This window comes from Streptomyces sp. a15 (genome assembly GCF_059026085.1).
The window spans coordinates 115343-171980 of the sequence record NZ_JBWLKM010000003.1 but is presented as its reverse complement, the minus strand read 5'-3'; the positions used below and the strand labels follow the sequence as shown (position 1 = coordinate 171980).

Here is a 56638-nt window from a genome sequence, read left to right as displayed (position 1 = left end):
CTGAAGAAGACCCGGGCCGACCTGCTCCAGGTCGTCAGGGAGGTCGACGAGCGCGTCGAGCAGGTCTTCACCGAGGCCTACCGGGACACGGCCCGTGAGTTCGAGGGCGTGTTCAGCAGGCTGTTCCCGGGCGGCGACGGGCGGCTGATCCTGACCGACCCCGACAACATGCTCACCACGGGCGTGGACGTCGAGGCCCGGCCGCCGGGCAAGAAGGTCAAGCGGCTGTCCCTGCTCTCGGGCGGTGAGCGCTCACTGACCGCCGTGGCACTGCTGGTGTCGATCTTCAAGGCGCGGCCCAGCCCGTTCTACGTCATGGACGAGGTCGAGGCGGCGCTCGACGACACCAACCTCCAGCGGCTGATCCGCATCATGCAGGAGCTGCAGGAGGCCTCCCAGCTGATCGTGATCACGCACCAGAAGCGCACGATGGAGGTCGCCGACGCGCTGTACGGCGTCTCCATGCAGGGCGACGGTGTGTCGAAGGTCATCTCGCAGCGGCTTCGCTAGATACGTGTCGCCTACACCGACACTGACCTGCGCGTCTCCATAGGTTCAACTCTTGAACACACTTCTCCTACTTGGTTGCCCAAAGTTCACACGGAACGAAATATTGACTTCGAAACTTGAAGGCATAGTCTCGGCAACGTTGTTTTTACCTTCAGGGGTGAGCGACGTGAAGGGCTCACCCCCACTCCGGCAGCGTTGCCGGTGGCCCGAGGAGTACACGTGACCAGCACAGCGTCGGCACCCAAGTCAGGAGCCGCTTCGGCTCATCCCGATCATCTCGGGCATGTCATCTTCATCGCGGCGGCGGCCGCGATGGGCGGTTTCCTCTTCGGCTACGACAGCTCCGTGATCAACGGCGCCGTCGAGGCCATCCGGGACCGCTACGACATCGGCTCCGCGGCGCTGGCCCAGGTCATCGCCATCGCCCTCATCGGCTGCGCCATCGGCGCCGCGACCGCGGGTCGCATCGCCGACCGCATCGGCCGTATCCGATGCATGCAGATCTCGGCCGTCCTCTTCACGGTCAGCGCCGTCGGCTCGGCGCTCCCCTTCTCGCTGTACGACCTCGCCTTCTGGCGTGTCATCGGCGGCTTCGCCATCGGCATGGCCTCCGTGATCGGCCCCGCCTACATCGCCGAGGTCGCCCCGCCGGCCTACCGCGGCCGGCTCGGCTCCTTCCAGCAGGCCGCGATCGTCATCGGCATCGCGATCTCCCAGCTGGTCAACTGGGGTCTGCTGAACGCCGCCGGCGGCGACCAGCGCGGCAAGCTCATGGGCCTGGAGGCCTGGCAGGTCATGCTCGGCGTCATGGTGATCCCGGCCGTCCTCTACGGCCTGCTCTCCTTCGCGATCCCCGAGTCCCCCCGCTTCCTGATCTCCGTCGGCAAGCACGAGCGGGCCCGCGAGATCCTCGAAGAGGTCGAGGGCAAGAGCGTCGACCTGGACGCCCGCGTAGCCGAGATCGAGCACGCGATGACCAGCGAGCACAAGTCCACCTTCAAGGACCTGCTCGGCGGCTCCTTCTTCTTCAAGCCGATCGTCTGGATCGGCATCGGCCTGTCGGTCTTCCAGCAGTTCGTCGGCATCAACGTCGCGTTCTACTACTCCTCGACGCTGTGGCAGTCGGTCGGCGTCGACCCGACGGACTCGTTCTTCTACTCCTTCACGACGTCGATCATCAACATCGTCGGCACCGTGATCGCCATGATCTTCGTCGACCGCGTCGGCCGCAGGCCGCTGGCCCTCATCGGCTCCGTCGGCATGGTGATCGGCCTCGCGCTGGAGGCCTGGGCGTTCTCCTTCGACCTGGTCGACGGCAAGCTGCCGGCCACCCAGGGCTGGATCGCCCTGATCGCCGCCCACGTGTTCGTGCTCTTCTTCGCCCTGTCCTGGGGTGTGGTCGTCTGGGTCTTCCTCGGTGAGATGTTCCCGAACCGGATCCGCGCCGCCGCCCTGGGTGTGGCAGCCGCCGCGCAGTGGATCGCCAACTGGGCCATCACCGCGAGCTTCCCGTCGCTGGCCGACTGGAACCTCTCCTTCACCTACGTGATCTACACGGTCTTCGCCGCGCTCTCCATCCCCTTCGTCCTCAAGTACGTCAAGGAGACCAAGGGCAAGGCGCTGGAGGAGATGGGCTGAGCCTCGTACCGAGGCCCTCGCACTCGAGGAGCCGGGCCAAGTCCCCGCTGCCCGCTCCTCGACACCCGTAAGACGTACTGCCCCGGCTCACCCGGCCCTCACGGTCCGAGCCGGGGCAGTACGTTCTCGCAGAACAGCCGCAGGCTGCGCCACCCCTCGTCCACCGGCATCCCGCCCGCCAGCGGATGCAGGACGAGGTTGTCCAGCCCCTGGGCCACGCACTCGTCGGGCGTGAGGATCCGGTACACGCCCTCGGCACGCAGCTCGTCCACCGTCGTGGCCGCCGACCTCACCGCCGAGCGGATGTCGCCGGACTGCCAGGAGGCGTACGTCCGGGCCTCGTGCAGGAAGTGCTCGCCGTACCCGGCCCACGCCTCGTCCGGGTCCTCGGCGAGGTGGATCAGGGGAGTCTCGGCGGCGGGCATCATGGTCCAGCCCTCGGTGCCGTACTCCACCAGCCGCTCCTTGTAGTACGCCTCCAGCTCCGGCAGATGCGCGCTGGGGAAGAACGGCAGTCCGAGCCGGGCGGCCCGGCGGGCGGCCGCCTTCGAGGACCCGCCCACCAGGAGCAGGGGGTGCGGGTCGGAGTACGGGCGCGGGGTGACCCGTACGGTACGGCCCCGGTACGCGAAGGGCTCGCCCGTCCACGCCTTCAGCACCGTCTCCAGCAGCTCGTCCTGGAGCCGCCCCCGCCGCTTCCACTCCACGTCGAACTGCGCGTACTCCTCGGGCCGGTATCCGATCCCGGCGACCGTCACCAGCCGCCCGCCGCTCAGCAGGTCCAGTACGGCGATGTCCTCCGCCAGCCGCAGCGGGTCGTGCAACGGGCCGATGACCGCCGAGACGGTCACCGCGATCCGGCGCGTGGCCCCGAAGACCCCGCCCGCGAAGGCGAACGGCGAGGGCAGCCAGTTGTTGTCGACGCCGTGGTGCTCCTCGGTCTGCACGGTGGTGATCCCATGGTCGTCGGCGTACGCGGCCATCTCCAGGGCGGCCCGGTAGCGGGCGCCGAGCGAGGCGGGGGTGGCGCCGGGCTCTACGAGGTTGAAACGGACGACCGTGACGGGCATGGGAGCCCCCTTCGCCGGGTGGGTGGGGTGCCGGTGCGGGGGGAGATTAGCTGACGGTTCGTCAGGTAACCAGGGGTAGGGCCCGCTGCCGTTCCGTGCCCCTTCCGTGCCCCGTTCGGAGGCGCGGGCGACGGACCTGGCGGGGAGGGGTCACGCATACTGGAGCCGTTATGGAAACCGTCATCCTTGCTGTAGTCATCGCCGTGGTCCTGCTCGGTGTGCTCGGCGGGCTCGTCGTCGGCAGCCGGCGCAGGAAGCCGCTGCCCCCGCCGCCGCCCACCGCCCCCGACATCACCGCCCCTCCGGCCGAGCCGCACGTCGGCGACGAGGCCGAGACGCCGCGCGACGAACCGCGCCGGACGATAGAGGAGGTGGACCTCCCGGACGGCTCGGCTCCCGTCGTCGTGGAGGAGCCTCCCTCTGTCGAAGCCCCCCAGATCGAGATCCCCGAGCCGACCGAGGGCCGCCTGGTCCGTCTGCGCGCCCGCCTCTCCCGCTCGCAGAACGCCCTCGGAAAGGGCCTGCTCACGCTGCTCGCGCGCGAGCACCTCGACGAGGACACCTGGGAGGAGATCGAGGACATCCTGCTCACCGCCGACGTCGGCGTCACGCCCACCCAGGAGCTGGTCGAACGCCTGCGCGAGCGCGTGAAGGTGCTCGGCACCCGCACGCCGGAGGAGCTGCGCGCCCTGCTGCGCGAGGAGCTGCTCAAGCTGGTCGGCACCGACGTCGACCGCACGGTCAGGACCGAGCCGGAGGCCAGCAAGCCCGGCATCGTGATGGTCGTCGGCGTCAACGGCACCGGCAAGACCACCACCACCGGCAAGCTCGCCCGCGTCCTGGTGGCCGACGGCCGCAGCGTCGTGCTCGGCGCCGCCGACACCTTCCGGGCCGCCGCCGCCGACCAGCTGCAGACCTGGGGCGACCGGGTCGGTGCCCACACCGTGCGCGGCCCCGAGGCCGGCGACCCGGCCTCCGTCGCCTTCGACGCGGTCAAGGAGGGCAAGGAGATGGGCGCGGACGTCGTGCTCATCGACACCGCCGGGCGCCTGCACACCAAGACCGGCCTCATGGACGAGCTCGGCAAGGTCAAGCGCGTCGTCGAGAAGCACGCCCCGCTGGACGAGATCCTGCTCGTCCTCGACGCGACGACGGGCCAGAACGGTCTCGTGCAGGCCCGGGTCTTCGCCGAGGTCGTCGACATCACCGGCATCGTCCTCACCAAGCTCGACGGCACGGCGAAGGGCGGCATCGTCGTCGCGGTGCAGCGCGAGCTGGGTGTGCCGGTCAAGCTGGTCGGCCTGGGAGAGGGCGCCGACGACCTGGCGCCGTTCGAGCCGGAAGCGTTCGTGGATGCCCTTATCGGCGAGTGATCTACCCTACGAAAATTGGTACCCACGAAGAAGCGCCCGCCCCCGAGGTGCAGTCGGGGACGGGCGCTTCGCTGTGTACGGCTATGCGCGCGACCGGTGTGCCACGTAGGCCAGCGTCCCCAGCAGTAACCGCGCCGCCGGCGGCTTCGTCGCCGTGTCCAGTGACGGCGGCCGCAGCCAGCGTGCCGGACCCAGCCCGCCCCGGTCGGACGGCGGAGCCGTGATGTGGGTGCCGGGGCCGAGGCCGTGCAGGTCGAGGGAGGTGGGGTCGTCCCAGCCCAAGCGGTAGAGGAGCTCGGGGAGTTCGGCGGCGGCGCCGGGGGCGACGAAGAAGTGGGCGCGGCCCTCGGGGGTGGCGGTCACCGGGCCGAGGGGGAGGCCCATGCGCTCCAGGCGGAGCAGGGCGCGGCGCCCGGCGGGCTCGGCCACCTCGATCACGTCGAACGCCCGGCCGACCGGCAGCATCACCGCGGCGCCGGGGAACTCCGACCAGGTCTTGGTGACTTCGTCGAGGGTCGCGCCGGCCGGGACGGGTGGCGCGAAGTCGAGAGGATGGGCGCCCGGGGCGGCGCAGTCCGCGCGCCCGCACGAGCAGGCGCCCGCCGAGGCGCGCGCCCCCGGGACGACGTCCCAGCCCCAGAGCCCGGTGAACTCGGCGACGGTCGTGCACTCCGACGAGCGGCCGCGCCGACGTGAACCGGAGCGGATCTCCCGGATGCCGCCGATCGTGAAGCCCATGCCCCCTCCAACGTGTCCGGCGTGCCGGTGGTTACGCGACGAACGCGAACTGTGACTCTCCGTTGCCATTCCCGGTGTCACGTCCGGGTCATGGCGGCGCTCGGAAGCACCCTGGGTGGTGCGCTCACCAACGCGCGCCCCTGAGTGCATCGCTCCGCCCACTCCCGGCCATGCTCTGTCAAGTGAATCGTGTGGAGGCGGGCGTGAGTTCATTCGAAGGGGTGGCGAATGGTGGCGTTTCCGGGATCGCCATGGCTGGACGCGTGATCGTAGGATTACTTTGAGTGCATGAGGCCTGGGGGCACATGCACTCGCGGGTATGCCGGAGGCAACTCGGCTTCCTGTTCGAAGGGTGGCAACCGCCGGACGGACGGCCGTATTTACCGGCATTCTGATAAGGCTTGGCGCACTCAGTGACAAGTGGTCTCAGGGATGGGGGCGTTCCAGTGAGCGGCAACGGCGGTAGCGGGACGAGCGCGGCAAACGCAACGAACGCTGACAAGCGCCCCAATGAGCTGCTCACTTCGTGGTTCGTGCGCAGCGGCTGGTCCAAGGGCGAGCTCGCCCGCCAGGTCAACCGCAGGGCCCGCCAGTTGGGCGCCAACCACATCTCTACCGACACCTCGCGCGTACGCCGCTGGCTGGACGGCGAGAACCCCCGCGAGCCGATCCCCCGGATCCTGTCCGAGCTGTTCTCGGAGCGGTTCGGCTGTGTCGTCTCCGTCGAGGATCTCGGCCTGCGCGCCGCCCGCCAGTCACCCTCCGCGACCGGCGTCGACCTGCCCTGGACGGGCCCGCAGACGGTGGCCCTGCTCAGCGAGTTCTCGCGCAGCGACCTGATGCTGGCGCGGCGCGGCTTCCTCGGGACCTCGCTGGCCCTGTCCGCGGGCCCGTCCCTCATCGAGCCCATGCAGCGCTGGCTGGTGCCCGCGCCCCCGTCCCCGCACCAGGAGCCCGAGCCGTCCGGGTCCTCGGCGGCGGCCCGCCGCGGCCGGCTCTCCAGGCCCGAGCTGGACCTCCTCGAGTCGACGACGGTGATGTTCCGCCAGTGGGACGCCCAGTGCGGCGGCGGCCTGCGCCGCAAGGCGGTCGTCGGCCAGCTGCACGAGGTGACCGACCTCCTCCAGGAGTCACAGCCCGAGGCCACCGCCCGCAAGCTCTTCAAGGTCGCCGCCGAGCTCGCGGAACTGGCCGGCTGGATGTCGTACGACGTCGGGCTGCAGCCCACCGCCCAGAAGTACTTCGTCCTCGCACTGCACGCCGCCAAGGAGGCGGGCGACAAGCCGCTCGGCTCGTACATCCTGTCCAGCATGAGCCGCCAGATGATCCACCTCGGGCGGCCCGAGGACGCCCTGGAACTGATCCACCTCGCGCAGTACGGCAGCCGGGACTGCGCGAGCCCGCGCACCCAGTCCATGCTGTATGCGATGGAGGCCCGCGCCTACGCCAACATGGGGCAGCCCGGCAAGTGCAAGAGGGCGGTCCGGATGGCCGAGGACACCTTCGCCGACGCCGACGAGTGGGACGAGCCGGACCCCGACTGGATCGGCTTCTTCTCCGAGGCCGAGCTGTACGGCGAGAACTCCCACTCCTACCGCGACCTCGCCTATGTCGCCGGTCGCAGCCCCACCTACGCCTCCCTGGCCGAGCCCCTCATGCAGCGAGCCGTCGAGCTCTTCGCCGAGGATTCCGATCACCAGCGTTCGTACGCACTCAATCTGATCGGTATGGCCACGGTCCACCTGCTCCAGCGGGAGCCCGAGCGGAGCGCGCAACTGGCCTCGCAGGCCATGCTGGAAGCCAAGAAAGTGCGCTCCGAGCGGGTCAACACTCGTATTCGAAAGACGGTCGACACGGCTGTACGCGATTTCGGCGATCTCGCCGAGGTCGTGGACCTCACCGAGCAGCTCGCCATCGAGCTCCCCGAGACCGCCGAGGCGGTCTGAGATCCCAGGAGAACCCCTGAACCCCGGCCGTGGCCGGCCCTCCCGAACTGCCCGACTCGGCTCCCCCATGCCAGGTCATCGGAAGGCCGGCCGCGGCCGGTTTCTTTCCTCGACCGAAGGTTGCGCCACGATAACGATCGACTCGGCCCCTATCCGCCAGTTCATCGACGCGTAACACGCCAGGCGCCTTCGTCACGGCGGCGAAACAATGAGGGGCTTCCATCGAAACGGCGCTGCGCCAATCTCATGGCGCATAACCGGCCCATCCCTGGAATCCGCTCAGGCTTCGCCCGCACGGGGCCGTACCAACGACGAGGAGACGCCGATGGCACCAGCAGCCATCACGCTCGCCGCAGAAGCGCCCACGCTGTCTGCCGCCAACACGGGCTTCATGCTCATCTGTTCTGCCCTGGTGCTGATCATGACCCCGGGTCTCGCCTTCTTCTACGGAGGCATGGTCCGGGTCAAGAGCACTCTGAACATGCTGATGATGAGCTTCATCAGCATCGGGATCGTCACCATCCTGTGGGTGCTGTACGGCTTCTCCATGGCCTTTGGTACGGACTCCGGCAGCATCATCGGCTGGAACTCCGACTGGGTCGGCCTCAGCAACATCGGTCTGACGGAGCTGTGGGACGGCTACACCATCCCGATCTTCGCGTTCATGGTCTTCCAGATGATGTTCGCCATCATCACGCCCGCCCTGATCAGCGGTGCGCTCGCGGACCGCGTGAAGTTCACGGCGTGGGCGCTGTTCGTCGCCCTGTGGGCCACGGTCGTCTACTTCCCGGTCGCGCACTGGGTCTGGGGCGCCGGCGGCTGGGCCTTCGAACTGGGCGTGATCGACTTCGCCGGTGGTACGGCGGTCCACATCAACGCGGGTGCCGCGGCACTCGGCGTGATCCTGGTCATCGGCAAGCGCGTCGGATTCAAGAAGGACCCGATGCGCCCGCACAGCCTCCCGCTGGTCATGCTCGGCTCCGGTCTGCTGTGGTTCGGCTGGTTCGGCTTCAACGCCGGTTCGTGGCTTGGCAACGACGACGGCGTCGGCGCGCTGATGTTCGTCAACACGCAGGTCGCCACCGCCGCCGCCATGCTGGCCTGGCTGATCTACGAGAAGATCCGCCACGGCGCGTTCACCACCCTGGGTGCCGCTTCCGGTGCCGTCGCGGGCCTCGTCGCCATCACCCCGTCGGGTGGTGCCGTCTCCCCGCTCGGCGCGATCGCCGTCGGTGTCATCGCCGGTGTCCTGTGCGCCATGGCCGTGGGCCTGAAGTACAAGCTCGGCTACGACGACTCGCTCGACGTCGTCGGCGTCCACCTGGTCGGCGGTGTCGTGGGCTCCCTGCTGGTCGGCCTCCTCGCCAGCGGCAAGGGCCAGTCCGAGGTCCAGGGCCTCTTCTACGGCGGCGGCATGACCCAGTTCTGGAAGCAGTGCGCCGGTGTCTTCGCGGTCCTCGCCTACTCGCTGATCGCCTCCGCGATCCTCGCGTTCCTCATCGACAAGACGATCGGCATGCGGGTTCCCGAGGACGTGGAGGTCGCCGGTATCGACCAGGCCGAGCACGCCGAGACCGCATACGACTTCAGCGGCGCCGGCGGTGGCTACGACCGCAGCGCCGTCCCGGCCCCGCCCGCGTCTGAGTCCAAGAAGGTGGACGCATGAAGCTCATCACCGCCGTCGTGAAGCCTCACCGGCTCGACGAGATCAAGGAAGCCCTCCAGGCCTTCGGGGTCCACGGCCTGACGGTCACCGAGGCGAGCGGATACGGTCGTCAGCGGGGTCACACCGAGGTCTACCGCGGTGCCGAGTACACGGTCGACCTGGTCCCCAAGATCCGCATCGAGGTGCTGGCCGAGGACGACGACGCCGAGGGTCTCATCGACGTCATCGTCAAGGCGGCCCGCACCGGCAAGATCGGTGACGGCAAGGTCTGGTCCCTCCCGGTCGAGACCGCCGTACGGGTCCGCACCGGCGAGCGCGGCCCGGACGCGCTCTGACAGAAGAACAGAACAGGAGCCACTGGGTGACGAGTACGGACGTGCGCAAGGATGCAGATGACTCGGGACCCAGCGGCTACGCGGCGGCCCGGCTGCGCCTCCTCACTGAGGGGGCGCGGTCCGGGCCGCCGCGCCGTGCTGCCCTCGCCGAACTGACCGACGACTGGCTGTCGGGGCTCTTCAGCGCGGCGGGGGAGGAGCTGCGCGGGGTCTCCCTGATCGCCGTCGGCGGCTACGGCCGCGGTGAACTGTCCCCACGCAGCGACCTGGACCTGCTGCTGCTGCACGACGGCAGCGACTCCGACGCGGTCGCCGCCCTGGCCGACCGCATGTGGTACCCGGTCTGGGACCTCGGCCTCGCCCTCGACCACTCCGTGCGGACACCGGCCGAGGCCCGCAAGACCGCAGGCGAGGACCTGAAGGTGCAGCTGGGTCTGCTGGACGCCCGGCACCTCGCGGGCGACCTCGGTCTCACCGCCGGATTGCGTACGGCCGTCCTCGCCGACTGGCGCAACCAGGCGCCGAAACGTCTCCCCGAGCTCCAGGAGCTGTGCGCCGAGCGCGCCGAGCGGCAGGGTGAGCTGCAGTACCTCCTGGAGCCGGACCTCAAGGAGGCGCGCGGTGGCCTGCGTGACGCCACCGCCTTGCGCGCCGTCGCCGCCTCCTGGCTGGCCGACGCCCCGCGCGAGGGCCTCGACGACGCCCGGCGCCGGCTGCTCGACGTCCGTGACGCCCTGCACCTGACGACCGGGCGCGCGACCGACCGGCTCGCTCTCCAGGAGCAGGACCAGGTCGCGGCCGAGCTCGGCCTGCTCGACGCCGACACGCTGCTGCGGCAGGTGTACGAGGCGGCGCGGGTCATCTCGTACGCCAGTGATGTCACCTGGCGGGAAGTGGGGCGCGTCCTCAGGTCGCGCGCCGTGCGGCCGCGTCTGCGCGCCATGCTCGGGGGCGGCAAGCCGGTCGCCGACCGCTCGCCGCTGGCCGAAGGGGTCGTGGAGCAGGACGGCGAGGTGGTGCTCGCCCGTGCCGCGCGCCCCGAACGCGACCCCGTGCTCCCCCTGCGCGCCGCGGCCGCCGCCGCGCAGGCCGGTCTTCCGCTCTCCCTGCACGCCGTACGGCGCATGGCGGCCGCCGCGCGCCCGCTGCCCTCGCCCTGGCCCGCCGAGGCACGCGAACAGCTCGTGACCCTGCTCGGCTCCGGCCAGCCCACCATCGACGTGTGGGAGGCACTGGAGGCCGAGGGCCTGATCACCCGCCTGCTGCCCGACTGGGAGCGGGTGCGCTGCCGGCCGCAGCGCAACGCCGTGCACGTCTGGACCGTCGACCGGCACCTCATCGAGACCGCCGTCCGCGCCTCCGAGTTCACCCGCCGCGTCAGCCGCCCCGACCTCCTCCTGGTCGCCGCGCTGCTGCACGACATCGGCAAGGGCTGGCCCGGCGACCACTCGGTGGCCGGCGAGATCATCGCCAAGGACGTGGCCGCCCGCATCGGCTTCGACCGCACGGAAGTGACGGTGCTCGCCACCCTCGTACGCCATCACCTGCTGCTCATCGACACCGCCACCCGGCGCGACCTGGAGGACCCGGCCACCGTGCGCTCGGTCGCCGAGGCGGTCGGCTCGCAGAGCACGCTGGAGCTGCTGCACGCGCTGACCGAGGCGGACGCGCTGGCCACCGGACCGGCGGCCTGGTCGTCCTGGCGGGGTTCGCTCGTCGCCGACCTGGTCAAGCGGGTCCACGCGGTCCTGTCCGGGGACTTGGAGGACGAGCCCGAGTCCGCCGCACCCACCGCCGAGCAGGAGCGGCTCGCCATCGAGTCGGTCGCCACCGGCGGCCCGGTGCTCGCCCTGCGCGCGCAGACCGAGCCGCCGCCGACCGAGGAACAGCCGGCCGGCGACCCCGAGCCCCTCGGCGTCGAACTGCTCATCGCCGTACCCGACCAGACGGGCGTGCTGCCCGCGGTGGCCGGCGTCCTCGCCATGCACCGCCTGACGGTCCGCACCGCCGAGCTGCGCGCCCTGGACCTGCCCGACGGCGTCGAGGGCTCCGTCCTGCTGCTGAACTGGCGGGTCGCCGCCGAGTACGGCTCCCTGCCCCAGGCCGCCCGGCTCCGCGCCGACCTGGTACGTGCCCTCGACGGCTCCCTCGACATCACGGCCCGCCTCGCCGAGCGCGACGCCGCCTATCCGCGCCGCCGCGGAGTCGTGGCACCCCCGCCGCGGGTCACCGTCCACCCGACCGCGTCCCGGCTGGCCACGGTCATCGAGGTCCGCGCCCAGGACGTACCCGGCCTGCTGCACCGCATCGGCCACGCGCTGGAGGAGGCGGGCGTCCGGATGCGCAGCGCGCACGTCAGCACGCTCGGCGCGAACGCGGTCGACGCCTTCTACGTGACCGGCCCCGAGGGTGCGCCGCTGCCGAGCGAGGAGGCGGCGAGCGTGGCGCGGAAACTGGAGGAGACGCTGCGAGGCTGACCTTCTCGTCCTCTTCCCCGCTCGCGCGGGGATTCTGTCCCCGCCCGCCGTGTGCAGCGGGCGGGGACGATTGTCTTGCGGGGCCGGATACCCTGGAAGACGCTCACACTGCCCCCGACTCCGAGGACCGACGCCGCCGTGTTCGATACTCTCTCCGATCGCCTTTCAGCGACCTTCAAGAACTTGCGCGGCAAGGGGCGCTTGAGCGAAGCGGACATCGACGCCACGGCGCGCGAAATCCGCATCGCGCTCCTCGAAGCCGACGTCGCCCTGCCCGTCGTGCGGACGTTCATCAAGAACGTCAAGGAGCGTGCCCTCGGCGCCGAGGTCTCCAAGGCGCTGAACCCCGCCCAGCAGGTCCTGAAGATCGTGAACGAGGAGCTCGTCACGATCCTCGGCGGCGAGACCCGCCGTCTGCGCTTCGCCAAGCAGCCGCCGACCGTGATCATGCTGGCGGGTCTGCAGGGTGCCGGTAAGACGACCCTGGCGGGCAAGCTCGGCCGCTGGCTGAAGGAGCAGGGCCACTCGCCCATCCTGGTCGCCGCCGACCTCCAGCGCCCGAACGCCGTGAACCAGCTCAGCGTCGTCGCCGAGCGCGCCGGCGTGGCCGTATACGCTCCGGAGCCGGGCAACGGCGTGGGCGACCCGGTCAAGGTCGCCAAGGACTCCATCGAGCACGCGAAGACCAAGGTCCACGACATCGTGATCGTGGACACCGCCGGCCGCCTCGGCATCGACGCCGAGATGATGCAGCAGGCCGCGGACATCCGGGACGCGGTCTCGCCGGACGAGATCCTCTTCGTCGTCGACGCGATGATCGGTCAGGACGCGGTCAACACCGCCGAGTCCTTCCGTGACGGCGTCGGCTTCGACGGCGTGGTGCTGTCCAAGCTCGACGGTGACGCCCGCGGTGGTGCGGCCCTGTCGATCGCCTCGGTCACCGGCAAGCCGATCATGTTCGCGTCGAACGGCGAGAAGCTCGACGACTTCGACGCCTTCCACCCTGACCGGATGGCCTCCCGCATCCTCGACATGGGTGACCTGCTCACCCTGATCGAGCAGGCGGAGAAGACGTTCAGCCAGGAAGAGGCCCAGCAGATGGCCTCCAAGCTGGCGTCCAAGAAGGGCCAGGACTTCACCCTGGACGACTTCCTGGCCCAGATGGAGCAGGTCAGGAAGATGGGCAGCATCTCCAAGCTGCTCGGCATGCTTCCGGGCATGGGCCAGATCAAGGACCAGATCAACAACCTCGACGAGCGGGACGTCGACCGCACGGCCGCCATCATCAAGTCGATGACCCCGGCCGAGCGCCAGGAGCCGACGATCATCAACGGCTCGCGCCGCGCCCGTATCGCCAAGGGCTCCGGTGTCGACGTCAGCGCGGTCAAGGGCCTGGTCGAGCGGTTCTTCGAGGCCCGCAAGATGATGTCCCGCATGGCCCAGGGCGGCGGCATGCCCGGCATGCCGGGGGTTCCGGGCATGGGCGGCGGCCCCGGCCGGTCCAAGAAGCAGCCGAAGAAGGCCAAGGGCAAGCAGCGCTCCGGCAACCCGATGAAGCGCAAGCAGCAGGAGCAGGAGGAGGCCGCCCGCCGCGCGGCCGCCGCCGAGGGAGGCAACGCGTTCGGCCTCCCGGGTCAGCAGGCTCCCCAGGACTTCGAGCTGCCGGACGAGTTCAAGAAGTTCATGGGCTGACAGCCTTGGGTACCGCGCCGAGGGCGTCCCTCTCCGGAGGGGCGCCCTCGGCGCGTTCTGCGGGTGCCGGTGCCTGATCCGTGTCGTAACGTCCCGGTATGACCAACCCTGTGCCGCCGCGCAAGGCTCCTGACCAGCCCTGGCGTACCGAGGGCACCCCGGAGGAGCCGCCGAAGCCCCCACCGGGCGGACGGAAGCCGCGCGGCGGCTGGTGGAGCCTGGTCGCCGCCGCGCTGGTCGTGTTCCTCGTCGCCAACCTCGTGCTGTCCTTCTTCAACGACGGCGACGAGCCGACGATCTCGTACACGGAGTTCAGCAAGCAGGTCGACGACGGCAACGTCAGCAAGATCTACGCCAAGGGCGACGCCATCCAGGGCCAGCTCAAGAAGAAGCAGGACGACCCCGAGGGCGACGGCACCTACACCAAGTTCAAGACGGAGCGGCCGACCTTCACGGACGACCAGCTCTGGGAGAACCTGACCAAGAACAACGTCACCGTCACCGCGGAGCCGGTCGTCCAGCAGCGCAGCTTTCTGGCCAATCTGCTGATCTCGCTGGCCCCGATGCTGCTCCTGGTCGTCCTGTGGATCTTCATCGCGCGGCGGATGAGCGCGGGCATGGGCGGCGCGGGCGGCATGCTCGGCCGCAAGACCCCGCCCAAGCCGGTGGAACTGGAGTCTGGCCAGAAACGCACGACCTTCGAGGACGTGGCGGGCATCGACGAGGTCGAGGGCGAGCTGAACGACGTCGTCGACTTCCTGAAGAACCCGGACGCCTACCGGAAGATGGGCGCCAGAATGCCCCGCGGTGTGCTGCTGGCGGGGCCTCCCGGCACCGGAAAGACCCTCCTGGCGCGCGCGGTGGCCGGCGAGGCGGGGGTGCCCTTCTTCTCGGCGTCCGCCTCCGAGTTCATCGAGATGATCGTGGGCGTGGGCGCCTCCCGCGTCCGCGAACTGTTCGCCGAGGCCCGCAAGGTGGCCCCGTCGATCATCTTCATCGACGAGATCGACACCATCGGCCGGGCCCGCGGCGGCGGCTCCGGCATGGGCGGCCACGACGAGCGCGAACAGACGCTGAACCAGATCCTGACCGAGATGGACGGCTTCTCGGGCGTGGAGGGCGTCATCGTCATCGCCGCGACCAACCGCGCCGACGTCCTCGACCCGGCCCTGACCCGCCCCGGCCGCTTCGACCGGGTGGTCATGGTCTCGCCCCCGGACCGGGGCGGCCGCGAGGCCATCCTGGAGATCCACACCCGCGAGATCCCGCTCGCCGAGGACGTCGACCTGGCCCAGGTGGCCCGTACGACCCCGGGCATGACCGGCGCCGATCTGGCCAACCTGGCCAACGAGGCGGCCCTGCTGGCGGTCAAGCGCAAGCAGGACCAGGTGACGCGGACCGACCTCTCGGAGGCCCTGGAGAAGGTGCAACTGGGCGCCGAACGGCCCCTGGTGATGCCCGAGGAGGAGCGGCGCAGGACGGCGTACCACGAGAGCGGACACGCCCTGCTAGGCATGCTGCAGCCCGGCGCCGACCCGGTCCGCAAGATCACCATCGTGCCGCGCGGCAGGGCGCTCGGCGTGACGCTCTCGACGCCGGACGCGGACCGGTACGCGTACACCGAGGAGTACCTGCGCGGCCGCATCATCGGCGCGCTCGGCGGCATGGCCGCGGAACACGTCGTCTACGGGGTCGTCACCACCGGCTCGGAGAACGACCTCGAACAGGTCACCAACCTCGCGCGCGGCATGGTCGCCCGCTGGGGCATGAGCGAGCGCGTGGGCCGTCTCTCCGCGCTCCCGAACGACGCCCAGCAGGCCTACGGCCTCGCGGCGGCCCCCGGGACCCTCGACACGATCGAGCACGAGATGCGGCGGATCGTCGACGAGTGCTACGAGGAGGCCTGCCACAAACTCCGCGACCACCGCGGGCAGTTGGACGCGCTGGCCCAGGCGCTGCTGGCGAACGAGACACTGGAGGAGACGGACGCGTACCGGATCGCCGGAATCACGCGCCTGCTGAAGGAAGCCGACGTCTAGGGGACCCGCGCTATCAGGTACCGGAACACGTTCGGCATCCACACCGTGCCGTCCCGGCGCTGATGCGGATGCAGGGCCTCCGTCAGCTCCTTGTCGACCTGCACCTGGTCCGTCGCGGAGATCGCCGCGTCGAAGAGCCCCGTCGACAGCAGTCCCCGTACGGCGCTGTCGACGTCGGCGTACCCGAAGGGGCAGGCGACCCGGCCGGAGCCGTCCGGCTTGAGGCCGGCCCGGTGGGCGACCTCCTCCAGGTCGTCCCGCAGGGCGGGGCGCCAGCCGGACGTGCCGCGCAGCGGATCGGACAGCTTGGTGGCCACCCGCAGCACGGACGTCGTGGCGCACCGCTCCGGCGGACCCCAGCCGGCCAGCACCACCGGCGCCCCCCGCTCGGCGAGCGGTACCGCCGAGGCGAGCAGCTCCCCGAGCCCCTCGGAGTCGCCCGCGAGACACCCGATGGGCTCGAAGGCGGTCACCACGGTGTACGCGGGAGCGGCCGCGTCGGCCACGTCCCCGGGGGAACCCTCGACGAGCCGGGTGCCGCCGTGCGCGCGCGTGCCCCACGCCGGCGGCAGCAGCCGCTCCCGCGCGAGGGCCAGCCGCTGGGGGGAGGAGTCGTCGACACCGGTCACCGCGGCCCCTCTGGAGGCCGCTATCAGCAGGGCGAGCCCGGAGCCGCAGCCGAGGCCCAGCAGCCGCGAGGCGGGGCCCACTTCCAGTCGCTCGTAGACGGTCTCGTAGAGCGGCACCAGCATCCGCTCCTGGATCTCGGACCAGTCACGCGCGCGTGCACCGAGGTCCACACGGGGTGTCTCTCCCGTATGAGGCAGGTGCTGCCGCACGAGCGTAGGTGTCATAGGTAAGCGCCCCAATCCGCCGAGTTGTGGCTGTGCCCGATTTCGTAGCCCCCGTGACGTGCGCTCGCACTCCCCCCGTATGCCAGATAACTCCGCACTCGACCGCTCGTCCAGGGGTTGTCGGGCCCGGCTTGTGGGTTGACTGTGCCAGTGGCGAGAATTCACATTCCGGCAACCTGGGCCCGTACCATCGCGCCATGGCAAAGGCTCCCGTTCTCACGCCCCGCGCGGACGACTTCCCGCGCTGGTACCAGGATCTGATCAGCAAGGCCGAGTTGGCCGACAACGGGCCGGTGCGCGGCACCATGGTGATCCGACCGTACGGGTACGGGCTGTGGGAGCGGATGCAGGCGGAGATGGACGCCCGCATCAAGGAGACGGGCACCCAGAACGCGTACTTCCCGCTGCTGATCCCGCAGTCGTACCTCACGCGCGAGGCGGACCACGTCGAGGGGTTCGCGCCGGAGCTGGCCGTGGTCACGCACGGTGGCGGCAAGGAGCTGGAGGAGCCGGCGGTCGTCCGCCCCACCTCCGAGATGATCATCAACGACTACTTCTCGAAGTGGGTGCAGAGCTACCGTGACCTGCCCCTGCTGATCAACCAGTGGGCGAACGTGGTCCGTTGGGAGCTCAGGCCCCGCCTGTTCCTGCGCACGACCGAGTTCCTGTGGCAGGAGGGCCACACCGCGCACGCCACCTTCGAGGACGCGCGCGACTTCGCCGCCCACATCCACCGCCAGGTCTACGAGGACTTCATGGCGAACGTCCTCGCGATGGACGTCGTCCCCGGCCGCAAGACCGTCAAGGAGCGGTTCGCCGGCGCGATCAACACCCTCACGCTCGAAGGCATGATGGGCGACGGCAAGGCCCTCCAGATGGCCACCAGCCACGAACTCGGCCAGAACTTCGCCAAGGCCTTCAACACCTCGTACCTGTCGAAGGACGGCACGCAGGAACTGGTCTGGCAGACCTCCTGGGGCTCGACCACGCGCATGATCGGCGCCCTGGTGATGATGCACGGCGACGACAACGGCCTCAGGGTCCCGCCGCGCCTCGCGCAGATCCAGGCCGTCGTCCTCGCCATCAAGGGCGACGAGGCGGTTCTGGCCAAGGTCCGCGAACTCGGCGATCAGCTGAAGGCGGCGGGCGTACGCGTACAGGTCGACGACCGCGTGGACACCCCCTTCGGCCGCCGCGCCGTCGACTGGGAGCTGAAGGGTGTGCCCGTACGGATCGAGATCGGGCCCCGTGACCTGGAGAACGGCACCGCGATGCTGGCCCGCCGCATCCCGGGCGGCAAGGAGCCGGTGGCCCTCGACTCGCTCGTCGGCCTGCTCCCCGCGATCCTCGAGGAGGACCAGGCGCTGCTCCTGAAGCAGTCCCGCGAGCGCCGCGAGTCCCGTACGTCCGAGGTGTCGACGATCGAGGAGGCCGTCGAGGCCGCCGTCGCCGGCCGCTGGGCGCGCATCCCCTGGGCGGCCCTCGGCGAAGAGGGCGAGGCCAAGCTGGCCGACCACGCGGTGACCGTACGGTGTCTGGTCGCCGAGGACGGGTCGGTGCCTCAGGACGGCGACGCACCGGGTAACGTCGCGATCGTCGCGCGCGCTTACTGAGGAGCGGCCTTCCGGCGGGAGAGCGACCGAAACGTCTCTTGCGCATCTGCGGATCACAGTCACCCCGGCGCGCGGACAGCGTCTACGTGCCGGGGCGTACGTCAGACTACGCACCGGCTTGGTACGAGCTGCGAGGCTTATCCGCAGATCAGCGCACCCGCCCTCGTCAGGACGCATCAGCGGCAACTGACGGGTACGTGCAAATTATTTGGGATGCCCCGGAATCGGAACACAGCGGCACTCTGGCTCGTTGTCATTACGTGAGCACGACACAGACACCACCTGTTCTCGCCGCAGAGCTGGCGCAGGCGTGGGCCGACATTCAGCGGTACCACCCCGAGCTGCCCGATCTTGCCGCGCCAGAGTCCCTGATCGGGGAGTCGTCGTCCGCGTGCGGTCACGAGCTCTCCTTCGAGCGACTGCTTCACGAGGCAGTCCATGGCATCGCCGCCGCGCGCGGCATCCGCGACACGTCCCGTGCCGGCCGCTACCACAACCGCAGATTCCTCGCGATCGCCGAGGAGCTGGGCCTGGACCACCCCGAGGAGCCGCACCCGAGCAGTGGCTTCTCCCTGGTCACGCTCAACCCCGAGGCGAAGCGCCGTTACCGCCCGACCATGGAGCGCCTCCAGCGCGCCCTGAAGGCCCACTCGGTGGCGACCGCCTCCGACACGTCCCGTACCTTCCGCGGCCCGGCCGCCCGGCACGGCTCCTCCGGCGGTGGCGTCCGGGTCAAGGCGGTCTGCGACTGCGGGCGCAACGTCCGGGTCGTCCCGTCGGTACTGGCCCAGGCGCCGATCGTGTGCGGAGGGTGCGGGAAGCCGTTCCGCATCCCGGAGGTCGTGGGCGCGGCGGCGAGCTGACCGTCACACCGGCATCTCGTGGGTGCCGGACGAGCGGGTGGCATGGGCGCGGGGTGCCGCCGCGGTCGTACGCGGCGGCACCCCGCGACGCCGGGTCTCTCAGTCATGCCTCGCCGCACCCGCGGTCCGACGCGACCCGCAGGGTATGGCACAATGGCTAGCTGTACTCGACAGCCGCACAGGAACCCTCTCGCCTCCGGCTGACGCGTCCATCGGGCACTCGGGTACCGCAACCCCACGCGGCCGTCTCGCCGTGCCCAACCACGTCAAATCCAGGAGAACCCACTCCCGTGGCAGTCAAGATCAAGCTGAAGCGTCTGGGCAAGATCCGTTCGCCTCACTACCGCATCGTCGTCGCCGACTCCCGTACCCGTCGTGACGGTCGTGCGATCGAGGAGATCGGCCTGTACCACCCGGTGCAGAACCCCTCGCGCATGGAGGTCGACGCCGAGCGCGTCGCCTACTGGCTCTCCGTCGGCGCGCAGCCGACCGAGCCCGTGCTCGCCATCCTGAAGAAGACCGGCGACTGGCAGAAGTTCAAGGGCGAGCCCGCCCCGGCTCCGCTGCTCCAGCCGGCCGAGAAGGCCGCTCGTCCGCTGTTCGAGGCTCTCGGTGGCGACGACGAGGGCAAGGGTGAGGCCATCACCCAGAAGAAGAAGGCTGAGAAGAAGGACGACGCCCCGGCTGAGTCCGCGTCGACCGAGGCCTGAGCATGCTCGAGGAGGCTCTCGAGCACCTCGTGAAGGGCATCGTCGACAACCCTGACGATGTGCAGGTCGCCTCGCGCGACCTGCGTCGCGGGCGGGTGCTGGAGGTCCGGGTGCACCCCGACGACCTCGGCAAGGTGATCGGTCGCAACGGCCGCACCGCACGCGCCCTGCGCACCGTCGTGGGCGCCATCGGCGGCCGCGGTGTCCGCGTCGACCTCGTCGACGTGGACCACGTCCGCTGACGCAGAATGCAACACCGGCTCGGGCCGGGGAGGGCCACTGGGCCGTCCCCGGCCCGTAGTCGTTACGGGTCGTCACGACAGGAGATCTTCGAAAAGTGCAGCTCGTAGTCGCGCGGATCGGCCGCGCCCATGGCATCAAGGGCGAGGTCACCGTCGAGGTCCGTACAGACGAGCCCGAACTGCGGCTCGCACCCGGCGCCGTCCTGGCGACCGACCCCGCCTCGGCGGGCCCGCTCACCATCGAGACCGGCCGCGTCCACAGCGGCCGTCTTCTTCTGCGCTTCGAAGGCGTCCGCGACCGGACCGCCGCCGAGGCCCTGCGCAACATCCTCCTGATCGCCGAGATCGACCCGGAAGCGCTGCCCGAGGAGGAGGACGAGTACTACGACCACCAGCTCATGGACCTCGACGTGGTCACCGAGGACGGCACGGAGGTCGGCCGGATCACCGAGATCTCGCACCTGCCCTCCCAGGACCTCTTCATCGTCGAGCGGCCCGACGGGAGCGAGGTGATGATCCCCTTCGTCGAGGAGATCGTTACCGAGATCGACCTGGAGGAGCAGCGGGCGGTCATCTCCCCGCCGCCTGGTCTGATCGACGACAGGGCGGAGATCGCGTCCTCCAGGGACGAGGCCGGCGAGGCGGCCGGGGACTCGTCCGGGGACGAGGCGTGATGCGGCTCGACGTCGTCACGATCTTCCCCGAGTACCTGGACCCCCTGAACGTCTCTCTCGTCGGCAAGGCACGCGCGCGTGGCCAACTGAACGTCCACGTGCACGATCTGCGCACCTGGACGTACGACCGGCACAACACCGTCGACGACACCCCGTACGGCGGCGGCCCGGGCATGGTGATGAAGACCGACCCGTGGGGCGACGCGCTCGACTCCGTCCTCGCCGACGGCTACGAGACGGGCTCCCACGCGCCGGCGCTGATCGTCCCCACCCCCAGCGGTCGGCCCTTCACCCAGGAACTCGCCGTCGAGCTCTCCGAGCGCCCCTGGCTGATCTTCACGCCGGCCCGTTACGAGGGCATCGACCGGCGCGTCATCGACGAGTACGCGACGAGGATGCCGGTCTACGAGGTCTCCATCGGCGACTACGTCCTGGCCGGCGGTGAGGCGGCCGTACTCGTCGTCACCGAGGCCGTGGCGCGGCTGCTGCCCGGTGTCCTGGGCAACGCCGAGTCCCACCGGGACGACTCCTTCGCGCCCGGAGCCATGGCCAGCCTCCTGGAGGGCCCCGTCTACACCAAGCCGCCCCGGTGGCGCGACCGCGGGATCCCGGACGTGCTGCTCAGCGGCCACCACGGCAAGATCGCCCGCTGGCGCCGGGACGAAGCCCTGAAGCGTACGACGGCCAACCGACCCGACCTCATCGAGCGCTGCGACCCCAAGGTCTTCGACAAGAAGGACCGCGAGATGCTCTCCATCCTGGGCTGGGCGCCGGATCCGGCGGGGGAGCCGGACGGCCGATTTTGGCGCAGGCCAGAGGGCATGGAACAATAGGTCGCTGTTGTGCGTCGTCCGGGCGTGCGCCCCTGCCACAGGGGGACACGACGCCCGCCCCGACCGTACGACTCCTTCCAGAGACCTAGATTCCGTTGATGACCTGTGGCATCAGCGAGGAAAGCAGACGAAATGTCCAACCTGCTCGACTCCGTCGACTCCGCGTCGCTGCGCATCGACGTCCCGGCCTTCCGCCCGGGTGACACCGTCAACGTCCACGTCCGCGTCATCGAGGGCAACCGCTCCCGTGTGCAGCAGTTCAAGGGCGTAGTCATCCGTCGCCAGGGCGCCGGCGTCCGCGAGACCTTCACGGTCCGCAAGGTCTCCTTCTCCGTCGGCGTCGAGCGCACCTTCCCGGTGCACACCCCGATCGTCGAGAAGATCGAGCTCGTCACCCGCGGTGACGTGCGTCGCGCCAAGCTCTACTACCTGCGCGAGCTGCGCGGCAAGGCCGCGAAGATCAAGGAGAAGCGCGACAACTGATCTCGCGCGGGGTTCCACAGAGGGGCCGGATAGCATCTGGCCCCGATGGACACCGAAGCACAGCCGACGGAGCGCGACCGCTCCTCCAGCCCCTTTGATGCCGAGGAGATCTCGGACACAGGGGGGCCGGAGGGCCGGTCGCGTTTCGTGTTGGTGTCGCGGGCCGCCACGTGGCTGCCCGGCGGGCGGATCAGCCTCACCCTGTTGGTCTGTCTGCTGTTCCTGCTGTTGCTCAGCAACTTCGTGCTGCAGCCCTTCCAGATTCCCAGCGGATCCATGGAAGGCGGATTGAGGATCGGGGACCGCGTTCTCGTAAATAAGTTGGCGTACCGTTTCGGTGCCGATCCGCGGCGCGGCGATGTCGTCGTGTTCGACGGAACCGGGTATTTCGGGGACGGGGACTACGTCAAGCGCGTTGTGGGGGTAGGGGGAGACCACGTGGTCTGCTGTGACAAGGAGGGGAGGATCGAGGTGAACGGCCGGTCGGTCGACGAGTCGACGTTCCTGTATCCCGGTGACAGCCCCTCCACGGTGTCCTTCGACGTCGAGGTGCCCGCCGGCACCCTGTTCGTCCTCGGCGACCACCGCAGCGACTCCAGCGACTCCCGCGACCACCTGGGCTCACCGGGCGGCGGCATGATCCCCGTCGACGACGTCATCGGACGGGCCGACTGGATCCTCTGGCCCGTCGGCCACTTCACCCGCCTGCACCGCCCCGATGCCTACGCGCGCGTGCCCGCCCCGGAGACGAGCGAGCCCGGACCAGCGGACGGCGCCCATGGGTAACCGCGGCAAACCGCGCGGTGTGCCCGAGAGCGCGGCCGACAACCTGCTGCCCACCGGCTCCCGACGCTCCTCCTCCGGCTCGGCCAGCGGCCGTACCCGCGCCGAGCGGCGCAAGCTCCAGCGCAAGGTCAAGCGGCGCCGCAGGCGCGGAGCGGTCAAGGAGATACCTCTCCTCGTCGGTGTCGCCGTCCTCATAGCCCTCGTCCTGAAGACCTTCCTCGTCCAGGCGTTCGTGATCCCGTCCGGCTCCATGGAGCAGACGATCCAGATCGGCGACCGGGTCCTGGTCGACAAGTTCACCCCGTGGTTCGGCTCCAAGCCCGCGCGCGGGGACGTGGTCGTGTTCAAGGACCCCGGAGGCTGGCTCAACGACGAGACGACCACCACGAAGAAGGACGACCCCATCGTCGTCAAGCAGGTCAAGGAGGCGCTCACCTTCATCGGCCTGCTGCCGTCCGACGACGAGAAGGACCTCATCAAGCGGGTCGTCGGCGTCGGCGGCGACCGCGTCAAGTGCTGTGACACCCAGGGGCGCGTCACCGTCAACGGCGTTCCCCTGACCGAGCAGGACTACCTGTATCCCGGGAACGCCCCCTCCACGACCGAGTTCGACATCACCGTCCCGCCGGGGCGGCTGTGGGTGATGGGCGATCACCGGGCCAACTCCGCGGACTCCCGCGTGCACCAGAACACCGACTACCGCGGCACGGTCTCCGAGGACTCGGTGGTGGGCCGGGCCATGGTCATCGCCTGGCCCTTCGGCCACTGGACCTCGCTGGAGGAGCCGAAAACCTACGCTTCCGTGTCCGACTCGGCGACCGGGTCGACCGCGGCCGCTCCACCGTCGCTTAGGGTTGCACCCGACGATCCGAACGCATCGATCCAACTCCCGAGCCCTGCGGAACTCCCGCTCGTTATGGGAGTGGTGGGCCTGCGCCGAATGTGGGGCAGGCAGCGGCACAGAGTAAGGAGTTGGCGTGGGGGATGTGGCGGTTGGCGCACGGTCCGGGCACGACGGCGAGGAGCACCGCGGGCGCCCCGTGGAATCCGCCGGCCCGGCCGCGAACAGCGCCGTGACCTCCGGGAGTGACTCCGGGGCGACCGAGGACGGCACGATGACCGAGGAGACCGGGACGGGCGACCAGGGTCCGGGTGGCTCGGCCCCCAAGGCGAAGAAGCCGCGCTCCTTCTGGAAGGAGCTGCCCATCCTGATCGGCATCGCGCTGGTGCTCGCGCTGCTGATCAAGACGTTCCTGGTGCAGGCGTTCTCGATCCCCTCCGACTCGATGCAGAACACCCTCCAGGAGGGTGACCGCGTCCTGGTCGACAAGCTCACCCCGTGGTTCGGCTCCGAGCCCGAGCGCGGCGAGGTCGTCGTCTTCCACGACCCGGCCAACTGGCTGGCGGGCGAGCCGACGGCGGACCCGAACGCGGTGCAGACGTTCCTCAGCTGGATCGGCCTGATGCCGTCCGCCGAGGAGAAGGACCTGATCAAGCGGGTCGTCGGCGTCGGCGGCGACACCGTGTCGTGCTCGGGCACCGGCCCGCTGAAGGTCAACGGCAAGGCGCTGGACGAGGCGTCGTACGTCTACCCCGGCAACACGCCGTGCAGCCAGGACGACCAGGGCGGCCAGTTCACGGTGAAGGTCCCCAAGGGCTTCATCTGGGTCATGGGCGACCACCGGCAGAACTCGCGCGACTCGCGCTACAACCAGAACGACAAGAACAAGGGCATGGTCCCGGTGGACGAGGTCGTCGGCCGCGCCATCGTGAAGGCCTGGCCGATCAACCGCTGGGGCACCCTGCCGGTCCCGGACACCTTCGACCAGTCCGGTCTGAACACCCAGTCGTCGGCGTCCCCGGCCCTGACGGTCGCGCCGGACGCGCTCGCCCTCGTCGGTGTGGTGCCGGTGGCGCTGTGGCGCCGTCGGAAGATCACCGTCGTCGGGACACGCTGAGGTCAAGGCTCGACAAAACCCTCGTACAGCTTGTGACCTTGGTCGGGGCCGAAGGGCTGACCGGGTCAGGTACCCCCGGGTAGGGTGCGGATCCATGGGTGGCGAGAGCACGACGCGTACGGCCCCGCGCAGCGGGAGCACAGGCCCGGTGGGCAGCCGGACCGGACAGCGACTGTCCGGACTGGCCGTCGCACTGGGCCTTGTGCTGTTCCTCGGGGGCTTCGCCTGGGGAGCGGTGGTCTACCGCCCGTACACCGTGCCCACCGGCTCGATGACGCCCACGATCGACGCCGGCGACCGGGTCCTGGCCCAACGTGTCGACGGTGGTGAGATACGCCGTGGCGACGTCGTCGTCTTCTCGGACAAGACCTGGGTGACCAACGCCCCCGTGGTCAAGCGAGTGGTCGCGATCGGCGGCGACACGGTGGCGTGCTGCAGCAAGGGCAAGCTGACCGTCAACGGCAAACAGATCGACGAACCGTATCTGCCCGAGGGGAGCGCGGCCGAGATCACGGGCTTTCCGACCGTGACGGTGCCGGAGGGCCGGCTGTTCCTGCTGGGCGACGAGCGAGCGGGCTCCCTGGACTCCTCGACCCACCTCACCGACGCGGCGAACGGCACGGTGGCCCGGAGCGCCGTGACGGCCCGGGTGGACGCCGTGGTCTGGCCCATGAACGGCATGCTGGAGCCGCCGACCGGCTTCGAGGCGCTCGGCGCGCTGTCCTCGCCGGGCCCGCTCCGTACGATCGTCGCGCTGATCGTCGTCGGGGCCGTGCTCGTCCTCGGCGGGGGCGCGTACGGACCGGTCGCCAAGCTGCTCGGCGGGCGCTCCCGCGCCCGGACGCGGACGGAGCCGGCCGGTGCCCGCTGAGGCGACGGACGCGGGCCGGGACACGTACGAGGGCGGTCTGCGCAAGGTGGCCCGGGTGGTCCTCCTCGATCCCGAGGACCGCATCCTCCTGCTGCACGGCCATGAGCCGGACGATCCGGCCGACGACTGGTGGTTCACACCCGGCGGCGGCCTGGAGGGCGACGAGACACGTGAAGAGGCCGCGCTCAGGGAACTCGCCGAGGAGACCGGCATCACCGAGGTCGAGCTCGGCCCGGTGCTCTGGCGGCGGACGTGCTCGTTCCCGTTCGCCGGCCGGCGCTGGGACCAGGACGAGTGGTACTACCTGGCCCGGACGGCCCATACGCCCGGCGTGGTGCCCGCGGCCATGGGGCTGACCGAGCTGGAGCGGCGCAGTGTCGCCGGAGCGCGCTGGTGGACGTGTCGGGAACTGAGCCAGGCACATGAGACGGTGTATCCGACCAGACTCGCCGAGCTGCTGCGCAGGCTGCTCGACGAAGGTCCCCCGGCCGGACCCGTGACCCTGGACACCGAAATCGTCTAGGGGCTCGCGGGACTGGCGCACAATGGTGGGATCGCACGGCTGAAGGGGAACATGCCATGAGCGCCGAGGACCTCGAGAAGTACGAGACCGAGATGGAGCTCAAGCTCTACCGGGAGTACCGCGATGTCGTCGGTCTGTTCAAATACGTGATCGAGACCGAGCGGCGCTTCTATCTGACCAACGACTACGAGATGCAGGTGCACTCGGTCCAGGGCGAGGTGTTCTTCGAGGTGTCCATGGCGGATGCCTGGGTGTGGGACATGTACCGGCCGGCTCGGTTCGTGAAGCAGGTGCGGGTACTCACGTTCAAGGACGTGAACATCGAGGAGCTGAACAAGAACGACCTGGAGCTGCCCGGCGGGTGAGGTCGCGGGTGAGGTTGCGGGTGGGTTCCCTCTCCGGAGTGGCGGAGTTTTCCACAACCGGTGAGTAGTCCACCAAGATCAACTTGGTCGGCCTGAGTGCGTGACGGTTGGCGCCGGAGGTGGTGCCGACATGAACACACATCAGGCACGCAGTGCACTCGGCAAGTACGGCGAGACGCTGGCCGCGCGACGGCTGGCGGAGGCCGGGATGACGGTCCTGGAGCGCAACTGGCGCTGTGGCAGGACCGGCGAGATCGACATCGTGGCGCGGGACGGGGACGTCCTGGTCGTCTGCGAGGTCAAGACGCGGCGGGCCGGGCTCTTCGAGCATCCGATGGCCGCGGTGACCCCCGACAAGGCGGAGCGCCTGCGAGGCCTCGCCGAACGCTGGATCCACGCACACGGAGGGGCACCGCCGGGAGGTGTCCGCATCGACCTGGTGGGGGTCGTCCTGCCCAGCCGCGGGGCGCCCGTGGTCGAGCATGTGCGGGGGGTGGCCTGAGATGGGGTTCGCGCGTACGTGCTCGGTGGCGCTGGTGGGCGTCGAGGGCGTGGTGGTCGAGGTCCAGGCCGACCTGGAACCCGGGGTCGCGGCCTTCACGCTGGTGGGGCTGCCGGACAAGAGCCTGACGGAGAGCCGGGACCGGGTTCGGGCGGCGGTGGTCAATTCGGGTGCCTCGTGGCCCCAGAAGAAGCTGACGGTCGGTCTGAGCCCGGCGTCCGTCCCGAAGAGCGGCAGCGGGTTCGATCTGGCCGTCGCGGCCGCGGTGCTGGGCGCGGCCGAGCGGATCGATCCGCGGGTCCTTGCCGACATCGTGATGATCGGGGAAGTGGGCCTCGACGGTCGGGTGCGGCCGGTGCGGGGCATCCTCCCGGCGGTGCTGGCCGCGGCGGACGCCGGCTACGAGCAGGTGGTGGTGCCGGAATGCGCCGCCGCCGAGGCCTCCCTGGTGCCCGGTGTGTCGGTGCTGGGGGTGCGTAGTCTGCGGCAGCTGATCGCGGTCCTGGCGGACGAGCCCGTGCCGGACGAGGAGCCGGACGACGTGGGCCGCCCCGACCCGCTCCTCGCCGGCCTGCGGGTGCCGGGCACCGGCGCGGCCACCGGAATGCACAGCATGGGTGCCGGACAGCTCGACCACGACCTCGCCGACGTCGTGGGCCAGATCTCGGCGCGCACGGCCGTGGAGGTCGCCGCGGCGGGCGGACATCACCTGTTCCTGGAAGGGCCGCCCGGCGCCGGGAAGACGATGCTCGCGGAGCGGCTGCCCGCCATCCTCCCGCGCCTCGGCCGGCAGGACTCGCTGGAGGTCACGGCGGTGCACTCGGTGGCGGGCCTGCTGCCTCCGGGCAAGCCCCTGATCGATGTCGCCCCCTACTGCGCCCCGCACCACTCGGCGACGATGCAGGCGCTGGTCGGCGGGGGTAACGGCATCGCCCGGCCCGGCGCAGTGTCGCTCTCGCACAGAGGTGTTCTGTTTCTGGATGAAACACCCGAATTCAGTAGTCGGGCCCTGGACGCCCTCCGGCAGCCCCTGGAGGCGGGGCATGTCGTGATCGCGCGCACTGCGGGCGTGGTGCGCTTCCCGGCGAGGTTCCTGATGGTGCTGGCCGCCAACCCCTGCCCATGCGGCCGCTTCTCCCAGACGGACGACCTGTGCGAGTGCCCGCCCTCCTTGATCCGGCGTTACCAGGCCAGGCTGTCCGGTCCCCTGCTCGACCGGGTCGACCTGCGGGTCGAGGTGGACCGGGTCACCCGCGCCCAGCTGACCGAGCGCGGCGCCCGGGGCGAGTCCACGGCCACGGTGGCCGACCGGGTCCGAGAGGCCAGGGAACGAGCGGTGACCCGGCTGGCCGGTACCCCGTGGCGCACGAACAGCGAGGTTCCCGGACGCGAGCTGCGCAGCCGCTGGCATGCCGTACCCGGTGCCATGGACGACGCGGAGCGGAACCTGGAGCGGGGCGTGCTGACTGCTCGCGGGATCGACCGCGTGCTCCGCGTGGCCTGGACCGTCGCGGACCTCGTCGGCCACGACCGTCCCGACGCGACGGACGTCGCCCTGGCGCTGCAACTGCGCACGGGAGTGCCACGGGGCGTCCCCATGGCCATCGGAGCGCTGACGTGAGCGTCGGCGACGAACCGGACGGCGAGCTGATCGGGCGGGTCTTCCTCGCCCGGGTCATCGAGCCCGGTGACGAGGTCGCCGGGCGGTGGGTGCGGGAGTACGGGGTGCGGGAGGTGGTCCGGCGCTTGCGGGGCGGTGGGATGCCGTTGCCCGGGGTGAGTGACAAGAGGTGGGCCGGGCTGCTCGGGCGGGCGGCGGCGGCCGAGCCCGGGCGGGATCTCGCCGTCGCGCGGGACGCCGGGGTGCGGTTCGTGGGGCCGGGCGACGCCGAGTGGCCGGGACAGCTCGACGACCTGGGGGACGCCCGGCCCCTGGGCCTGTGGGTGCGTGGAAAGCCCAGCCTGCGTATGTGGGCGCTCCGCTCGGTGGCCGTGGTCGGCGCCCGCGCCTGCACCGAGTACGGCGCCCACATGGCGGCCACTCTCGCCGCGGACCTCGCCGAACGCGGCTGGGTCGTGGTGTCCGGCGGTGCCTACGGGGTCGACGGCGCCGCCCATCGCGGAGCCCTCGGCGCCGGCGGCGCCACCGTTGCCGTACTCGCCTGCGGAGTGGACCGGCCCTACCCGCGCGGACACACCCAGTTGATCAGCAGGATCGCGGAACAGGGGCTGGTGATCGGGGAGTTGCCGCCCGGCGATCACCCGACACCGAGCAGGTTCGTCCTACGGAACCGGGTCATCGCCGCGCTCACCCGGGGCACGGTCGTCGTCGAGGCCGCCCATCGCAGCGGTTCGCTGGTCACCGCACGTGCGGCACAGCGCCTGGGCCGCCACACCATGGGCGTGCCCGGCCCGGCCACCAGCGGCCTCTCCGCCGGTGTGCACGAGCTGCTGCGCGGGGAGGCGGTGCTGGTCACGGACGCCGCGGAAGTCGTCGAACTCGTCGGCGACATGGGGGAGCTGGCCCCGGACCGGCGCGGGCCCGTGCTGCCGCGTGATCTGCTCGACGCCGCCGCCCGGCGGGTCCTGGCCGCACTGCCCGGACGCCGCGCGGCGACGCCGGACGAGATCGCGCGCGGCGCGCTGACGACCCGGGACGACGCGATCGCGAGGTTGTACGAACTCCGATCACTTGGTTACGTCGAACGACACGGCGACGGCTGGAAGTTGACACGCCAGGCAATGATCTCCGCGGGCGGTGGCGGAGGCGGGTGTTGACCGAGCGTGTTCGGCCGTCCGGGGGAACCCTGATGCCCTTGGAAATTCCCGCAGTTGGCGCCCTCCGGTGATCACGTAGAGCGACGGACGGGGCTCGGCAGGGCGTCCAGCGGAACGTATCTGCGCATGGTCCGAGCCTCGCCCTTCGCGCACCGCGACACTTCAGTCACGCTACGCTCACGAGGATTCCGACACAGACAGGCGACTCGGCATCAGAACGACATCAGTCCGACAGCTCACCCAGGTCCCCCCACTTCACGGCAGAACGGCACAAGGCGACGAATGCCCCAGCACACCTCCGGGTCCGACCGGGCGGCGATCCCCCCAGCCGCCCGCGACGGTGGCAGCGTGCGGCCGCCCGCTCCCTCGACGCTCGACGAGCTGTGGCGGTCGTACAAGGCGACGGGGGACGAGCGGCTGCGCGAGCAGCTGATCCTGCACTACTCACCGCTCGTGAAGTACGTGGCGGGACGGGTGAGCGTCGGTCTGCCGCCCAATGTGGAGCAGGCGGACTTCGTCTCGTCGGGGGTCTTCGGGCTCATCGACGCGATCGAGAAGTTCGACGTCGACCGGGAGATCAAGTTCGAGACGTACGCGATCACCCGGATCCGCGGTGCGATGATCGACGAGCTGCGGGCGCTGGACTGGATCCCGCGGTCCGTACGGCAGAAGGCACGCAACGTCGAGCGGGCGTACGCCACGCTGGAGGCGCGGCTGCGGCGGACGCCGAGCGAGGGGGAAGTGGCCGCCGAGATGGGCATCGCGGTCGACGAACTCCACGCCGTCTTCAGTCAGTTGTCGCTGGCGAACGTGGTGGCTCTGGAGGAGCTGCTGCATGTCGGTGGCGAGGGCGGCGGCCGGCTGAGCCTCATGGACACGCTGGAGGACACCGCCGCGGACAACCCGGTGGAGGTGGCCGAGGACCGGGAACTGCGGCGGTTCCTGGCGCGGGCCATCAACACCTTGCCCGAGCGGGAGAAGACCGTGGTCACGCTGTACTACTACGAAGGGCTCACGCTCGCCGAGATCGGGAACGTGCTGGGGGTCACCGAGAGCCGGGTGAGTCAGATCCACACCAAGTCGGTGCTCCAGCTGCGCGCGAAGCTGGCGAGTTTCGGTCGCTGAGGGCGTGGAGCGGTGGGAGCCACTCCCGCCGACGATGCTCCGTCCGTAGAGTGGTTGACGTGCCAAGGATTCGAGCGGCCTCCGTGGCCGAGCACCGGTCGATGCAGCGAGCCGCCCTGCTGGACGCGGCTCGTTCCCTGTTGTCCGAGGGCGGGACGGAGGCGCTGACCTTCCCGGCCCTGGCCGAGCGGACGGGCCTCGCGCGGTCGTCCGTGTACGAGTACTTCCGGTCGCGGGCCGCCGTGGTCGAGGAGCTGTGCGAGGTCGACTTTCCCGTGTGGGCGGCGGAGGTGTCGGCGGCGATGGAGCGGGCCGGGACGCCTGACGCCAAGGTCGAGGCGTATGTGCGCCAGCAGCTGGCGTTGGTCGGGGACCGGCGGCACCGGGCTGTCGTGGCGATCTCCGCGAGTGAGCTGGACGCGGGGGCTCGGGAGAAGATCCGGGCCGCGCACGGGGGGCTGGTGGCGATGATCGTCGAGGCGTTGGGGGAGATGGGGCACGAGCAGCCTCGGATGGCGGCGATGCTGTTGCAGGGGGTTGTGGATGCGGCGGTGCGGCGGATCGAGCTGGGGGCGGCGGAGGAACCTTCGGTGATCACGGAGGCGGCTGTGCGGATGGCTCTGCGGGGTCTCCGAGGCTGACGTCGGCTGTGGCTGGGCGGGGGTCGGTCGCAACCCGGCGCCGGCGGGGTGCCGCTGCGCCCACCCGTGCCGCCCCAGCGGCACGACTGCCCGCAGCTACGGCGGCTGGGACAGCACCCGCAGCTACGGCGGCACCGGTACGCCGATCACCGGCAGGAGCCGCGATGGTCCACGGGTGAGCAGCCAGGGTGGCAGCAGCGACAGTGGGTCCAGGTAGGTCTCGCCTCTGCGTAGGCCCCAGTGCACGCATGCAGTCGTGCAGTGAGAGCCCGTCGGCTCCACCGTGCCCACCTCCTCGCCCGCCGCCACCTCCTCGCCCTTCTTCACCGACGCCCGTACCGGCTCGTACGTCGTGCGCAGGGGTGGGTCGCCAGTCCCCGGCAGTTCCACCGAGACGACCCCCTTGCCGGCCACCCGGCCCGCGAAGGACACCCGGCCCGCCGCGACCGCTCGTACTGGTGTGCCGGGGGAGGCCGCGAGGTCGACGCCTCGGTGGCCGCGGCCGTAGGGCGTCGCGGGGGGTTCCCAGCCGCGCAGGACCGGTGGGCGGGTGCCCACCGGCCAGGTGCGGCCGAGGGGCGGGACGGAGGTGTCCGTGGCCGCCGGGCGGAAAGGGGTCGGCCGGCTGCTCGGTGGGGGCGTGCAGGTCAGCATCGTCGCCGCCAGAAGCAGCAGCCCCGTCCACGTAGCCAGACATCGCATCGCTCGCATGCGAGAACGGTCCCGCACGCGCTCCGCTCCCGGCCGGGACCTGTGGACTACTCCCTGGTTGTGGACAGCGGCGTCACCCGGTGCCTCGCGGGTCCCGTACACTTCTTCTGGCGATCCGGGTCACCGGGTCGACTTCGCACGCCCCGACATCAGGCCATCACAAAGCTGGTGTCAGCGCCTCTCGGTCCCTAGCGGCAAGGCGCATCGCGGGCGTCAGGCGCGAGTGCCATCCGGCGCGCGCGGCACAACCGAGAACACCAAGGAGAACGGCCATGGCCGTCGTCACGATGCGGGAGCTGCTGGAAAGCGGCGTCCACTTCGGTCACCAGACCCGTCGTTGGAACCCGAAGATGAAGCGGTTCATCTTCACGGAGCGCAACGGCATCTACATCATCGACCTGCTCCAGTCGCTGTCGTACATCGACCGCGCCTACGAGTTCGTCAAGGAGACCGTCGCCCATGGCGGCACGGTCATGTTCGTCGGCACGAAGAAGCAGGCGCAGGAGGCCATCGCCGAGCAGGCGACCCGCGTCGGCATGCCCTACGTGAACCAGCGCTGGCTGGGCGGCATGCTCACCAACTTCTCGACCGTCTACAAGCGTCTGCAGCGCCTCAAGGAGCTCGAGCAGATCGACTTCGAGGACGTCGCCGCGTCCGGTCTGACCAAGAAGGAGCTTCTCGTGCTCTCGCGCGAGAAGGCCAAGCTGGAGAAGACCCTCGGCGGTATCCGCGAGATGTCCAAGGTTCCCAGCGCCGTCTGGATCGTGGACACCAAGAAGGAGCACATCGCGGTCGGCGAGGCCCGGAAGCTCAACATCCCGGTCGTCGCCATCCTCGACACCAACTGCGACCCCGACGAGGTCGACTACAAGATCCCCGGCAACGACGACGCGATCCGCTCCGTCACGCTGCTCACCCGTGTGATCGCCGACGCGGTCGCCGAGGGCCTCATCTCCCGCTCCGGTGTCGCCACCGAGGGCAAGGGCGACAAGGCCGCGGGCGAGCCGCTGGCCGCGTGGGAGCGCGACCTGCTCGAGGGCGAGAAGAAGGCCGACGAGGCCGAGGCCCCCGCCGCTGCCGAGGCTGCTGCCGAGGCCCCCGCCGCCGAGGCGCCCGCCGAGGAGGCCGCTGCTGAGGCTCCGGCCGAGGCTGCCGCCGAAGCCCCCGTCGAGGCCGAGGCCCCGGCCGCCGAGGCCCCTGCCGCGGACGCCGAGCAGGCCTGACCCCTCACACACCTTCGGGTTCTGGACGGCGGGGGCCCACGAAGCCCCCGCCGTCCGGCACCGGTAGATCTTCAGACTTCGAGAGAGATTCCAGAATCATGGCGAACTACACCGCCGCCGACGTCAAGAAGCTCCGCGAGCTCACCGGCGCCGGCATGATGGACTGCAAGAAGGCGCTGGACGAGGCCGAGGGCAACGTCGAGAAGGCAGTCGAGGCGCTCCGCATCAAGGGCCAGAAGGGCGTCGCCAAGCGCGAGGGCCGCTCCGCCGAGAACGGCGCCGTGGTCTCGATCATCGCCGACGACAACTCCTCCGGCGTCCTCGTCGAGCTGAAGTGCGAGACGGACTTCGTCGCCAAGGGTGACAAGTTCCAGGCCGTCGCCACCACGATCGCCGAGCACGTCGCCAAGACCGCCCCGGCCGACCTCGAGGCCCTGCTCGCCTCCGAGATCGAGCCCGGCAAGACCGTCCAGGCGTTCGTGGACGAGGCCAACGCCACCCTGGGCGAGAAGATCGTCCTCGACCGCTTCGCGGTGTTCGCGGACGGCTTCGTGACGGCGTACATGCACCGCACGATGCCCGACCTGCCGCCGCAGATCGGTGTCCTCGTCGAGCTCGACAAGCCCAACGCCGAGATCGCCAAGGGCGTCGCCCAGCACATCGCCGCCTTCGCGCCGAAGTACCTCTCCAAGGAGGACGTGCCGGCCGAGGTCGTCGAGTCCGAGCGCCGCGTCGCCGAGGAGACCACCCGCGCCGAGGGCAAGCCCGAGGCCGCCCTGCCGAAGATCGTCGAGGGCCGCGTCAACGGCTTCTTCAAGGACGCCACGCTGCTCGGCCAGCCGTACGCGCTCGACAACAAGAAGTCCGTCCAGAAGGTTCTGGACGAGGCGGGTGTCACCCTGAAGCGCTTCACGCGCATCAAGGTCGGCATCTGAGTCCGTACCGCGATCGACGCGCGACCCCGATAGGGTCGGCAGCAGTCGTCCGCGTACGCCGTCACATGTGTGGCGGACGACAGCAGATCTGACGAGGAGGCCATTGCCGCGCATGGGATGCGAACCACACCCCACCGGCAATGGCCTTCTTCGTATGTGCGACCCGTCAAAGAAGTGAGAACGCCATGACCATCAAGGCCCAGAAGAGCGACGACGGCAAAGTACGCGGGCGGTTTCTGCTGAAGCTGTCCGGAGAGGCGTTCGCCGGTGGCGGGGGCCTGGGCGTCGACCCCGATGTGGTGCACAAGATCGCCCGCGAGATCGCGGCGGTCGTGCGGGACGGCGCGGAGATCGCCGTCGTCATCGGCGGCGGCAACTTCTTCCGCGGTGCCGAACTCCAGCAGCGCGGCATGGACCGCGCCCGCTCCGACTACATGGGCATGCTCGGCACGGTCATGAACTGCCTCGCCCTCCAGGACTTCCTGGAGAAGGAGGGCATCCAGTCCCGGGTGCAGACCGCCATCACCATGGGCCAGGTCGCCGAGCCGTACATTCCGCTGCGCGCCGTCCGGCACCTGGAGAAGGGCCGTGTGGTCATCTTCGGCGCCGGTATGGGCATGCCGTACTTCTCCACCGACACCACCGCCGCCCAGCGCGCCTTGGAGATCGACGCCGAGGCGCTGCTCATGGGCAAGAACGGCGTGGACGGGGTCTACGACTCCGACCCGAAGACCAACCCCGACGCGGTCAAGTTCGACGCCCTCGGCTACGGCGAGGTCATCACCCGCGACCTCAAGGTCGCCGACGCCACGGCCGTCACGCTGTGCCGCGACAACAAGCTCCCGATCCTGGTGTTCGAGCTTCTGGCCGAGGGCAATATCGCGCGCGCCGTCAAGGGTGAGAAGATCGGCACGCTTGTGGGTGACCAAGTCAGCCAGGGCTGATGACCCTGACCGGGGGATGGACAATGTCCTGCCGGTCGGGAACCGTGCAGGAAGAAGACGTGACGCAGCCGGCCGCCGCCCCCACCAAGGAACCGCAGCCGGGCCTACTCAAGACACGCAGGAGCAAGTGGTGATCGAAGAGACCCTCCTCGAGGCCGAGGAGAAGATGGAGAAGGCCGTCGTGGTCGCCAAGGAGGACTTCGCCGCGATCCGCACCGGCCGTGCGCACCCGGCGATGTTCAACAAGATCGTGGCGGAGTACTACGGCGCGCCGACGCCGATCAACCAGCTGGCTTCGTTCTCCGTGCCGGAGCCGCGCATGGCGGTCGTGACCCCGTTCGACAAGACCGCGCTGCGCAACATCGAGCAGGCGATCCGCGACTCCGACCTGGGCGTCAACCCGAGCAACGACGGCAACATCATCCGAGTGGTGTTCCCCGAGCTGACCGAGGAGCGCCGCCGCGACTACATCAAGGTCGCCCGGAGCAAGGCCGAGGACAGCAAGGTTTCCATCCGCTCGGTGCGCCGCAAGGCCAAGGACGCCATCGACAAGCTCGTCAAGGACGGCGATGTCGGTGAGGACGAGGGCCGCCGTGCGGAGAAGGAGCTCGACGACACCACCCACAAGTACGTCGCCCAGGTGGACGAGCTCCTCAAGCACAAGGAAGCGGAGCTGCTCGAGGTCTGATGAACGACTCTTCCTGGGGCTCTCCGCCACAAACCGGGCCACCCGCCGGGTACTGGGGGCCCACCGACCAGGGGCCTGTCCAAGGGGCCGGCCCGGCGGGTCCCACGTACGATGCGCATGACGCGCAGCAGACTCGCCCCATGCCCATCGTGCCCGACGTACCCGCACATGGCGGAGACCAGGATGACGACCGGGGGGCCGCTCGGCTGAGCGGCCCCTTGTTCCGCGACGAGACGCCGCAGCCGCCGTACGAGGTACGGCAGTCGCAGCCGTACGACCCGCCGCAGGCCCCGTCCTACGGCCCTCACGACATGCAGCAGACGCCGTCCTACGGGGCGGTGCCGCAGAATCCGGAGCCCATGCCCGACTCCTCCTCGCAGCCGGCGTCCGCGCCGCAGAAGAAGAGCGCGGGCCGTGACCTGAGTGCGGCCATAGGGGTCGGCGTCGGGCTGGGTGTGGTGATCGTCGCGTCGCTGTTCGTCGTCAAGGCCGTGTTCGTCGGGGTCATAGCGGTCGCCGTCGTGGTGGGCCTCTGGGAGCTGACCAGGCGGCTGGAGGAGCGCAAGGGCATCAAGGCGCCCCTCGTCCCACTCGCGCTCGGCGGGGCGGCCATGGTCGTGTCCGGGTACGTCCGGGGTGCCGAGGGCGCGTGGGTGGCGATGGCGCTCACCGCGCTGGCCGTTCTGGTCTGGCGGATGACGGAACCGCCGGAGGGCTACCTCAGGGACGTCACCGCGGGTGTCTTCGCGGCCTTCTATGTCCCGTTCCTGGCCACGTTCGTCGCCATGATGCTCGCCGCCGACGACGGACATCGGCGCGTGGTGACGTTCCTGCTGCTGACGGTCGTGAGCGACACCGGGGCGTACGCCATCGGCTGGCGCTTCGGCAAGCACAAGCTCGCTCCGCGCATCAGCCCGGGCAAGACCCGCGAGGGCCTGCTCGGAGCGGTGAGTTTCGCCATGGCGGCGGGCGCGCTGTGCATGCAGTTCCTGATTGAAGACGGCACCTGGTGGCAGGGGCTGATCCTCGGCTTCGCGGTCGCGGCCAGCGCCACGCTCGGCGACCTCGGCGAGTCGATGATCAAGCGGGACCTGGGCATCAAGGACATGGGCACGCTGCTGCCGGGGCACGGCGGCATCATGGATCGCTTGGACTCGTTGCTGCCTACGGCTCCGGTGGTGTGGCTGCTGATGGTGATCTTCGTCGGGTCCGGCTGACCGTCGTCGTATCCGGTCGCGTCCGGCAAGCCGTCGTACGTCGTTCTCGTGGGGCCCTCGCTGCGGCGGGGGCTCCTCGGGTTTCCGGGCGATGGCCTCCCCGGCCGGGGAGTGGGACGATTCCGGTGTAAGCCCTCAAATGGGTTCACCCTGGAAGGAGGGGCGCGATGTCCGCCATCCGAGAAGTGATCGATGTCGACTGCAGCCCCGACGAGGTCTACGCGTATGTCACGGACTCCTCTCACCTGCCCGACTGGCAGCTGAGCGCGGTCTCCGCGCAGCGGCTCGACGAGGGTCCGCTGCACGAGGGCTCCCGGGTCCGGGTCACCCGGCGTATCGGCACCCGCGAGATGCCGATGACCGTGGAGTTCACCGAGGTCGTCCCGCCGGTCAGCTGGGGTCTGCATGGCGTCGACGGTCCCGTCAGGCCGCGCGTCCACGGTGAGATCGAGCCGCTCGACGACGGGCGACGCTCCCGCGTGACGATCGACGTCGACTTCGAGGGCCACGGCCTCGGCAAGGTCCTCGTCCCTCTCGTCGTCCGCCCCCAGCTCCGCAAGGAACTGCCGCGCGACGAGCAACTGCTCAAGGAGCAGCTGGAGCGCCCGACGGCATAGACCGGCTGGTGGGCGGTCCAGGTCACTTGGGTTGTTCTCGTGATCACCGGCGGCTTCTGAGCCGACCGGGGCATGCGAGTGGATCTGCGACACTGGTACAGCCATGCCTAAGCCCGGAGAACTCACTTTCGTCGCCCCGCGCGGAGCCAAGAAGCCGCCGCGGCACCTCGCCGACCTCACGCCCGCCGAGCGCAAGGAAGCGGTGGCCGCGGTCGGTGAGAAGCCGTTTCGTGCCAAGCAGCTCTCGCAGCACTACTTCGCGCGGTACGCGCACGACCCGCAGGAGTGGACGGACATCCCGGCCGGCTCCCGCGGCCGGCTTCAGGAGGCACTGCTTCCCGAGCTGATGTCGGTCGTCCGGCATCAGTCGACCGACCAGGACACCACCCGCAAGACGCTGTGGCGGCTGTTCGACGGGACGCTCGTCGAGTCGGTGCTGATGCGCTACCCGGACCGGGTGACCATGTGTATCAGCTCGCAGGCGGGGTGTGGCATGAACTGCCCGTTCTGCGCCACGGGGCAGGCGGGGCTGGACCGGAACCTGTCCACCGCGGAGATCGTGCACCAGATCGTGGACGGGATGCGGGCGCTGCGGGACGACGAGATTCCCGGCGGTCCGGCGCGGCTCAGCAACATCGTTTTTATGGGTATGGGTGAGCCCCTCGCCAACTACAACCGGGTCGTCGGGGCCATCCGTCGGCTCACCGACCCCGAGCCGGACGGGCTCGGGCTCTCGCAGCGTGGGATCACCGTCTCGACGGTCGGACTCGTCCCGGCGATCAACCGCTTCACCGACGAGGGCTTCAAGTGCCGGCTCGCCATCTCCCTGCACGCCCCCGACGACGAGCTGCGCGACACCCTCGTCCCCGTGAACACGCGGTGGAAGGTGCGCGAGGTCCTGGACGCCGGCTTCGCGTACACGGAGCGGTCCGGGCGCCGGCTGTCCATCGAGTACGCGCTGATCCGGGACATCAACGACCAGGCGTGGCGCGGTGACCGGCTCGGGCGGCTGCTCAAGGGCAAGCCCGTGCACGTCAATCTCATTCCGCTGAACCCGACGCCCGGGTCGAAGTGGACCGCCTCCCGTCCCGAGGACGAGAAGGCGTTCGTCGAGGCCATCGCCGCCCATGGTGTGCCGGTCACCGTCCGGGACACCCGTGGACAGGAGATCGACGGGGCGTGTGGTCAGCTCGCCGCGACCGAGCGGTAGTGTGACGTCCGTACGTACATCTTCATATTCCGACAGGGGAGCGCCACAGCGCTGAGAGTGCGGCACCGGCCGCAGACCCTCTGAACCTCGCCCAGGTCATTCTGGGTAGGAAGTTCGGTCACTACTCGAGCTGTTGCGCCCTGCCCGGGAGCCCTTGGACTTTTCCGAGGCGCCCGGGCAGGGCCGCGTCTCTTCCTGGCCACCCCCAGGAGGAATTCTGTGAGCATCACCAAGAAGGCCACGGTTGTCGCCGTGGGACTCGGCCTCGTCACGCTCTCCGCGTGCGGGTCCTCCTCCGACGGCGGGAGCGGCGGAGGCGACTCCAAGACCGTGACCCTCGTCAGCCACGATTCGTGGGCCGTCTCGAAGAACGTCCTCGCGGACTTCGAGAAGCAGTCCGGCTACAAGGTCAGGGTTCTCAAGGACGGCGACGCCGGGCAGGCCGTCAACAAGGCGATCCTGACCAAGGACAATCCGCAGGGCGACGTCTTCTTCGGCGTCGACAACACCCTGCTGTCCCGTGCCCTCGACAACGGGCTCTTCCAGTCGTACGAGGCGAAGGGCTCCGACCTGGTCCTGCCCGAGTACCGGGCCGACCAGGACAAGCACCGGGTCACGCCGATCGACACCGGCGACATCTGCGTCAACTACGACAAGGCGTACTTCAGCGAGCACAAGCTGACCCCGCCCAGCTCGTTCGACGACCTGATCAAGCCCGCGTACAAGAACCTCCTCGTCACCGAGAACGCCTCCACCTCGTCGCCCGGGCTGGGATTCCTCCTCGGGACCGCGGCCAAGTACGGCGACGACGGATGGCAGGACTACTGGAAGAAGCTCAAGGCCAACGGCGTCAAGGTCGTCGACGGCTGGGAGCAGGCCTACAACGAGGAGTTCTCCGGCTCCTCCACGGGCAAGAAGACCGGCGCGGACCGGCCGCTCGTCGTCTCCTACGCCTCCTCGCCGCCCGCCGAGGTGATCTACGCCGACCCGAAGCCGACGACCGCGCCGACCGGCGTCGCCACCGGCACCTGCTTCCGGCAGGTCGAGTACGCGGGCCTGCTGAGCAACGCCTCGAACACCAAGGGCGGCAAGGCGCTCCTGGACTTCCTGCTCACCAAGGAGTTCCAGGACGACATGCCGCTGAACATGTTCGTCTACCCGGTGCGGGAGGGTGCGCAGGTGCCGGCCGAGTTCACGAAGTACGGTCCGCAGGCCAAGGATCCCGAGACCATGGACCCGGCCCAGATCGCCGACAACCGTGACCAGTGGGTCAAGTCGTGGACCTCGCTCGTACTGAAGTAGCCCCGCGCAAGGGCCCCGGGAAGGGCGCGGCGGCGCGGCTCGGTCTCATCGCCGTGCCCGTCGCGTTCTTCGCGGTCTTCTTCGCCTACCCCGTCGCCGCGATCGTCGCCCGCGGACTCAAGGTCGACGGGGTGTGGCACCTCGGCCGGATCGCGGACGTGCTCGGGCAGTCCGACGTCCGGCACGTCCTGTGGTTCACCACCTGGCAGGCGCTGGCCTCCACCGCGCTCACGCTGCTGATCGCGCTGCCCGGCGCGTATGTCTTCGCCCGCTTCGACTTCCCCGGCAAGCAGATCCTGCGGGCCGTCGTCACCGTCCCCTTCGTGCTGCCGACGGTCGTCGTCGGTACGGCGTTCCTGGCGCTCGTCGGGCGCGGCGGGCTGCTGGACGAGCTGTGGGGCGTACGCCTCGACACGACCGTGTGGGCGATCCTGCTGGCGCACGTCTTCTTCAACTACGCGGTGGTCGTACGGACCGTCGGCGGGCTCTGGTCCCAGCTCGACCCGCGGCAGGAGGAGGCTGCGCGGATGCTCGGCGCCTCCCGGCTCGCGGCCTGGCGGAAGGTGACGCTGCCCGCGCTCGCGCCCGCCGTGGCCGCCGCCGCGCTCATGGTGTTCCTCTTCACCTTCACCTCCTTCGGTGTGGTGCAGATCCTCGGCGGGCCGACGTTCTCGACGCTCGAAGTCGAGATCTACCGGCAGACGTCCGAGATCTTCGACCTGTCCACCGCCGCCGTGCTGACGCTGATCCAGTTCGTGGCGGTGGGCGGGATCCTCGCTCTGCACGCTTGGACCGTACGGCGGCGGGAGACCGCCCTGCGGTTGGTGGACGCGTCCGTGACCGCACGCCGGCCGCGCGGGACCGGGCAGTGGGCGCTGCTGGCCGGCGTCCTGGCCTCCGTCGTCGTCCTGCTTCTGCTGCCGTTGGCCGTGCTGGTGCAACGGTCGCTGGACGCGCCCGACTTCGCCTACTACCGGGCGCTGACCAGCGAGGACGGCGGGCTCTTCCTGGTGCCGCCGATCGAGGCGATCGGCAATTCGCTGCAGTACGCCGTCGTGGCCACCGCCATCGCCGTGCTGATCGGCGGTCTGGCCGCCGTGGCACTCACCCGCCGGGACGCGGGCCGGTTCGTACGCGGGTTCGACGCGCTGCTGATGCTGCCGCTCGGGGTGTCCGCGGTGACCGTCGGGTTCGGGTTCCTGATCGCGCTGGACGAGCCGCCGCTGGACCTGAGGTCCTCGTGGATCCTGGTGCCGCTCGCGCAGGCGCTGGTCGGCGTGCCGTTCGTCGTACGGACCATGCTGCCCGTGCTGCGGGCGGTGGACGTACGGCTGCGGGAGGCGGCCGCCGTGCTGGGGGCGTCGCCCTGGCGGGTGTGGCGGGAGGTCGATCTGCCGATGGTGCGGCGGGCGCTGCTGATCGCGGCGGGGTTCGCCTTCGCGGTGTCGCTCGGGGAGTTCGGGGCGACGGTCTTCATCGCGCGGCCCGACAACCCGACGCTGCCGGTCGCCGTGGCGCGGCTGCTCGGGCGGGCCGGGGAACTCAACTACGGCCAGGCCATGGCCCTTTCGACGATTCTGATGATCGTGTGCGCGGTGGCGCTGCTGGTGCTCGAGCGGCTGCGGACCGACCGGACCGGGGAGTTCTAGATGCCGGGGAGTTCTCGATTGCCGAGGAGTTCTGGATTGCCGGGAGGTTCTGGATGCTGTTGAGCCTTGAGGACGCGACCGTACGGTTCGGTGGGCGGGCCGTGCTGGACGGGGTCGGCCTCGATGTCGCCGAGCACGAGATCGTGTGCGTGCTGGGGCCCAGCGGCAGCGGCAAGTCGACGCTGTTGAGGGTGGTGGCCGGGCTGCAACCCCTGGATGGCGGTCGGGTTTGGCTCGACGGGCGCGACCAGGCGGGCGTGCCCGTGCACAAGCGTGGGGTCGGGCTGATGTTCCAGGACCATCAGCTGTTCCCGCAGCGGGACGTGGGCGGCAATGTCGGGTTCGGGCTGCGGATGCACGGGGCGGCCAAGGAGCAACAGGGCCAGCGGGTACGGGAGTTGCTCGACCTCGTCGGGCTTCCGGGGGCCGGGCATCGGGCCGTCGCCTCGCTGTCCGGGGGTGAGCAGCAGCGGGTGGCACTGGCGCGGGCCCTCGCGCCCCGGCCGCGACTGCTGATGCTGGACGAGCCGCTCGGGCAGCTCGACCGGTCACTGCGGGAGCGGCTGGTCGTCGAACTGCGGGAGCTGTTCGGGCGGTTGGGGACGACTGTGCTCGCGGTGACGCATGACCAGGGGGAGGCGTTCGCGCTCGCCGACCGGGTCGTGGTGATGCGGGACGGGCGGATCGCCCAGTCCGGTACGCCTCTTGAGGTGTGGCAGCGGCCGGCGGACGAGTTCGTGGCCCGTTTCCTCGGCTTCGAGAACGTGGTCGAGGGCAGTGTCGTGGGGGAGGCCGCGGACACCCCCTGGGGCAAGGTGCCGGTCCCTGCGGGGGCTGCGCAGGGGGTGCGTTCTGTGTTGGTGCGGCCGGCGGGGGTGCGGCTGGTGGGGGCGGACGAGGGGCTGCGGTGCGTGGTGGTCGCGCGGACGTTCAAGGGCACGCATGTCGCTGTGCGGTTGCAGCCGGAGGAGGGTGCGCCTCGGTTGGAGGCGGCTTGTGCGTTGCGGGTGGCTCCGGGGGTGGGGGATGTGGTGGGGGTGGAGTTCGACGCGGAGGAGATTGTCGTGCTCGGTTGATCGGCGGGGCGATGTCCCGCGTCTGTGCGTTGTGGGGTGCCCGGCGTGGGGGCCGACGTCGGGTGGGTGCGCTCGCCCGCGCTTGCGGGGTGCCGCTCTCGGTGGGTCGGGAGCCGCCCCAGCGGCACGACTGCCCGCAGTTGCGCGCGGCCGCGTGACACGGCGGTGGCCCGTCGCCTCTCTGTGAGGGGACGGGCCACCGTGGTGTGCGGGAGGGTCAGCGGCTGCTGTTCGCTCCGCGGCGGCGGAGGCCGAAGAAGACGGCGCCGCCGCCGATCACGACCAGGGCCGCCGCGATGCCGGCGATGATCCCGGTGTTGGAGTTGGCGCCGGTCTCGGCGAGGTTGGACTCGGCGGCCGCGGGCGACGGGGCGCTGCTCGCGGTGTCCGCCGGGGCGGTGCTGCCGCTTTCGGAGGCCGACGGGCTCGGGGTGATGGTCTCCTCGGCCGGGGTCGAGGCGGAGTCCGACGGCGTCGGGGTGGGCGTCGGCGTCGGGCTGTCCTCGGTCTTGCAGGCCGTCGACGGGGTGGTCAGGTTCGGCTTGATGTCCTCGTCGACGTAGTTCGCGGCCTTGACGTGGATGCGGTACTCGGCGTTCGGCAGCCAGTCCTCTTCGAAGGTGATGGTGGTGCCTTCGGCCGAGCCCTTGACCACCTGCTGGCCGACCTTCTTCACGTCGGCGCCGTTGTTCTCGAGGAACACGGAGACGGTGGCCGGGACACCGCCGGCGTCCACGTCGGTGACGGTGATGACGCCCTTGGTGCCGTCGCACTTGGCTTCGGCGGAGAAATCACTGATGCTGCAGGCGAGCGCGCTGCCGGCGGCACCGAGCGTGAGCGCGGCCGAGGCGGTGGCGACACCGAGGATGCGCACGGAACGTGCGACGGTACGGCGAGTTATGGACACGTTTGTCCTTCACGAGTTAAGCAACTGCGGGGGGTTGGTGGGATGTTGATGGTTACCAGCATCCCCAAGAGGCTCACAGGTCTATAAGCGCTGCATAAGAAGTGTCAACGCATATGCAGGCTACAAGCGTTTGCTTTACCGTCTGTTTAACTGCCAAGACGTTTCAGCGCCTCCGGAGCCTCCTCGATCCGGTCAACCAGGGCGATTCGGGCCTCCATCGAACGCTCCCGAGCGAGCGCCTGAAGAAGCGGCCACGTGGGCAGCCGTTCCGTCCAGTGCGCCCGGTCCACGAGAACCATCGGCGTGGGCTCGCCGCGCGACTCGTAGTAGTTCGGCGTCGCGTTGTCGAAGATCTCCTGGACGGTCCCGGCGGCGCCCGGCAGGAAGACCACACCCGCGGTGCAGCGGGCCAGCAGGCCGTCCTCGCGGGTGGCGTTGGCGAAGTACTTGGCGAGGTGCGAGGCGAAGGCGTTCGGCGGCTCGTGGCCGTAGAACCACGTCGGAATGCCGACGGAGGTACCGCCCTTCGGCCACCGGGAGCGCACCTCGAAGGCGGCCGACGCCCATTCGGTGATCGACGGCGTGAACTTCGGGGTCTTGGCGAGGAGTCGGAGCGAGTCGGCCAGCATCGCGTCGTCGTACGGGGCGGCGTACGCGCCGAGGTTCGCCGCCTCCATCGCGCCCGGGCCGCCGCCGGTGGCGACCGTGAGACCGGCGCGGGCCAGCTCCCGGCCGAGCCGTGCTGCACCGGCGTACGCCTCCGTGCCGCGGGCCATCGCATGGCCGCCCATCACACCCACCACGGGTGTCCCCCGCAGGAGTTCGTCGAGGGCGTCCGAGACGGAGTCGTCGTGGATCGAGCGGAGAGTGGAGGCGAATATGTCGTGGTCGGCCTTGGTCCGCTGGAACCAGGCGTACGCGAGGGCGTCGGGCGTGGACTCGTAGCCGTCAGCCAGGGACGCGAACAGCTCGTCGGGGGAGTAGAGCAGGCCCCGGTACGGGTCGAAGGGCAGGTCGGGGACGGGCGGGAAGACCATCGCGCCGTCCGCCCGGACCTTGGCCGCCGCGTCCTGGCGCATGGGGCAGCCGAGAAAGACGGCACCTGCCGTGTCCGTCGTGAGCAACTCGCGCGTACGGTCCGTCAGGTCGACGGCCTGCACCCGGAAGCCGGCGAGCGTCGCACGGGCCGAGACCGTCGCGTCGAACTCGTCGAGGGTCTCGATCTCGCGGTCGTTGTGGTGGGCCGCATGGGCGGGCATCGTCTGCACCCGCCCATGCTAGGCACAGTGGTTCAGCCCTCGACGGCGGCCGGGTCCATCCATATGACCTCCCAGGTGTGGCCGTCGAGGTCGTCGAAGGAGCGGCCGTACATGAAGCCGTGGTCCTGGGTCTCGCCGGCCGGGGAGCCGCCCGCGGCGAGCGCCTTCTCGACCAGCTCATCGACCTTCTCGCGGCTCTCGGCGCTCAGCGCGATCAGTACCTCGCTGGTCTTGGTGGCGTCGACGATCTCCTTCTTGGTGAAGGTCGAGTAGAACGGCTTGGTGAGCAGCATGGCGACGATGGTGTCGCTGATCACCACGGAGGCCGCGTTGTCGTCGCTGAACTGCGGGTTGATCGAGTACCCCAGCTCCGTGAAGAACTTCTTCGAGGCGTCGAGGTCGTTCACGGGCAGGTTCACGAAGATCATCTGCTGGTACGTCGAGCTCATCGGTCTCTCCCATCGGGTATGTGGCGTTCGGTGGGTAGACGCTGCGTCCCGGCGGAACTCATCGGCCGGCGGAGATTTTTTGCGCCGGTTCTCGTACGGCCGCCCGGTTCTCGTACGGTCCTTCAGGCGGCCAGCGGCAGCGCCGCCAGCTCGGCCACGACCAGCGTGAGCGGGCCGAACAGGGCCAGCAGCGCGCCGGCGCGGAGGGCGGCGGCGCTGCGCAGCATCGTGGCGGGGGCGCCGAGCCGCAGCAGCGCGGCCGTGGTGTCGGCGCGGGCGTGCTTGGCCTCTGTGGCGGCGGTGAGCAGGGTCGCCACCGTGCAGCCGGTCACCAGGAGCAGGCCGAGGGTGGTGAGCGGGCCGAAGGAGGGTTCCGCCGTGTCGTACAGCGCGGCCATGGCGTACGCGCCCGACGCCACCGCGCAGACGACGCCGAGGGGGCGGCCGATGCGGCCGGCCTCCGCCATGAGGACGCGGCCGGCGAGGAGGCGGAGGGCGCCGGGGCGGGCGGTCTGGAGGAGGCGGCCGCAGAGGTGGGTGAGGCCGGGGCCGGCGAGGGCGAGGCCGGTGGCGGTGAGGATCCAGCCGACGAGGACGGAGGCCGGGCCGGTGGTGGCGAGGCCGCCGGGCATGGTGACGGGGGCGCCGGTCGCTGAGCGGGTGGCGTATGCCTCCACCGCGAGGCCCGCGGCGAGTACGGCGATGCCCCAGGGGAGGCCTCGGGGGGCTGTCTGAGGGGGTGGGGCGAGTGTGTCGGGGTCCTCCAGGTCCGCAGTGATGGCGCCCGGGGTGAGGGCTGCTGCGGGGCTGGGTTCGCTCGTCCGCGCTTGCGGGGCGCCGGCGCCTGTCCTTGGGTCGGGAGCAGCCCCGGCGGCACGACCGTCCGCGGGCTCGGTGGGCCGGCTGCCCGCGGCTCGCAGGCGGGCGCCGAAGCGGCCGTACGCTCCGAAGGTCTCCCGCGCGGGCGGGTTGCCGTACGCACCGAAGCGGCCGAACGACCGGCCCGCGGTGCGCGCCGGGGTCGGCCTGTCGTCCCGTGGCCTCAGGACCCAGCCCACCGCCACCGACGCGATCGCGGGTGTCATAGCCAGCAGGGTCAGGGCGGCCGGCAACGGCAGCGGGTCCTCGGCTGCCAGGAACTCCGATGCCGCGCCGTCGAAGGGCATGCCCGTGAGGTCGCCCCGCAGGTGGAGGACGACGAGGAGGGCGAGCATCGAGCCCAGCGTGCAGGACAGGGCCGTTGTGGTGGCCGTGACGGCCATCAGGCGGGTCGGGCCGAGGCCGATGGCCGAGAGGCCGGGGCGGGGTTTGGTGGCGGGGTCGGTGCGGGCCACCGCGACGGCGAAGTGGATCGTGGCGGCCAGCGGAGTCGCGCACCAGGCCAGGCGGAGCATCGAGCCCGCGGGGTCGTCCGGGTGGCTCATCGCGTAGCCGAGGGTGCACAGCAGGAGGAAGCCCGTGCCTGCCGAGGCCGCCGCCACCAGGAGACGGCGCAGTTGGACGGCCGGGTGGGCGCCGCGGGTCAGACGGAGAGCGAGCACGTGGCTGCCCGGCCTTCCGTCTCGGTGACCGGGGGCAGGTGCACGGTGTTCACGCGCCGCCCGTCCAGCAGGGAGATCGTGCGGTCGGCGAGGGCGGCCGTGTCCGCGTCGTGGGTGGCCAGCACCACCGTGATGCCGTGCGAGCGGGCCGCCGTGGTGAGGGTGCGCAGGACGTGGGCACGGTCGGCGCGGTGCAGGGGCGCGGTCGGCTCGTCGGCGAACAGGACCGTGGGGGCGGGGGCCAGGGCCCGTGCGATGCAGACGCGCTGGCGTTCGGACTGGCGCAGTTCGTGCGGGCGTTTGCGGGTGCTGTCGCCGATGTCGAGGCGCTCCAGCCACTCCAGGGCCGCGGTCTTGGCGCGGCGGCGGCTGGTGCCGCGCAGCATCAGGGGCAGGGCGGCGTTCTCCCAGACGTTCAGCTCGGGAACGAGGGCCGGGGCCGGGTCGATCCAGCCGAAGCGGTCGCGGCGCAGGCGTTCGCGGGTCATCGCTCCCATGGTGTGCACGGGCACGCTGTTGAACCAGACCTCGCCGCGCTGCGTGGGGAGGAGGCCGGACAGGCACCGCAGCAGGGTCGACTTGCCGCTGCCGCGCGGTCCGCTGACGGCGAGAATCTCGCCCTCGCGGACGCCGAGCGAGACGCCGCTGAGCGCGGGCGAGCCGTCTTTGTGGGTGAAGTGCAGGGCGCGTGCCCAGAGCACGTCGTTGTCCGGCGGGGCCACCATGGGCGTACACCTCGTTCAGATCCGTAATTCCCTGTGCCGATCCCCCGTGCGGGGGAACGAAGGCAGGGCCGATCGGTTACAGGGCACGCTAGGGATCCGGGGCCGGAAGGCCGGACAGCACGCGGCCCGGGTGCACCCGTTCTCACTCGTACGGGTGCACCCGGGCCGCGGGCGGCTACAGCTTGGTCCACGCCTCCGTGAGCGTCGCGCGCAGGATCTGCTCGATCTCGTCGAACGTCTCCTGGTTGGAGATCAGCGGCGGGGCGAGCTGGACGACCGGGTCGCCGCGGTCGTCGGCACGGCAGTACAGGCCGTTGTCGAACAGTGCCTTCGACAGGAAGCCGTACAGGACGCGCTCGGTCTCCTCGTCGTCGAAGGACTCCTTGGTGTGCTTGTCCTTCACCAGTTCGATGCCGTAGAAGAAGCCGTTGCCGCGGACGTCGCCGACGATCGGCAGGTCGTGGAGCTTCTCCAGGGTCGCGCGGAAGGCGCCCTCGTTGTCGAGCACGTGCTGGTTGAGGTTCTCGCGCTCGAACAGGTCGAGGTTGGCCAGACCCACCGCTGCCGACACCGGGTGGCCGCCGAAGGTGTAGCCGTGCAGGAAGGTGTTGTCGCCCGTGTAGAACGGCTCGGCCAGGCGGTCGGAGATGATGCAGGCGCCGATCGGGGAGTAGCCCGAGGTCATGCCCTTGGCGCAGGTGATCATGTCCGGGACGTAGTCGAACTTGTCGCAGGCGAACATCGTGCCGAGGCGGCCGAAGGCGCAGATGACCTCGTCCGACACCAGCAGCACGTCGTACTTGTCGCAGATCTCGCGGACCCGCTGGAAGTAGCCGGGCGGGGGCGGGAAGCAGCCGCCCGCGTTCTGCACCGGCTCCAGGAAGACCGCCGCGACCGTGTCCGCGCCCTCCATGAGGATCTGCTGCTCGATCTGGTCGGCGGCCCAGCGGCCGAAGGCCACGGGGTCGTCGCCGAAGAGCGGGGCGCGGTAGATGTTGGTGTTCGGCACCTTGTGCGCGCCCGGGACGAGCGGCTCGAAGGGGGCCTTGAGGGCCGGCAGGCCGGTGATGGACAGGGCGCCCTGCGGGGTGCCGTGGTAGGCGACCGCGCGGGAGATGACCTTGTACTTGGTGGGCTTGCCGGTCAGCTTGAAGTACTGCTTGGCGAGCTTCCAGGCGGTCTCGACCGCCTCGCCGCCGCCGGTGGTGAAGAAGACCTTGTTCAGGTCGCCGGGCGCGTGGTGCGCGAGGCGCTCGGCGAGCTCGACGGCCTTCGGGTGGGCGTAGGACCAGATCGGGAAGAACGCCAGCTCCTGCGCCTGCTTGAAGGCGGTCTCGGCGAGTTCCGTGCGGCCGTGACCGGCCTGGACCACGAACAGACCCGCGAGACCGTCGAGGTAGCGCCTGCCCTTGTCGTCGTAGATGTAGGTGCCCTCACCCCGGACGATGGTCGGGACGGGGGAGTTCTGGTACGAGGACATGCGGGTGAAGTGCATCCACAGGTGGTCGTACGCGGTCTGGCTGAGGTCCTTGCTCACGGCTATCGGGTTCCCCACATGTAGGTCTGCTTCTTCAGCTTGAGGTAGACGAAGCTCTCGGTGGAGCGCACTCCGGGGATGGCTCGGATGCGTTTGTTGATGACGTCCAGGAGGTGGTCGTCGTCCTCGCAGACGATCTCCACCATCAGGTCGAAGGAGCCTGCGGTCATCACCACGTACTCGCATTCGGACATTGCGGTGACCGCGTCGGCGACGGACTCCACGTCGCCTTCCACGCGGATGCCGACCATCGCCTGCCGGCGGAAGCCCACGGTGAGCGGGTCCGTGACGGCGACGATCTGCATCACACCCTGGTCGAGCAGCTTCTGCACGCGCTGGCGCACGGCGGCCTCGGACAGGCCGACGGCCTTGCCGATGGCGGCGTACGGCCGGCGGCCGTCCTCCTGGAGCTGTTCGACGATGGCGAGGGAGACGGCATCCAGGTGGGGGGTGCCGTGCCTGGACTCGCGGGAGTCCCTGGGGTCTGCGCTTCGACTGGCCACGACGTCACTGTGCACGAGGTCTCGACACTTCCGCAAGGCCGATGCGATGAAATTCGTTGTTTACGTGACTGAGACCTGCGGATTTCGCAGCGATGGCGCGATCGGGGGTGTTGAAAACGTGGGCGGGCGGATTAGGGTGGGTGTCTCAGTCAATGGACAGTCCGACTCGACACATTCGACTCGACACATTCGACTCGACACATTCGACCCGACACAGGAGGCCGGCAGTGAGCACCGAGCTGCGTCGTCTGCGCAATTACATCGACGGTGGGTTCCGGGACGCCGCCGACGGGCGGACCACCGAGGTGGTCAACCCCGCGACGGGCGAGGCGTACGCGACCGCGCCGCTGTCCGGGCAGGCGGATGTCGACGCCGCCATGGCGGCCGCCGCCGCTGCCTTCCCGGCCTGGCGCGACACGACCCCCGCCGAGCGCCAGAAGGCCCTCCTGAAGATCGCTGACGCGTTCGAGGAGCGGGCCGAGGACCTCATCGCGGCCGAGGTGGAGAACACGGGCAAGCCGATCGGGCTGACCCGCTCCGAGGAGATCCCGCCGATGGTCGACCAGATCCGCTTCTTCGCGGGCGCGGCCCGGATGCTGGAGGGGCGCTCGGCCGGCGAGTACATGGAGGGTCTTACCTCGATCGTCCGCCGCGAGCCGGTCGGTGTCTGCGCGCAGGTCGCGCCGTGGAACTACCCGATGATGATGGCCGTGTGGAAGTTCGCACCGGCGCTCGCGGCGGGCAACACGGTCGTGCTGAAGCCGTCGGACACCACCCCGGCGTCGACGGTCCTGATCGCCGACATCGTCGGCTCGATCCTGCCCAAGGGCGTCTTCAACGTCATCACCGGCGACCGTGACACCGGCCGCCTGATGGTCGAGCACCCGACCCCGGCGATGGCCTCCATCACCGGTTCCGTGCGGGCGGGCATGTCGGTCGCCGAGTCGGCGTCCAAGGACCTCAAGCGGGTCCACCTGGAGCTGGGCGGCAAGGCGCCGGTCGTCGTCTTCGACGACACCGACATCCCCAAGGCCGTCGAGGACATCTCCGTCGCGGGCTTCTTCAACGCCGGGCAGGACTGTACGGCCGCCACCCGCGTCCTGGTCCAGGAGGCCATCCACGACGAGTTCGTGGCCGCGCTGGCGAAGGCCGCCGCCGAGACCAAGACGGGGCAGCCGGACGACGAGGACGTCCTGTACGGCCCGCTCAACAACCCGAACCAGCTCAAGCAGGTCTCCGGCTTCATCGAGCGGCTGCCCGCGCACGCCAAGGTCGAGACCGGTGGCCACCAGGTCGGCGAGAAGGGCTACTTCTACGCGCCGACCGTCGTCTCCGGCCTCAAGCAGGACGACGAGATCATCCAGAAGGAGGTCTTCGGGCCGGTCATCACCGTCCAGTCCTTCTCGGACGAGGACCAGGCCGTGGAGTGGGCCAACGGCGTCGAGTACGCCCTCGCCTCTTCCGTGTGGACCAAGGACCACGGCCGCGCGATGCGGATGTCCAAGAAGCTCGACTTCGGCTGCGTGTGGATCAACACCCACATCCCGCTGGTCGCCGAGATGCCCCACGGCGGCTTCAAGAAGTCCGGCTACGGGAAGGACCTCTCGTCGTACGGCTTCGACGACTACACGCGAATCAAGCACGTGATGACGTCGCTGGACTCCTAGCCGGTACGGCGTACAGCGCGGCCCCGGACGGTCGACCGACCGTCCGGGGCCGCGCTGTCCCCCTCCGTGGTGGTCAGGCGCTGCGGGTCAGGGACGGCAGCTCGTCGCCGGGCTCGACGTGCTTGCGGAGCTCGGGCAGTTCACCCTTGCCGGGCCGGCCGGGGTGCTTCGGCAGGTCCGGTGCGGACGGGAAGGTGATCCCGGCGTCCTTCAGGACCGGGGCGCACTTCTTGATCGCCTCGCGGTACTCCTTGGCGGCGACGTCGGTCATGTCGGCCCGGTCGCCCTTCAGGGTCACGCACAGGCGGACTGAGCCGTCGTCGCCCTTCTCCGCGTGGGAGTCCGGATAGAACGTCCGGCCCTCGCCGCGCATGCACGCGGCGAAGTCGTCGTTGGCCTCGTTGACGTCGTCCGGGGCGTTCTCGGTCGGCTCGTAGCCCACCGCGTGACCGGGCCGGTCGGGCCGGCTGCGGGGCGGGTCGTCCGTGGCGGCGCTCGGGTCGGACGCGGCGGCCGTCGAGGCGCTGACCGTGCCGAGGGTGACGGCTGGCCTTCACCTACGTCCTTGTGGCCAACTCCGAGCCGTCTCTCACCGCGGGCACGCCTCGCGTGACCGGTCAGGCCGAGGCGCTCCCCGCTCCGGACGCGCCGACCGTCGCCTCGTACGTCGAGAGGCGGCTGTCGGTGCTGCGCGCCGAGCAACTGCACGACCTGCTGGTCGAGTCGGTCGTCGCGCTCGCGGTGATGACGGTGGTCTCGGTGGCGCTGGGATGGCTGATGGCGGGGCGGGTCCTGGAGCCGCTGCGCACGATGACGGCGCGGGCCCGCCGGATCTCCGCCGACAACCTGCACGAGCGGCTGGCGGTGGCCGGACCCGACGACGAGCTGAAGGCGATGGCGGACACCATCGACGACGTACTCGCCCGGCTGGAGGGCGCGTTCGAGGCGCAGCAGCGGTTCGTCGCGAACGCCTCGCACGAACTGCGCACCCCGCTCACTCTCCAGCAGACGATCGTGGACGTGGCCCTCGCGGACCCCGACGCGTCCGTGGACACCCTGCGCGCCGCGCTGCTGCGGTCGCGGGCGGCGGGGGAGGAGCAGGAGCGGCTGATCGACGCGCTGCTGACCCGGCACGCAGCCAACGCGGGCTGGAGCGGCGGGAGTTCGTCGACCTCACGGCGATCGTGCGGGAGCGGCTGCCGACCGGAGGTCCTCGGGTGGAGGCCCGGCTGGATCCGGCGCCCGTGTTCGGTGATCCGCAGCTGATCGAGCGGCTGGTGGTCAACCTGACCGACAACGCCGTACGGCACAACCTCCCCGCGGCGGCGGGTGAGGAGCGGTGGGTGCGGGTGTGGACCGGCCTCGACCCGGCCGGCCGGGCCGGTCTGCGGATCGAGAACAGCGGGCCGGTGATTTCGCCGGAGCAGGCGCCGGGGCTGTTCCAGCCGTTCCGCCGGCTGGGTCCGGAGCGGGTCCGCAAGCGGGACGGCGTCGGCCTGGGTCTGTCGATCGTCGCCGCGGTCGTCGCCGCGCACGGGGGCCGGGTGCTGGCCCGGACGCGTCCGCAGGGTGGACTGACCGTGGAGGCCAGCCTGCCGGGGCATTCGGTCGCCGGGGGCGGGGGACGCCGTACGGGCTGATGTCCTGGCTGGTGTCGGGGACTGGTGTCGTGGCTGGTGTCAGGGCTGATGTCCGGCGGCGTGATCCGGCTCCAGGGCGACTTTGCCATCTCTTTACAACCCGTTGCCCGGCTGCCTCGTCTCTCCCGTCGATCTGCAACCCAGCCCGCCGAGCCACCGGGTGGGCGGACCGACGAGAGAGAGCGATTCATGCGCCGAACTGTCCTGAGCGCCATGGCACTTGCCTGCACCGCCGTACTGGCGGGTGCCGTGCCGGCGTTCGCCGACGGGGGGACCCCGACCCCGGCCCCCACCAGCGTCCCGTCCGCCGGCGCCGACGCGACCCCGGTCCCGTCCGGGACCACCGCACCGAGCGAAGCTCCGACCGACGTCTCGCCGAGTGCCGAACCGACCCTGGCGCCTTCGCCGGGCCAGGTGTCCGTGGTGCCGAGCGGAGCGCCCGACACCGGTGTCGGCGAGGAGTCGGCGCAGTCCGGATCCACCGGCGGGCTGATCGGCGGGGGTGCCGCCGCGGCGTTCGCCGTCGGTGGCGCCGCGTTCTACGTGGTACGGCGTCGGCGGGCGACCGGGGCATGACCTCGCTCTCCAGGCGCGCCTTCGTCACCGCGGCGATGGCTTCACTGCTCGTGAGCTGCGGCGGCTCTCCGTCCGACCCGGACCCGGCCGCACGCCCCACGAACACGCCGTCACCCGAGCGGTCCTCGGAGACGGCGGGGCAGGCCCTCGGGCGTTCGGTCCCGGTCGGGCTGCGGATCCCGGCCATCGGGGTCGACACCCCGGTGATGCAGCTGGGGCTGGCCGCGGACGGCAGCGTGCAGGTGCCCCCGATCACGGCGAACGACCGGGCGGGCTGGTACCGGCACTCGCCGACACCGGGCCAGACCGGTCCGTCGGTGATCCTCGGTCATGTCACGGTCGGCGAGCACGGGGACGGGGTCTTCCGTCACCTCGACCGGCTGCGCCGGGGCGACCGGATCGCGGCGCGCCTGGAGAACGGCACGACGGCCGAGTTCACCGTCACCGAGGTACGGACGGTCGCCAAGGCGGAATTCCCCGCGGCGGAGGTCTACGGGAACGTGAACCGGCCGGAGTTGCGTCTTGTCACCTGCGGCGGGCCTCTCACCGGTGACGGCTATCGCGACAACGTGATCGTCTTCGCCGCGTCGTCTTCGGCGTCGAGTTCCGCAGGAGAACGTTGAAACGGTCCCGCGAGAGGGCAGCGTCCGAGCTGTTCGCCGCCCTCTACCCACGCCTCGCCGGCTGGTGCCGCCGGCTGGTCGACGACGACGAGACGGCCCACGAGATCGCCTCGGAGGCCTTCACCCGGCTCTGGGGCCGCTGGACATCGGTGTCGGAGCCCCGGGGCTTCCTCTACGTCACCGCGGCCAATCTCGTCCGGGACCACTGGCGCAAACTGGAGCGCGAACGCAGGGCCGTACGCCGGGCCACCGCCGAAGCAGCCGTACTCCCGCCGGCCGAACAGGCCGACCCGTCCGTACGCCTGCTGGTGCAGTCGCTGCCGGAACGGCTGCGCGTCCCGATCCTGCTGCACTACTACGCCGACATGCCGATCCGGGAGGTGTCCGCGCTGACCGGGCGCAAGGAAGGAACCGTCAAGTCCGACCTCCACGCGGCCCGTGAACTGCTCCGCGCCCATCTGGGGAGAAGCCTTGATCACACACGCTGACGAGGGTCCGGAGTTCGAGCCCGACGACCCGCTCGCCGTCATCCTGCGACCCGCCTCCGACTACCTCGGCCCACCCGCCGGCCGCTACGAGGCGATCCGCCGCCGGGCCGGCCGCCGCCGCCTGCTGCGCGCCGCGGCGGGGGTGGGCGTGGCGTGCGCGGTCGCCGCCCTCGCCGCGCTGCCGTTCCGCCTGGCCACGCAGGAGGCACCCGCGACCCCCTCGGTCCCCCTCGCCCCGCCGCCCGCGAGCAGTCCTTCGGTCCCGCCCACCCCGTCGGCGACCGCTGTTCCCAGCGGCCTCCCTCCTACCGAGAGGGGCGCGACCCCCAGCCCCTCCGCTCCGGCCGGCACGTCCGCCCCCTCCGTCGCGCCGACGCCGGCTCCCACCTCACAGCCCGGCGAGACCTCCGCCCCGTCCACGAGCAGCGCCGGACCGTAGATCACTCCGGGGGCGGCGGCGCAGCCCGGGCGGCGGGCCGTGGCCTCGGCACCTGCTGGACCATCGATGGTGGCGAGCAGCAGGCCGACGCGTCCGCCGACGGCCCGCAAGTTCGGCCGTGCCAGCCGCGGCCCCAGCCACACCTGGGCCACGCTCGGCGCCCCGCCGGGCAGGGACTGGATCGTCCACGGCCTGGCCCTCGGCACAGCCGCCACCACCGGCATGGCCCTGACCGCGGCCCCCGCCCAGGCGGCCACCACAGGCTGCTGCCGATCTCGTGGAATCAGCGCGAGGGGCAGCCGGCGGCGGACCAGCCAGACCCGGTTGCGGGCGTTCACCCGGTAGTAGATGGCGTGCCGGGCTGGCAAACCTTGCGTACACCATGGGAGTCAGATTTTGAACGTGTTCAATTAATGCGTACGCTGCTGCCATGAACGACAGAGCCGCCCTGCTCAAGGGCATCCGCGCGTGGTTGGTCCTCTTCGTCGTCTGCCTGGTGCTCAGCGGCGCCACGGCCTTTCCCCTGGTCCACGAACTGCGCTGGACCGAGGACCTGTTGCGGGCGCTGTCCGTGCCGGAGTACCTGCCCGGGCTCATGGACTGGATCGAGCGGGTCCGGCAGGGGCTCGACGTCGTCGACGCCGAGTACCCCTTCGTGCTGTACGGCATGGACTGGCTGGCCTTCGCGCACCTCATCATCGCGGTCGCCTTCTACGGCCCCTACCGCGACCCGGTCCGCAACATCTGGGTCGTCGAGTTCGGGATGATCGCCTGCGCCGGGATCGTCCCGCTCGCGCTGATCTGCGGGCCGATCCGCGGGATCCCCTTCTGGTGGAGCGTGATCGACATGGCGTTCGGGGTCTTCGGGGTGATCCCGCTGTACGTCGTACGGAAGAGGATCAAGCGGCTGGAGGCGCTGACCGCAGCGCCTCCAGCCCCTGCCGTCGTCAGCGGTTGAACGCGGGGAAGGCGAAGCGCCGGGCGATGGCCTCGCCGTCGCCCCGTGCGTCGGTCGAGTTGACGGAGTAGACCACGGTCCGGGACAGGTCGCGGGTGGCCGCGACGACCGTGTGGTAGCCGGGGCGGGATCCTGTCTTCGCCCAGACGGTCCGGCCGTTCAGCTCGAACGGCAGGAACGGCGCGCCCATCGTGGCGTCCGGCACGTCCGGCACCGCGAACATCTCCTTCAGCTGCGGCTCGGGCACGACCCGCCCGCGGAACACGCCCACCAGCAGCCGTTCCAGGTCCGCGTTCGTCGAGATCATGTCCCCGGCCGCCCAGCGGTCGGACATGTTCCAGTCGGTCACGTCGACCAGCTTGCCGTCGATCCAGTCGTATCCGCGGTTGTGCGGTCCGTGGATGCGGGGGTCGGGGCCGTCGGGGAACGAGGTGTGCCGCATGCCGAGC

At 70.4% G+C, this 56638-nt stretch carries 58 protein-coding genes (2 of these 58 cut by a window edge); 44 read left to right on the top strand and 14 right to left on the bottom strand.

Going from position 1 to position 56638, the window contains the following annotated elements:
* On the top strand, positions 1–510 hold the 3' portion of the coding sequence (locus tag AC5P09_RS05390; RefSeq protein ID WP_493872690.1) for an AAA family ATPase. It extends 3213 nt beyond the left edge of the window; 510 of the gene's 3723 nt are visible here — the last part of the coding sequence; its start codon lies beyond the left edge, outside the window; it ends in the stop codon at positions 508–510.
* Positions 511–729: 219 nt separating this feature from the next.
* Positions 730–2148, top strand: coding sequence for a sugar porter family MFS transporter (locus tag AC5P09_RS05385; RefSeq protein ID WP_266433315.1), 1419 nt, complete (start codon positions 730–732; stop codon positions 2146–2148).
* Positions 2149–2246: 98 nt separating this feature from the next.
* Here the strand turns inward: AC5P09_RS05385 and AC5P09_RS05380 are convergent, their stop codons facing one another.
* The gene (locus AC5P09_RS05380; RefSeq protein ID WP_493872689.1) at positions 2247–3218 is read right to left on the bottom strand and encodes an LLM class flavin-dependent oxidoreductase; all 972 of its coding nucleotides are present in this window, start codon (positions 3216–3218) and stop codon (positions 2247–2249) included.
* A 170-nt stretch (positions 3219–3388) separates the two neighbouring features.
* Here AC5P09_RS05380 and ftsY point away from each other — a divergent pair, with 170 nt between their 5' ends.
* On the top strand, positions 3389–4591 hold the full coding sequence (ftsY, locus tag AC5P09_RS05375; RefSeq protein ID WP_307677541.1) for a signal recognition particle-docking protein FtsY: 1203 nt from the start codon (positions 3389–3391) through the stop codon (positions 4589–4591).
* Between the two features lie 81 nt (positions 4592–4672).
* On the opposite strand, the gene AC5P09_RS05370 is transcribed toward ftsY, so the two are convergent.
* The gene (locus AC5P09_RS05370) at positions 4673–5329 is read right to left on the bottom strand and encodes a bifunctional DNA primase/polymerase (RefSeq protein WP_493872688.1); all 657 of its coding nucleotides are present in this window, start codon (positions 5327–5329) and stop codon (positions 4673–4675) included.
* A gap of 446 nt (positions 5330–5775) precedes the next feature.
* On the opposite strand from AC5P09_RS05370, the gene nsdA reads away from it, so the two are divergent.
* The 6 genes from nsdA (at position 5776) to ftsH (ending at position 15484) form a co-directional block, all read left to right on the top strand.
* Positions 5776–7275, top strand: coding sequence for a transcriptional repressor NsdA (nsdA, locus tag AC5P09_RS05365; protein ID WP_493872687.1), 1500 nt, complete (start codon positions 5776–5778; stop codon positions 7273–7275).
* A gap of 325 nt (positions 7276–7600) precedes the next feature.
* On the top strand, positions 7601–8941 hold the full coding sequence (locus AC5P09_RS05360) for an ammonium transporter (RefSeq protein WP_493872686.1): 1341 nt from the start codon (positions 7601–7603) through the stop codon (positions 8939–8941).
* On the top strand, positions 8938–9276 hold the full coding sequence (locus AC5P09_RS05355; RefSeq protein WP_006379495.1) for a P-II family nitrogen regulator: 339 nt from the start codon (positions 8938–8940) through the stop codon (positions 9274–9276). The genes AC5P09_RS05360 and AC5P09_RS05355 overlap by 4 nt, the downstream gene beginning before the upstream one ends.
* 26 nt (positions 9277–9302) lie before the next feature.
* Entirely contained in the window at positions 9303–11753 is a 2451-nt protein-coding gene (locus tag AC5P09_RS05350) for a [protein-PII] uridylyltransferase (protein WP_493872685.1), read from the top strand.
* A 138-nt stretch (positions 11754–11891) separates the two neighbouring features.
* Complete coding sequence (ffh, locus tag AC5P09_RS05345) at positions 11892–13445, top strand: signal recognition particle protein (protein ID WP_493872684.1); 1554 nt, start codon at positions 11892–11894, stop codon at positions 13443–13445.
* Positions 13446–13543: 98 nt separating this feature from the next.
* Complete coding sequence (ftsH, locus tag AC5P09_RS05340; protein WP_493872683.1) at positions 13544–15484, top strand: ATP-dependent zinc metalloprotease FtsH; 1941 nt, start codon at positions 13544–13546, stop codon at positions 15482–15484.
* On the opposite strand, the gene AC5P09_RS05335 is transcribed toward ftsH, so the two are convergent.
* Positions 15481–16338, bottom strand: a complete 858-nt coding sequence (locus AC5P09_RS05335; protein WP_493872682.1) for an SAM-dependent methyltransferase — start codon at positions 16336–16338, stop codon at positions 15481–15483. The two genes, ftsH and AC5P09_RS05335, sit on opposite strands and share 4 nt — an antisense overlap.
* 197 nt (positions 16339–16535) lie before the next feature.
* Between AC5P09_RS05335 and proS the strand changes: the two genes are divergently transcribed.
* From proS to AC5P09_RS05245, 18 genes are all read left to right on the top strand, one after another.
* Positions 16536–17951 carry a proline--tRNA ligase gene (gene proS, locus AC5P09_RS05330; protein ID WP_493872681.1) on the top strand — a complete coding sequence of 472 codons (1416 nt, stop codon included), beginning with the start codon at positions 16536–16538 and terminating at the stop codon, positions 17949–17951.
* Between the two features lie 260 nt (positions 17952–18211).
* Positions 18212–18814, top strand: a complete 603-nt coding sequence (locus tag AC5P09_RS05325; protein WP_266433294.1) for a hypothetical protein — start codon at positions 18212–18214, stop codon at positions 18812–18814.
* A gap of 290 nt (positions 18815–19104) precedes the next feature.
* Positions 19105–19524 (top strand): 30S ribosomal protein S16, encoded by a 420-nt coding sequence (gene rpsP, locus AC5P09_RS05320; protein ID WP_053747997.1) that lies wholly within the window; start codon positions 19105–19107, stop codon positions 19522–19524.
* A gap of 2 nt (positions 19525–19526) precedes the next feature.
* Positions 19527–19766, top strand: coding sequence for an RNA-binding protein (locus AC5P09_RS05315; protein ID WP_005479813.1), 240 nt, complete (start codon positions 19527–19529; stop codon positions 19764–19766).
* A gap of 95 nt (positions 19767–19861) precedes the next feature.
* Complete coding sequence (rimM, locus tag AC5P09_RS05310; RefSeq protein WP_493872680.1) at positions 19862–20440, top strand: ribosome maturation factor RimM; 579 nt, start codon at positions 19862–19864, stop codon at positions 20438–20440.
* The gene (gene trmD / locus AC5P09_RS05305) at positions 20440–21273 is read left to right on the top strand and encodes a tRNA (guanosine(37)-N1)-methyltransferase TrmD (protein ID WP_493872679.1); all 834 of its coding nucleotides are present in this window, start codon (positions 20440–20442) and stop codon (positions 21271–21273) included. The genes rimM and trmD overlap by 1 nt, the downstream gene beginning before the upstream one ends.
* 132 nt (positions 21274–21405) lie before the next feature.
* Positions 21406–21756, top strand: a complete 351-nt coding sequence (gene rplS / locus AC5P09_RS05300; RefSeq protein ID WP_493872678.1) for a 50S ribosomal protein L19 — start codon at positions 21406–21408, stop codon at positions 21754–21756.
* A gap of 45 nt (positions 21757–21801) precedes the next feature.
* Positions 21802–22542, top strand: coding sequence for a signal peptidase I (gene lepB / locus AC5P09_RS05295; RefSeq protein ID WP_493872677.1), 741 nt, complete (start codon positions 21802–21804; stop codon positions 22540–22542).
* On the top strand, positions 22535–23632 hold the full coding sequence (gene lepB / locus AC5P09_RS05290; RefSeq protein WP_493872676.1) for a signal peptidase I: 1098 nt from the start codon (positions 22535–22537) through the stop codon (positions 23630–23632). Before lepB (AC5P09_RS05295) ends, lepB (AC5P09_RS05290) begins: the two co-directional genes overlap by 8 nt.
* The gene (gene lepB, locus AC5P09_RS05285; RefSeq protein ID WP_493872675.1) at positions 23520–24500 is read left to right on the top strand and encodes a signal peptidase I; all 981 of its coding nucleotides are present in this window, start codon (positions 23520–23522) and stop codon (positions 24498–24500) included. Before lepB (AC5P09_RS05290) ends, lepB (AC5P09_RS05285) begins: the two co-directional genes overlap by 113 nt.
* A gap of 94 nt (positions 24501–24594) precedes the next feature.
* The gene (lepB, locus tag AC5P09_RS05280) at positions 24595–25371 is read left to right on the top strand and encodes a signal peptidase I (RefSeq protein WP_493872674.1); all 777 of its coding nucleotides are present in this window, start codon (positions 24595–24597) and stop codon (positions 25369–25371) included.
* Positions 25361–25894 (top strand): NUDIX hydrolase, encoded by a 534-nt coding sequence (locus tag AC5P09_RS05275; protein ID WP_345564232.1) that lies wholly within the window; start codon positions 25361–25363, stop codon positions 25892–25894. The genes lepB (AC5P09_RS05280) and AC5P09_RS05275 overlap by 11 nt, the downstream gene beginning before the upstream one ends.
* Before the next feature lie 56 nt (positions 25895–25950).
* Positions 25951–26259 carry a DUF2469 domain-containing protein gene (locus AC5P09_RS05270; protein ID WP_069765426.1) on the top strand — a complete coding sequence of 103 codons (309 nt, stop codon included), beginning with the start codon at positions 25951–25953 and terminating at the stop codon, positions 26257–26259.
* Between the two features lie 130 nt (positions 26260–26389).
* On the top strand, positions 26390–26761 hold the full coding sequence (locus tag AC5P09_RS05265) for a YraN family protein (RefSeq protein WP_307677555.1): 372 nt from the start codon (positions 26390–26392) through the stop codon (positions 26759–26761).
* A gap of 1 nt (position 26762) precedes the next feature.
* Positions 26763–28382, top strand: a complete 1620-nt coding sequence (locus AC5P09_RS05260) for a YifB family Mg chelatase-like AAA ATPase (protein ID WP_493872673.1) — start codon at positions 26763–26765, stop codon at positions 28380–28382.
* The gene (gene dprA / locus AC5P09_RS05255) at positions 28379–29539 is read left to right on the top strand and encodes a DNA-processing protein DprA (RefSeq protein ID WP_493872672.1); all 1161 of its coding nucleotides are present in this window, start codon (positions 28379–28381) and stop codon (positions 29537–29539) included. Before AC5P09_RS05260 ends, dprA begins: the two co-directional genes overlap by 4 nt.
* Before the next feature lie 282 nt (positions 29540–29821).
* Positions 29822–30664: an RNA polymerase sigma factor WhiG gene (gene whiG, locus AC5P09_RS05250; protein ID WP_493872671.1), complete on the top strand. Its 843-nt coding sequence runs from the start codon at positions 29822–29824 to the stop codon at positions 30662–30664.
* 83 nt (positions 30665–30747) lie between these two features.
* The gene (locus tag AC5P09_RS05245) at positions 30748–31305 is read left to right on the top strand and encodes a TetR/AcrR family transcriptional regulator (RefSeq protein WP_493872783.1); all 558 of its coding nucleotides are present in this window, start codon (positions 30748–30750) and stop codon (positions 31303–31305) included.
* A 123-nt stretch (positions 31306–31428) separates the two neighbouring features.
* On the opposite strand, the gene AC5P09_RS05240 is transcribed toward AC5P09_RS05245, so the two are convergent.
* A complete protein-coding gene (locus AC5P09_RS05240) occupies positions 31429–32016 on the bottom strand; it encodes a M23 family metallopeptidase (RefSeq protein WP_493872670.1) in 588 nt (195 codons plus the stop codon).
* 272 nt (positions 32017–32288) lie between these two features.
* On the opposite strand from AC5P09_RS05240, the gene rpsB reads away from it, so the two are divergent.
* The 10 genes from rpsB to AC5P09_RS05190 all read left to right on the top strand — a co-directional run bounded on the left by rpsB (position 32289) and on the right by AC5P09_RS05190 (position 42877).
* Positions 32289–33239 (top strand): 30S ribosomal protein S2, encoded by a 951-nt coding sequence (gene rpsB, locus AC5P09_RS05235; RefSeq protein ID WP_388350839.1) that lies wholly within the window; start codon positions 32289–32291, stop codon positions 33237–33239.
* 98 nt (positions 33240–33337) lie between these two features.
* Complete coding sequence (gene tsf / locus AC5P09_RS05230) at positions 33338–34174, top strand: translation elongation factor Ts (protein WP_266433263.1); 837 nt, start codon at positions 33338–33340, stop codon at positions 34172–34174.
* Between the two features lie 185 nt (positions 34175–34359).
* On the top strand, positions 34360–35118 hold the full coding sequence (gene pyrH, locus AC5P09_RS05225) for a UMP kinase (protein ID WP_493872669.1): 759 nt from the start codon (positions 34360–34362) through the stop codon (positions 35116–35118).
* Positions 35119–35248: 130 nt separating this feature from the next.
* Positions 35249–35806, top strand: a complete 558-nt coding sequence (frr, locus tag AC5P09_RS05220) for a ribosome recycling factor (protein ID WP_266433260.1) — start codon at positions 35249–35251, stop codon at positions 35804–35806.
* On the top strand, positions 35806–37023 hold the full coding sequence (locus tag AC5P09_RS05215) for a phosphatidate cytidylyltransferase (RefSeq protein WP_493872668.1): 1218 nt from the start codon (positions 35806–35808) through the stop codon (positions 37021–37023). The genes frr and AC5P09_RS05215 overlap by 1 nt, the downstream gene beginning before the upstream one ends.
* 167 nt (positions 37024–37190) lie before the next feature.
* On the top strand, positions 37191–37640 hold the full coding sequence (locus tag AC5P09_RS05210) for an SRPBCC family protein (RefSeq protein ID WP_493872667.1): 450 nt from the start codon (positions 37191–37193) through the stop codon (positions 37638–37640).
* Between the two features lie 103 nt (positions 37641–37743).
* A complete protein-coding gene (gene rlmN / locus AC5P09_RS05205; RefSeq protein WP_493872666.1) occupies positions 37744–38850 on the top strand; it encodes a dual-specificity RNA methyltransferase RlmN in 1107 nt (368 codons plus the stop codon).
* A gap of 219 nt (positions 38851–39069) precedes the next feature.
* Positions 39070–40152 carry a thiamine ABC transporter substrate-binding protein gene (locus tag AC5P09_RS05200; protein ID WP_493872665.1) on the top strand — a complete coding sequence of 361 codons (1083 nt, stop codon included), beginning with the start codon at positions 39070–39072 and terminating at the stop codon, positions 40150–40152.
* Positions 40128–41801: an ABC transporter permease gene (locus tag AC5P09_RS05195; protein ID WP_493872664.1), complete on the top strand. Its 1674-nt coding sequence runs from the start codon at positions 40128–40130 to the stop codon at positions 41799–41801. The genes AC5P09_RS05200 and AC5P09_RS05195 overlap by 25 nt, the downstream gene beginning before the upstream one ends.
* A 53-nt stretch (positions 41802–41854) precedes the next feature.
* Complete coding sequence (locus AC5P09_RS05190; protein WP_493872663.1) at positions 41855–42877, top strand: ABC transporter ATP-binding protein; 1023 nt, start codon at positions 41855–41857, stop codon at positions 42875–42877.
* A gap of 217 nt (positions 42878–43094) precedes the next feature.
* On the opposite strand, the gene AC5P09_RS05185 is transcribed toward AC5P09_RS05190, so the two are convergent.
* The 7 genes from AC5P09_RS05185 to AC5P09_RS05155 form a co-directional block, all read right to left on the bottom strand.
* Positions 43095–43751: an LAETG motif-containing sortase-dependent surface protein gene (locus tag AC5P09_RS05185; protein WP_493872662.1), complete on the bottom strand. Its 657-nt coding sequence runs from the start codon at positions 43749–43751 to the stop codon at positions 43095–43097.
* A 179-nt stretch (positions 43752–43930) separates the two neighbouring features.
* The gene (locus tag AC5P09_RS05180; RefSeq protein WP_493872661.1) at positions 43931–45052 is read right to left on the bottom strand and encodes an LOG family protein; all 1122 of its coding nucleotides are present in this window, start codon (positions 45050–45052) and stop codon (positions 43931–43933) included.
* Between the two features lie 23 nt (positions 45053–45075).
* Complete coding sequence (locus AC5P09_RS05175) at positions 45076–45492, bottom strand: VOC family protein (RefSeq protein WP_493872660.1); 417 nt, start codon at positions 45490–45492, stop codon at positions 45076–45078.
* A gap of 122 nt (positions 45493–45614) precedes the next feature.
* Positions 45615–47033: a hypothetical protein gene (locus AC5P09_RS05170; protein ID WP_493872659.1), complete on the bottom strand. Its 1419-nt coding sequence runs from the start codon at positions 47031–47033 to the stop codon at positions 45615–45617.
* Positions 47015–47758 (bottom strand): ABC transporter ATP-binding protein, encoded by a 744-nt coding sequence (locus tag AC5P09_RS05165; RefSeq protein ID WP_493872658.1) that lies wholly within the window; start codon positions 47756–47758, stop codon positions 47015–47017. The genes AC5P09_RS05170 and AC5P09_RS05165 overlap by 19 nt, the downstream gene beginning before the upstream one ends.
* 175 nt (positions 47759–47933) lie before the next feature.
* Entirely contained in the window at positions 47934–49313 is a 1380-nt protein-coding gene (locus AC5P09_RS05160) for an aspartate aminotransferase family protein (protein WP_493872657.1), read from the bottom strand.
* Positions 49298–49813 (bottom strand): Lrp/AsnC family transcriptional regulator, encoded by a 516-nt coding sequence (locus tag AC5P09_RS05155; RefSeq protein ID WP_307677572.1) that lies wholly within the window; start codon positions 49811–49813, stop codon positions 49298–49300. The genes AC5P09_RS05160 and AC5P09_RS05155 overlap by 16 nt, the downstream gene beginning before the upstream one ends.
* Before the next feature lie 212 nt (positions 49814–50025).
* Here AC5P09_RS05155 and AC5P09_RS05150 point away from each other — a divergent pair, with 212 nt between their 5' ends.
* A complete protein-coding gene (locus AC5P09_RS05150) occupies positions 50026–51465 on the top strand; it encodes a gamma-aminobutyraldehyde dehydrogenase (RefSeq protein ID WP_493872656.1) in 1440 nt (479 codons plus the stop codon).
* Positions 51466–51538: 73 nt separating this feature from the next.
* Here AC5P09_RS05150 and AC5P09_RS05145 read toward each other — a convergent pair whose 3' ends face one another.
* On the bottom strand, positions 51539–51907 hold the full coding sequence (locus AC5P09_RS05145) for a hypothetical protein (RefSeq protein ID WP_493872655.1): 369 nt from the start codon (positions 51905–51907) through the stop codon (positions 51539–51541).
* Between the two features lie 125 nt (positions 51908–52032).
* On the opposite strand from AC5P09_RS05145, the gene AC5P09_RS05140 reads away from it, so the two are divergent.
* From AC5P09_RS05140 to AC5P09_RS05120, 5 genes are all read left to right on the top strand, one after another.
* The gene (locus AC5P09_RS05140) at positions 52033–52731 is read left to right on the top strand and encodes a HAMP domain-containing protein (protein WP_493872654.1); all 699 of its coding nucleotides are present in this window, start codon (positions 52033–52035) and stop codon (positions 52729–52731) included.
* Entirely contained in the window at positions 52710–53105 is a 396-nt protein-coding gene (locus AC5P09_RS05135; protein WP_493872653.1) for a sensor histidine kinase, read from the top strand. Before AC5P09_RS05140 ends, AC5P09_RS05135 begins: the two co-directional genes overlap by 22 nt.
* A 189-nt stretch (positions 53106–53294) precedes the next feature.
* On the top strand, positions 53295–53681 hold the full coding sequence (locus AC5P09_RS05130; RefSeq protein ID WP_266433226.1) for a Tat pathway signal sequence domain protein: 387 nt from the start codon (positions 53295–53297) through the stop codon (positions 53679–53681).
* Positions 53678–54304 (top strand): class F sortase, encoded by a 627-nt coding sequence (locus AC5P09_RS05125; RefSeq protein WP_493872652.1) that lies wholly within the window; start codon positions 53678–53680, stop codon positions 54302–54304. Before AC5P09_RS05130 ends, AC5P09_RS05125 begins: the two co-directional genes overlap by 4 nt.
* Positions 54301–54792 carry an RNA polymerase sigma factor gene (locus AC5P09_RS05120; protein WP_266433222.1) on the top strand — a complete coding sequence of 164 codons (492 nt, stop codon included), beginning with the start codon at positions 54301–54303 and terminating at the stop codon, positions 54790–54792. Before AC5P09_RS05125 ends, AC5P09_RS05120 begins: the two co-directional genes overlap by 4 nt.
* Positions 54793–54876: 84 nt before the next feature.
* Here the strand turns inward: AC5P09_RS05120 and AC5P09_RS05115 are convergent, their stop codons facing one another.
* Positions 54877–55599, bottom strand: a complete 723-nt coding sequence (locus tag AC5P09_RS05115; protein ID WP_493872651.1) for a hypothetical protein — start codon at positions 55597–55599, stop codon at positions 54877–54879.
* A gap of 62 nt (positions 55600–55661) precedes the next feature.
* Here AC5P09_RS05115 and AC5P09_RS05110 point away from each other — a divergent pair, with 62 nt between their 5' ends.
* Positions 55662–56189 (top strand): hypothetical protein, encoded by a 528-nt coding sequence (locus AC5P09_RS05110; protein ID WP_493872650.1) that lies wholly within the window; start codon positions 55662–55664, stop codon positions 56187–56189.
* Here the strand turns inward: AC5P09_RS05110 and AC5P09_RS05105 are convergent.
* Positions 56179–56638: the 3' end of a serine hydrolase domain-containing protein gene (locus AC5P09_RS05105; protein ID WP_493872782.1), read on the bottom strand. 683 nt of this gene lie beyond the right edge of the window; the window shows 460 of its 1143 coding nt (coding positions 684–1143); its start codon lies beyond the right edge, outside the window — the gene reads right to left on this strand; the stop codon is at positions 56179–56181. The two genes, AC5P09_RS05110 and AC5P09_RS05105, sit on opposite strands and share 11 nt — an antisense overlap.

Excerpts from the sequence above, each read along its gene's own strand:
- AC5P09_RS05380 (WP_493872689.1), bottom strand. The coding sequence starts at position 3,218 with ATGCCCGTCACGGTCGTCCGTTTCAACCTCGTAGAGCCCGGCGCCACC.
- ftsY (WP_307677541.1), top strand. The coding sequence starts at position 3,389 with ATGGAAACCGTCATCCTTGCTGTAGTCATCGCCGTGGTCCTGCTCGGT.
- AC5P09_RS05370 (WP_493872688.1), bottom strand. The coding sequence starts at position 5,329 with ATGGGCTTCACGATCGGCGGCATCCGGGAGATCCGCTCCGGTTCACGT.
- AC5P09_RS05360 (WP_493872686.1), top strand. The coding sequence starts at position 7,601 with ATGGCACCAGCAGCCATCACGCTCGCCGCAGAAGCGCCCACGCTGTCT.
- AC5P09_RS05355 (WP_006379495.1), top strand. The coding sequence starts at position 8,938 with ATGAAGCTCATCACCGCCGTCGTGAAGCCTCACCGGCTCGACGAGATC.
- ftsH (WP_493872683.1), top strand. The coding sequence starts at position 13,544 with ATGACCAACCCTGTGCCGCCGCGCAAGGCTCCTGACCAGCCCTGGCGT.
- AC5P09_RS05335 (WP_493872682.1), bottom strand. The coding sequence starts at position 16,338 with ATGACACCTACGCTCGTGCGGCAGCACCTGCCTCATACGGGAGAGACA.
- proS (WP_493872681.1), top strand. The coding sequence starts at position 16,536 with ATGGCAAAGGCTCCCGTTCTCACGCCCCGCGCGGACGACTTCCCGCGC.
- AC5P09_RS05315 (WP_005479813.1), top strand. The coding sequence starts at position 19,527 with ATGCTCGAGGAGGCTCTCGAGCACCTCGTGAAGGGCATCGTCGACAAC.
- trmD (WP_493872679.1), top strand. The coding sequence starts at position 20,440 with ATGCGGCTCGACGTCGTCACGATCTTCCCCGAGTACCTGGACCCCCTG.
- rplS (WP_493872678.1), top strand. The coding sequence starts at position 21,406 with ATGTCCAACCTGCTCGACTCCGTCGACTCCGCGTCGCTGCGCATCGAC.
- lepB (WP_493872677.1), top strand. The coding sequence starts at position 21,802 with ATGGACACCGAAGCACAGCCGACGGAGCGCGACCGCTCCTCCAGCCCC.
- lepB (WP_493872676.1), top strand. The coding sequence starts at position 22,535 with ATGGGTAACCGCGGCAAACCGCGCGGTGTGCCCGAGAGCGCGGCCGAC.
- lepB (WP_493872674.1), top strand. The coding sequence starts at position 24,595 with ATGGGTGGCGAGAGCACGACGCGTACGGCCCCGCGCAGCGGGAGCACA.
- AC5P09_RS05270 (WP_069765426.1), top strand. The coding sequence starts at position 25,951 with ATGAGCGCCGAGGACCTCGAGAAGTACGAGACCGAGATGGAGCTCAAG.
- AC5P09_RS05265 (WP_307677555.1), top strand. The coding sequence starts at position 26,390 with ATGAACACACATCAGGCACGCAGTGCACTCGGCAAGTACGGCGAGACG.
- AC5P09_RS05260 (WP_493872673.1), top strand. The coding sequence starts at position 26,763 with ATGGGGTTCGCGCGTACGTGCTCGGTGGCGCTGGTGGGCGTCGAGGGC.
- whiG (WP_493872671.1), top strand. The coding sequence starts at position 29,822 with ATGCCCCAGCACACCTCCGGGTCCGACCGGGCGGCGATCCCCCCAGCC.
- AC5P09_RS05240 (WP_493872670.1), bottom strand. The coding sequence starts at position 32,016 with ATGCGAGCGATGCGATGTCTGGCTACGTGGACGGGGCTGCTGCTTCTG.
- rpsB (WP_388350839.1), top strand. The coding sequence starts at position 32,289 with ATGGCCGTCGTCACGATGCGGGAGCTGCTGGAAAGCGGCGTCCACTTC.
- tsf (WP_266433263.1), top strand. The coding sequence starts at position 33,338 with ATGGCGAACTACACCGCCGCCGACGTCAAGAAGCTCCGCGAGCTCACC.
- pyrH (WP_493872669.1), top strand. The coding sequence starts at position 34,360 with ATGACCATCAAGGCCCAGAAGAGCGACGACGGCAAAGTACGCGGGCGG.
- AC5P09_RS05215 (WP_493872668.1), top strand. The coding sequence starts at position 35,806 with ATGAACGACTCTTCCTGGGGCTCTCCGCCACAAACCGGGCCACCCGCC.
- AC5P09_RS05210 (WP_493872667.1), top strand. The coding sequence starts at position 37,191 with ATGTCCGCCATCCGAGAAGTGATCGATGTCGACTGCAGCCCCGACGAG.
- rlmN (WP_493872666.1), top strand. The coding sequence starts at position 37,744 with ATGCCTAAGCCCGGAGAACTCACTTTCGTCGCCCCGCGCGGAGCCAAG.
- AC5P09_RS05190 (WP_493872663.1), top strand. The coding sequence starts at position 41,855 with ATGCTGTTGAGCCTTGAGGACGCGACCGTACGGTTCGGTGGGCGGGCC.
- AC5P09_RS05175 (WP_493872660.1), bottom strand. The coding sequence starts at position 45,492 with ATGAGCTCGACGTACCAGCAGATGATCTTCGTGAACCTGCCCGTGAAC.
- AC5P09_RS05165 (WP_493872658.1), bottom strand. The coding sequence starts at position 47,758 with ATGGTGGCCCCGCCGGACAACGACGTGCTCTGGGCACGCGCCCTGCAC.
- AC5P09_RS05130 (WP_266433226.1), top strand. The coding sequence starts at position 53,295 with ATGCGCCGAACTGTCCTGAGCGCCATGGCACTTGCCTGCACCGCCGTA.
- AC5P09_RS05125 (WP_493872652.1), top strand. The coding sequence starts at position 53,678 with ATGACCTCGCTCTCCAGGCGCGCCTTCGTCACCGCGGCGATGGCTTCA.
- AC5P09_RS05110 (WP_493872650.1), top strand. The coding sequence starts at position 55,662 with ATGAACGACAGAGCCGCCCTGCTCAAGGGCATCCGCGCGTGGTTGGTC.